This window comes from Phreatobacter oligotrophus (assembly GCF_003046185.1).
In the GTDB taxonomy this organism is placed as follows: domain Bacteria; phylum Pseudomonadota; class Alphaproteobacteria; order Rhizobiales; family Phreatobacteraceae; genus Phreatobacter; species Phreatobacter oligotrophus.
The window spans coordinates 556,821-610,292 of the sequence record NZ_PZZL01000002.1; the positions used below are offsets into that span (position 1 = coordinate 556,821).

Annotated in this window: 58 protein-coding genes; 34 read left to right on the plus strand and 24 right to left on the minus strand. The window is 68.9% G+C overall.

Annotated features, from left to right (window positions below; all coding sequences use genetic code 11):
- The first annotated feature begins 37 nt into the window (after window positions 1–37).
- A complete protein-coding gene (locus C8P69_RS06620) occupies window positions 38–949 on the plus strand; it encodes an alpha/beta fold hydrolase (RefSeq protein ID WP_108175097.1) in 912 nt (303 codons plus the stop codon).
- 52 nt (window positions 950–1,001) lie between these two features.
- Complete coding sequence (locus C8P69_RS06625) at window positions 1,002–1,883, plus strand: TIGR01459 family HAD-type hydrolase (RefSeq protein ID WP_108175099.1); 882 nt, start codon at window positions 1,002–1,004, stop codon at window positions 1,881–1,883.
- Window positions 1,884–1,917: 34 nt separating this feature from the next.
- Here C8P69_RS06625 and C8P69_RS06630 read toward each other — a convergent pair whose 3' ends face one another.
- On the minus strand, window positions 1,918–2,595 hold the full coding sequence (locus C8P69_RS06630) for a protein phosphatase CheZ (RefSeq protein WP_108175101.1): 678 nt from the start codon (window positions 2,593–2,595) through the stop codon (window positions 1,918–1,920).
- A 104-nt stretch (window positions 2,596–2,699) separates the two neighbouring features.
- Window positions 2,700–3,083, minus strand: a complete 384-nt coding sequence (locus tag C8P69_RS06635) for a response regulator (RefSeq protein ID WP_108175103.1) — start codon at window positions 3,081–3,083, stop codon at window positions 2,700–2,702.
- Window positions 3,084–3,319: 236 nt separating this feature from the next.
- On the opposite strand from C8P69_RS06635, the gene C8P69_RS06640 reads away from it, so the two are divergent.
- From C8P69_RS06640 to C8P69_RS23460, 5 genes are all read left to right on the plus strand, one after another.
- Window positions 3,320–3,697 (plus strand): DUF983 domain-containing protein, encoded by a 378-nt coding sequence (locus C8P69_RS06640; protein WP_108175104.1) that lies wholly within the window; start codon window positions 3,320–3,322, stop codon window positions 3,695–3,697.
- Window positions 3,698–3,712: 15 nt separating this feature from the next.
- The gene (locus C8P69_RS06645; protein ID WP_108175107.1) at window positions 3,713–4,504 is read left to right on the plus strand and encodes an SURF1 family protein; all 792 of its coding nucleotides are present in this window, start codon (window positions 3,713–3,715) and stop codon (window positions 4,502–4,504) included.
- A gap of 97 nt (window positions 4,505–4,601) precedes the next feature.
- Complete coding sequence (locus C8P69_RS06650; RefSeq protein WP_108175109.1) at window positions 4,602–4,787, plus strand: hypothetical protein; 186 nt, start codon at window positions 4,602–4,604, stop codon at window positions 4,785–4,787.
- Between the two features lie 5 nt (window positions 4,788–4,792).
- The gene (locus C8P69_RS06655) at window positions 4,793–5,011 is read left to right on the plus strand and encodes a hypothetical protein (protein WP_108175111.1); all 219 of its coding nucleotides are present in this window, start codon (window positions 4,793–4,795) and stop codon (window positions 5,009–5,011) included.
- Entirely contained in the window at window positions 5,008–5,271 is a 264-nt protein-coding gene (locus C8P69_RS23460; RefSeq protein ID WP_146167295.1) for a hypothetical protein, read from the plus strand. Before C8P69_RS06655 ends, C8P69_RS23460 begins: the two co-directional genes overlap by 4 nt.
- Before the next feature lie 13 nt (window positions 5,272–5,284).
- Here the strand turns inward: C8P69_RS23460 and C8P69_RS06660 are convergent, their stop codons facing one another.
- The 8 genes from C8P69_RS06660 to coxB form a co-directional block, all read right to left on the minus strand.
- Window positions 5,285–6,634: a M16 family metallopeptidase gene (locus tag C8P69_RS06660; protein WP_108175113.1), complete on the minus strand. Its 1,350-nt coding sequence runs from the start codon at window positions 6,632–6,634 to the stop codon at window positions 5,285–5,287.
- A complete protein-coding gene (locus tag C8P69_RS06665; protein WP_108175115.1) occupies window positions 6,634–7,995 on the minus strand; it encodes a M16 family metallopeptidase in 1,362 nt (453 codons plus the stop codon). Before C8P69_RS06665 ends, C8P69_RS06660 begins: the two co-directional genes overlap by 1 nt.
- Before the next feature lie 136 nt (window positions 7,996–8,131).
- Window positions 8,132–9,010: a cytochrome c oxidase subunit 3 gene (locus tag C8P69_RS06670; protein ID WP_108175118.1), complete on the minus strand. Its 879-nt coding sequence runs from the start codon at window positions 9,008–9,010 to the stop codon at window positions 8,132–8,134.
- A gap of 47 nt (window positions 9,011–9,057) precedes the next feature.
- A complete protein-coding gene (locus C8P69_RS06675) occupies window positions 9,058–9,660 on the minus strand; it encodes a cytochrome c oxidase assembly protein (protein WP_108175120.1) in 603 nt (200 codons plus the stop codon).
- A gap of 8 nt (window positions 9,661–9,668) precedes the next feature.
- Window positions 9,669–9,833 carry a CoxF protein gene (locus C8P69_RS06680; RefSeq protein WP_108175122.1) on the minus strand — a complete coding sequence of 55 codons (165 nt, stop codon included), beginning with the start codon at window positions 9,831–9,833 and terminating at the stop codon, window positions 9,669–9,671.
- Between the two features lie 7 nt (window positions 9,834–9,840).
- A complete protein-coding gene (locus C8P69_RS06685; protein WP_108175124.1) occupies window positions 9,841–10,773 on the minus strand; it encodes a heme o synthase in 933 nt (310 codons plus the stop codon).
- A 104-nt stretch (window positions 10,774–10,877) separates the two neighbouring features.
- Window positions 10,878–12,491 carry a cytochrome c oxidase subunit I gene (gene ctaD, locus C8P69_RS06690; protein WP_108175126.1) on the minus strand — a complete coding sequence of 538 codons (1,614 nt, stop codon included), beginning with the start codon at window positions 12,489–12,491 and terminating at the stop codon, window positions 10,878–10,880.
- A 42-nt stretch (window positions 12,492–12,533) separates the two neighbouring features.
- Window positions 12,534–13,406: a cytochrome c oxidase subunit II gene (coxB, locus tag C8P69_RS06695; protein WP_108175577.1), complete on the minus strand. Its 873-nt coding sequence runs from the start codon at window positions 13,404–13,406 to the stop codon at window positions 12,534–12,536.
- A gap of 638 nt (window positions 13,407–14,044) precedes the next feature.
- On the opposite strand from coxB, the gene C8P69_RS06700 reads away from it, so the two are divergent.
- From C8P69_RS06700 to C8P69_RS06735, 8 genes are all read left to right on the plus strand, one after another.
- The gene (locus tag C8P69_RS06700) at window positions 14,045–14,527 is read left to right on the plus strand and encodes an invasion associated locus B family protein (protein ID WP_245901911.1); all 483 of its coding nucleotides are present in this window, start codon (window positions 14,045–14,047) and stop codon (window positions 14,525–14,527) included.
- Between the two features lie 78 nt (window positions 14,528–14,605).
- Window positions 14,606–16,021 carry a metalloprotease TldD gene (gene tldD, locus C8P69_RS06705; protein ID WP_108175130.1) on the plus strand — a complete coding sequence of 472 codons (1,416 nt, stop codon included), beginning with the start codon at window positions 14,606–14,608 and terminating at the stop codon, window positions 16,019–16,021.
- An 81-nt stretch (window positions 16,022–16,102) separates the two neighbouring features.
- The gene (locus C8P69_RS06710) at window positions 16,103–17,950 is read left to right on the plus strand and encodes a monovalent cation:proton antiporter-2 (CPA2) family protein (RefSeq protein WP_108175307.1); all 1,848 of its coding nucleotides are present in this window, start codon (window positions 16,103–16,105) and stop codon (window positions 17,948–17,950) included.
- Window positions 17,947–19,389, plus strand: a complete 1,443-nt coding sequence (locus C8P69_RS06715) for an MATE family efflux transporter (RefSeq protein ID WP_108175309.1) — start codon at window positions 17,947–17,949, stop codon at window positions 19,387–19,389. Before C8P69_RS06710 ends, C8P69_RS06715 begins: the two co-directional genes overlap by 4 nt.
- Window positions 19,390–19,459: 70 nt before the next feature.
- Window positions 19,460–20,293, plus strand: a complete 834-nt coding sequence (locus C8P69_RS06720; protein WP_108175311.1) for a DUF937 domain-containing protein — start codon at window positions 19,460–19,462, stop codon at window positions 20,291–20,293.
- A gap of 102 nt (window positions 20,294–20,395) precedes the next feature.
- Entirely contained in the window at window positions 20,396–21,019 is a 624-nt protein-coding gene (locus C8P69_RS06725) for a Spy/CpxP family protein refolding chaperone (protein ID WP_108175313.1), read from the plus strand.
- A 209-nt stretch (window positions 21,020–21,228) separates the two neighbouring features.
- Window positions 21,229–22,602 (plus strand): sigma-54 dependent transcriptional regulator, encoded by a 1,374-nt coding sequence (locus C8P69_RS06730; RefSeq protein ID WP_245901893.1) that lies wholly within the window; start codon window positions 21,229–21,231, stop codon window positions 22,600–22,602.
- A gap of 50 nt (window positions 22,603–22,652) precedes the next feature.
- Window positions 22,653–23,129: an META domain-containing protein gene (locus C8P69_RS06735; protein ID WP_108175315.1), complete on the plus strand. Its 477-nt coding sequence runs from the start codon at window positions 22,653–22,655 to the stop codon at window positions 23,127–23,129.
- Window positions 23,130–23,152: 23 nt separating this feature from the next.
- Here the strand turns inward: C8P69_RS06735 and C8P69_RS06740 are convergent, their stop codons facing one another.
- The 4 genes from C8P69_RS06740 to C8P69_RS06755 all read right to left on the minus strand — a co-directional run bounded on the left by C8P69_RS06740 (window position 23,153) and on the right by C8P69_RS06755 (window position 27,575).
- The gene (locus C8P69_RS06740; protein ID WP_245901894.1) at window positions 23,153–25,252 is read right to left on the minus strand and encodes an ABC transporter ATP-binding protein/permease; all 2,100 of its coding nucleotides are present in this window, start codon (window positions 25,250–25,252) and stop codon (window positions 23,153–23,155) included.
- An 84-nt stretch (window positions 25,253–25,336) separates the two neighbouring features.
- Window positions 25,337–25,627, minus strand: coding sequence for a hypothetical protein (locus tag C8P69_RS06745; RefSeq protein WP_108175317.1), 291 nt, complete (start codon window positions 25,625–25,627; stop codon window positions 25,337–25,339).
- 87 nt (window positions 25,628–25,714) lie between these two features.
- On the minus strand, window positions 25,715–26,509 hold the full coding sequence (locus tag C8P69_RS06750; protein WP_245901895.1) for a ChbG/HpnK family deacetylase: 795 nt from the start codon (window positions 26,507–26,509) through the stop codon (window positions 25,715–25,717).
- 16 nt (window positions 26,510–26,525) lie between these two features.
- On the minus strand, window positions 26,526–27,575 hold the full coding sequence (locus tag C8P69_RS06755; protein WP_108175321.1) for a glycosyltransferase family 2 protein: 1,050 nt from the start codon (window positions 27,573–27,575) through the stop codon (window positions 26,526–26,528).
- A gap of 139 nt (window positions 27,576–27,714) precedes the next feature.
- On the opposite strand from C8P69_RS06755, the gene C8P69_RS06760 reads away from it, so the two are divergent.
- The 5 genes from C8P69_RS06760 to C8P69_RS06780 all read left to right on the plus strand — a co-directional run bounded on the left by C8P69_RS06760 (window position 27,715) and on the right by C8P69_RS06780 (window position 31,320).
- Window positions 27,715–28,176, plus strand: coding sequence for a GtrA family protein (locus C8P69_RS06760; protein WP_170118146.1), 462 nt, complete (start codon window positions 27,715–27,717; stop codon window positions 28,174–28,176).
- A gap of 20 nt (window positions 28,177–28,196) precedes the next feature.
- Entirely contained in the window at window positions 28,197–28,667 is a 471-nt protein-coding gene (locus C8P69_RS06765; RefSeq protein WP_108175325.1) for a hypothetical protein, read from the plus strand.
- Window positions 28,668–28,680: 13 nt separating this feature from the next.
- Window positions 28,681–29,115, plus strand: coding sequence for an acyl-CoA thioesterase (locus C8P69_RS06770; RefSeq protein ID WP_170118147.1), 435 nt, complete (start codon window positions 28,681–28,683; stop codon window positions 29,113–29,115).
- 89 nt (window positions 29,116–29,204) lie between these two features.
- Window positions 29,205–30,701, plus strand: coding sequence for a L,D-transpeptidase family protein (locus tag C8P69_RS06775; protein ID WP_108175329.1), 1,497 nt, complete (start codon window positions 29,205–29,207; stop codon window positions 30,699–30,701).
- Between the two features lie 4 nt (window positions 30,702–30,705).
- Window positions 30,706–31,320: a hypothetical protein gene (locus tag C8P69_RS06780; protein WP_108175331.1), complete on the plus strand. Its 615-nt coding sequence runs from the start codon at window positions 30,706–30,708 to the stop codon at window positions 31,318–31,320.
- 207 nt (window positions 31,321–31,527) lie between these two features.
- On the opposite strand, the gene C8P69_RS06785 is transcribed toward C8P69_RS06780, so the two are convergent.
- Entirely contained in the window at window positions 31,528–33,201 is a 1,674-nt protein-coding gene (locus C8P69_RS06785; protein ID WP_108175333.1) for a formate--tetrahydrofolate ligase, read from the minus strand.
- Window positions 33,202–33,354: 153 nt separating this feature from the next.
- Here C8P69_RS06785 and C8P69_RS06790 point away from each other — a divergent pair, with 153 nt between their 5' ends.
- A complete protein-coding gene (locus C8P69_RS06790) occupies window positions 33,355–34,263 on the plus strand; it encodes a 2-dehydro-3-deoxygalactonokinase (RefSeq protein WP_108175335.1) in 909 nt (302 codons plus the stop codon).
- Between the two features lie 120 nt (window positions 34,264–34,383).
- Here C8P69_RS06790 and arfB read toward each other — a convergent pair whose 3' ends face one another.
- From arfB to C8P69_RS06805, 3 genes are all read right to left on the minus strand, one after another.
- A complete protein-coding gene (gene arfB / locus C8P69_RS06795; RefSeq protein ID WP_245901912.1) occupies window positions 34,384–34,845 on the minus strand; it encodes an alternative ribosome rescue aminoacyl-tRNA hydrolase ArfB in 462 nt (153 codons plus the stop codon).
- A 449-nt stretch (window positions 34,846–35,294) separates the two neighbouring features.
- On the minus strand, window positions 35,295–36,242 hold the full coding sequence (locus tag C8P69_RS06800) for a dihydrodipicolinate synthase family protein (RefSeq protein WP_108175337.1): 948 nt from the start codon (window positions 36,240–36,242) through the stop codon (window positions 35,295–35,297).
- 116 nt (window positions 36,243–36,358) lie between these two features.
- Window positions 36,359–37,267 carry a LysR family transcriptional regulator gene (locus C8P69_RS06805; protein WP_108175339.1) on the minus strand — a complete coding sequence of 303 codons (909 nt, stop codon included), beginning with the start codon at window positions 37,265–37,267 and terminating at the stop codon, window positions 36,359–36,361.
- 162 nt (window positions 37,268–37,429) lie between these two features.
- Here C8P69_RS06805 and C8P69_RS06810 point away from each other — a divergent pair, with 162 nt between their 5' ends.
- From C8P69_RS06810 to C8P69_RS06835, 6 genes are all read left to right on the plus strand, one after another.
- On the plus strand, window positions 37,430–38,263 hold the full coding sequence (locus tag C8P69_RS06810; protein WP_108175341.1) for a transporter substrate-binding domain-containing protein: 834 nt from the start codon (window positions 37,430–37,432) through the stop codon (window positions 38,261–38,263).
- Window positions 38,263–38,997 (plus strand): amino acid ABC transporter ATP-binding protein, encoded by a 735-nt coding sequence (locus C8P69_RS06815; RefSeq protein ID WP_108175343.1) that lies wholly within the window; start codon window positions 38,263–38,265, stop codon window positions 38,995–38,997. Before C8P69_RS06810 ends, C8P69_RS06815 begins: the two co-directional genes overlap by 1 nt.
- Window positions 38,994–39,677: an amino acid ABC transporter permease gene (locus C8P69_RS06820; protein WP_108175345.1), complete on the plus strand. Its 684-nt coding sequence runs from the start codon at window positions 38,994–38,996 to the stop codon at window positions 39,675–39,677. Before C8P69_RS06815 ends, C8P69_RS06820 begins: the two co-directional genes overlap by 4 nt.
- A complete protein-coding gene (locus C8P69_RS06825; protein ID WP_108175347.1) occupies window positions 39,677–40,342 on the plus strand; it encodes an amino acid ABC transporter permease in 666 nt (221 codons plus the stop codon). The genes C8P69_RS06820 and C8P69_RS06825 overlap by 1 nt, the downstream gene beginning before the upstream one ends.
- A gap of 24 nt (window positions 40,343–40,366) precedes the next feature.
- Complete coding sequence (locus tag C8P69_RS06830; RefSeq protein ID WP_108175349.1) at window positions 40,367–41,302, plus strand: N-carbamoyl-D-amino-acid hydrolase; 936 nt, start codon at window positions 40,367–40,369, stop codon at window positions 41,300–41,302.
- 176 nt (window positions 41,303–41,478) lie between these two features.
- Window positions 41,479–43,119 (plus strand): ABC transporter substrate-binding protein, encoded by a 1,641-nt coding sequence (locus C8P69_RS06835; protein ID WP_108175351.1) that lies wholly within the window; start codon window positions 41,479–41,481, stop codon window positions 43,117–43,119.
- Between the two features lie 3 nt (window positions 43,120–43,122).
- Here the strand turns inward: C8P69_RS06835 and C8P69_RS06840 are convergent, their stop codons facing one another.
- The 6 genes from C8P69_RS06840 to C8P69_RS06865 all read right to left on the minus strand — a co-directional run bounded on the left by C8P69_RS06840 (window position 43,123) and on the right by C8P69_RS06865 (window position 48,913).
- Entirely contained in the window at window positions 43,123–43,518 is a 396-nt protein-coding gene (locus C8P69_RS06840; RefSeq protein ID WP_108175353.1) for a type II toxin-antitoxin system VapC family toxin, read from the minus strand.
- Window positions 43,515–43,748, minus strand: a complete 234-nt coding sequence (locus C8P69_RS06845) for a hypothetical protein (RefSeq protein WP_108175355.1) — start codon at window positions 43,746–43,748, stop codon at window positions 43,515–43,517. Before C8P69_RS06845 ends, C8P69_RS06840 begins: the two co-directional genes overlap by 4 nt.
- 52 nt (window positions 43,749–43,800) lie before the next feature.
- The gene (pgi, locus tag C8P69_RS06850; protein ID WP_108175357.1) at window positions 43,801–45,456 is read right to left on the minus strand and encodes a glucose-6-phosphate isomerase; all 1,656 of its coding nucleotides are present in this window, start codon (window positions 45,454–45,456) and stop codon (window positions 43,801–43,803) included.
- 105 nt (window positions 45,457–45,561) lie between these two features.
- Window positions 45,562–46,068: an RNA pyrophosphohydrolase gene (locus C8P69_RS06855; protein WP_108175360.1), complete on the minus strand. Its 507-nt coding sequence runs from the start codon at window positions 46,066–46,068 to the stop codon at window positions 45,562–45,564.
- A 3-nt stretch (window positions 46,069–46,071) separates the two neighbouring features.
- Entirely contained in the window at window positions 46,072–46,962 is an 891-nt protein-coding gene (locus C8P69_RS06860; RefSeq protein ID WP_108175362.1) for a copper resistance D family protein, read from the minus strand.
- Between the two features lie 16 nt (window positions 46,963–46,978).
- On the minus strand, window positions 46,979–48,913 hold the full coding sequence (locus C8P69_RS06865) for an MFS transporter (RefSeq protein WP_146167296.1): 1,935 nt from the start codon (window positions 48,911–48,913) through the stop codon (window positions 46,979–46,981).
- Window positions 48,914–49,050: 137 nt separating this feature from the next.
- Here C8P69_RS06865 and C8P69_RS06870 point away from each other — a divergent pair, with 137 nt between their 5' ends.
- From C8P69_RS06870 to C8P69_RS06900, 7 genes are all read left to right on the plus strand, one after another.
- Entirely contained in the window at window positions 49,051–50,034 is a 984-nt protein-coding gene (locus C8P69_RS06870; RefSeq protein ID WP_108175366.1) for a Bug family tripartite tricarboxylate transporter substrate binding protein, read from the plus strand.
- Window positions 50,031–50,444 carry a GNAT family N-acetyltransferase gene (locus tag C8P69_RS06875; RefSeq protein ID WP_245901896.1) on the plus strand — a complete coding sequence of 138 codons (414 nt, stop codon included), beginning with the start codon at window positions 50,031–50,033 and terminating at the stop codon, window positions 50,442–50,444. Before C8P69_RS06870 ends, C8P69_RS06875 begins: the two co-directional genes overlap by 4 nt.
- A 54-nt stretch (window positions 50,445–50,498) precedes the next feature.
- On the plus strand, window positions 50,499–51,179 hold the full coding sequence (gene aat, locus C8P69_RS06880) for a leucyl/phenylalanyl-tRNA--protein transferase (RefSeq protein ID WP_108175370.1): 681 nt from the start codon (window positions 50,499–50,501) through the stop codon (window positions 51,177–51,179).
- The gene (locus C8P69_RS06885) at window positions 51,176–51,649 is read left to right on the plus strand and encodes a GNAT family N-acetyltransferase (RefSeq protein WP_108175373.1); all 474 of its coding nucleotides are present in this window, start codon (window positions 51,176–51,178) and stop codon (window positions 51,647–51,649) included. The genes aat and C8P69_RS06885 overlap by 4 nt, the downstream gene beginning before the upstream one ends.
- A gap of 324 nt (window positions 51,650–51,973) precedes the next feature.
- Complete coding sequence (locus tag C8P69_RS06890; protein WP_108175375.1) at window positions 51,974–52,693, plus strand: AzlC family ABC transporter permease; 720 nt, start codon at window positions 51,974–51,976, stop codon at window positions 52,691–52,693.
- On the plus strand, window positions 52,680–52,994 hold the full coding sequence (locus tag C8P69_RS06895; protein WP_245901897.1) for an AzlD family protein: 315 nt from the start codon (window positions 52,680–52,682) through the stop codon (window positions 52,992–52,994). The genes C8P69_RS06890 and C8P69_RS06895 overlap by 14 nt, the downstream gene beginning before the upstream one ends.
- Window positions 52,995–53,072: 78 nt before the next feature.
- Window positions 53,073–53,468 (plus strand): hypothetical protein, encoded by a 396-nt coding sequence (locus C8P69_RS06900; RefSeq protein ID WP_108175377.1) that lies wholly within the window; start codon window positions 53,073–53,075, stop codon window positions 53,466–53,468.
- Window positions 53,469–53,472 lie beyond the last annotated feature (4 nt).

Here is a 53,472-nt window from a genome sequence, read left to right on the forward strand (position 1 = left end):
GCGGCGTTATGCTTGGCATGACCTGCAGGAGGCCCTGATGGCGACCCACGACCTGTTTCCCGGTTTCGAATCCCACTGGCTCGACACCTCGGCCGGGCAGATCTTCGCGCGCTCGGGCGGCTCCGGCCCGCCGCTGCTGCTCGTCCATGGCTTCCCGCAGACCCATGTCGAGTGGCACAAGATCGCCCCGGAGCTGGCGAAGCGCTTCACCCTCGTGCTGCCTGACCTGCCGGGCTATGGCTGGTCGGCCGCGCCCCGCGGCGACCGCAACCATTTCCCCTATGCCAAGCGCGACATGGCGAAGGCGCTGATCGAGGTGATGGAGCGGCTCGGCCATGCGCGGTTCATGGTCTGTGGCCACGACCGTGGCGCGCGGGTCACCTATCGGATGGCGCTCGACCATCCCGGCCGCATGGAAAGGCTCGCCCTCATCGATATCGTGCCGACCATCGTCATGTGGGAGCGCATCCGCGCTGCGCCGTCGCCGAAGACCGAGCACTGGATCTTCCTGTCCGGGCCCCAGGGCCAGCCGGAAGCCGAGATCGGCCGCAACCCCACGGCCTATCTCGAGGAGAAGCTGTCGCTCTGGACCAAGAGCGGCACGCTCGACGCTTATGACAATCGCGCGCTGCAGCACTATCGCGACTTCTTCAACGACCCCTCGCGCATCCATGCCTGCTGCGAGGACTATCGCGCCGGCGCCACCGTGGACCTCGCCGCCGACGAGGCGGACAAGGCGGCGGGCCGTACCATCGGTACGCCGGTTCATGTGGTCTGGGGCGATGCCGGCATTCCCTCGGCAGGCTCCAGCCCGCTCGATGCCTGGCGCCTCTTCGCGCCGAAGGCGACCGGCGAGGCCGTGGATAGCGGCCATTTCGTCCCCGAGGAGAACCCGGCAGGGTGCCTTGCGGCGCTCCTGCCCTTCCTCACGGCGCCGGCGCTGCGCTGACCGCGCAGCACCGCCGCTTGACCCGCGCCGCCCCGCCCCTTAACCGGCGGGCATGAACGCCAACGCCCCTGCCGCCCTGCCGCCGGTCATCGACGGACTCTCCGCCATCGCCGGGGACTATGACCTCGTCTTCTCCGATGTCTGGGGCGTGCTGCACAACGGCATGAGGGCGCATCCCGGCGCCTGCGACGCGCTGGTGCGCATCCGCCAACGGGGCGTGCCGGTGATCCTCATCACCAACGCCCCGCGCCAGGCGCCGGTTGTGGTCGGCCAGCTCGACCGGCTGGGCGTGCCGCGGGCGGCCTATGACGCCATCGTCACGTCAGGCGACGTATCGCGCACCTACATGCGTACGCGCCCGGGCGAGCCGGTCCACCATGTGGGCCCGCAGCGCGATCTCGTGGTCTTCGAGGGCATCGACACCCGCCTCGTCCCCATCGAGGAGGCGGCCTATGTGGTCTGCACCGGCCTCGTTGACGATCGCACGGAGACGCCGGACGACTACCAGGAGCGGCTCGAGCGCATGAAGGCGCGCGACCTGTTCTTCCTGTGCGGCAATCCCGACAAGGTGGTGGAGGTCGGCCACGACCTCATCTTCTGCGCCGGCGCCATCGGCGACCGCTACCAGTCCATGGGCGGTGACGTGCTCTATGCCGGTAAGCCCTACGAACCGGCCTACGAGGCCTGCTGGGATTATGCCGAGCGCATCCTCGGCAAGCGGCCGGATCCCTCGCGGGTCCTGTGCATCGGCGATGCCATGCGCACCGACGTCGCCGGGGCCGTGCGCATGGGCTACGACTGCCTGTTCCTGGCAGAGGGCATCCACGCGGAAGTGCTGTTGGGATCAGATGGCCTGAAGCGCGACGGCCTCGCCGCACTCATCGGCGAGACCGGCCAGCATCCGCGGCACGTGATGCGCAAACTGGTCTGGTGAGCGAAAGGCCCGGCTCAGCGCGCCGGGCGGAACGTCACTTCGCGAGAGCCTCGCCCTTGGCCTTCTTCTCGGGCTTGGCGAACAGCGCATCGACGTCGTTCTGATCGACACCCTCACCGTCGAGCTGCGGCCCGTGGAGGATGTTCTTGATCTTGCGCTCCTCGCGGCGGCGCTCGTCCTCGGAGAGGTAGCCGTCGGCATCGGCCGCGTTGATCGCGTCGGCGAAGCGGGTGACGCGCATCTCGATATGCTTGAGCGTATCGATGACCTTGGCGACGCGCTGGCCGGTGATGTCCTGGAAGGAGCAGGCCTCGAAGATGAGCATCATACGCTCGTCGACCATGGCCTTGTAGGCGACGGGATCGGAAGCGTCCGCCGCCATGAGCTCCTCGGCGGCGCCCATGATGGTGTCGGTGGCCTTCTCGGTCGCCTTGACGATGGCGTCGAGCTCCATGCCGGCGGCCGGGATGCGGCTGTGCTTGAGATCGTTCGGCTGCAGGCGGCCGACCTCGACCTTCATGTTGGTGATGAAGGAGGCGATGTCCGAGAGCTCGCGGTACACCGACATGTCGATCGAGCGGAAGAAGCTCGACAGCGACTCGACGGTCACTTCGGCGAGGGCGACCACGTCGCCCAGCGACACGTCGCCGTTCCCCTTCGTCCGGATGAACTGGACGATGCGATCGAGGTGATCGGTGGAAACTTTCTTCATGATCGCCTGTCCTCGCGGTGGTCGGCTCGTTGCGGCGTCACGCCGGCTGGGTGCCGACTGCCGCAAGGGCAGTCGACGGGGCGTAGGCCGGCGATAGGCCGTTCTCAGTCGGCGAAGACCGCGTCGATCTTGGCCTTCAGCGTCTGGGCGTTGAAAGGCTTCACGATGTAGTTGTTCACGCCGGCCTTCTTCGCCGCGATGACGTTCTCCGTCTTCGACTCGGCGGTGACCATGATGAAGGGCGTGCGGGACAGGGAACCGTCGGCGCGAACCTCCTTCAGGAGCTCGTAGCCGGTCATCGGCTCCATGTTCCAGTCTGAGATCACGAGGCCGTACTTCTTCTCCTTCATCTTGGCGAGCGCGGCCGAACCGTCCGACGCATCGTCGATGTCGTCGAAGCCAAGCTGGTTCAGGAGGTTACGGATGATGCGGATCATCGTGTTGTAATCATCGACCACGAGGATCGGCATCGAGAGGTCAACAGCCATCACACTGCTCCAAACGCCGGCGCTGCTTCAGCGCACCGCTGGGAAGGTTTCATTGAACCGCACGCTAGGCGGCGTTCGGTACGAAAATGCCTTTCAGCCTTGAAGAAGCGGTTAACGTGGCGTCTGGCCGACCCCGAAAATACGGCCATATTGCCGCGGATCGGGTCCGATCATCCGCAGGGTTACAAATTGGTTTGTGCCGCGCGGAGGTCTAGAAGGTCCCGAGGAGGCCTTCCATGACCTATTACCAGGAGCAGTCGCCGGTCTCGACCGGACTGAAAGGGCGCTGCCCGCGCTGCGGGGAGGGCCATCTGTTCGACGGGTTCCTGTCGGTGAAGCCGAAATGCAGCGCCTGCGGCCTCGATTTCGCCTTCGCCGACAGCGGCGATGGCCCGGCCGTCTTCGTCATCCTGCTCGCCGGCTTCCTCATTTGCGGCGCGGCCCTGGTGGTGGAGGTGAAGTACACGCCGCCCTTCTGGGTCCATGCGCTGATCTTCGGGCCGATGGTGCTGATCGTCTGCCTCGGCCTCCTGCGGCCGATGAAGGGGCTGATGATCGCCCTCCAGTATCGCAACAATGCGCGCGAGGGCCGGCTCGACAGCAGGGATGCCTGACCCTATCTGACCGGCATGACAGCATCCGATCTGCCCGCATCCGACCGCCCGCGCGCCGCACGGCTGAAGAGCCTCGTGGTGCCGGGGCTCGCCGCGCTCGCGGCACTGGCGATCCTGCTGACGCTCGGAACCTGGCAGCTGAACCGCCTTGCCTGGAAGACCGGGCTCATCGCGCAGGTGGAGGAGCGCAGCCGCGCAGCGCCCGTGCCCCTGCCTCCACGTGCCACCTGGGCGGCCATGAGCGCCGAGCGCGACGAATATCGGCGCGTTTCAGTGTCAGGCCGCTTTCGCCACGAGGCGGAGGCCTATCTCTTCCATGTCGCCGGTGACAGCCGCCAGGCGGATCGCAACCGGCCATCCGGACAGGGCTATTTCGTGCTGACGCCCCTGGTCCTCGCCGACGGGTCCAGCGTCATCGTCAACCGCGGCTTCGTGCCGACGGATCGCCGCGATCCCGCCTCCCGCCGCGAGGGACTTGCCGAGGGGCCGGTGACCGTCACCGGCCTCGTGCGCTTCCCCGAGGCGCGCGGCACCTTCGCGGCCGTGGACGACACGGCGCGGCGGATCTTCTACACCCGCGATCTGGCCGCCATCGCCCGCGCGCAGGGGCTTGAGGCCACGGCCACCGCTCCCTTCTCCGTCGATGCCGACGCCACGCCGGTCGCCGGGGGCTGGCCGGTCGGCGGCGAGACGCGGCTGAGCTTCACCAACCGCCATCTCGAATATGCGGTGACGTGGTACGGGCTCGCCCTGACGCTGGTCGGCGTCTTCGGCGTCTTCGCCCGCCAGCGGCTCAAGGGGCGCTGACTTTACGCCGCCTTTGCGGTTCCCGGCCTGATCGATATGGCGCCTTGGCGGCCGGCGCGGCGATGGTCCCGGCGGTCCCCACAAGGAGGGCGCCGCCATGATCCCCATCGCACGTCACCGCATCGTTCTCAGGGCCATGAGGCCCGTCATCCGCTCCCGCAATCAGCCGGCGCCGATCAGCGCCTGGCGTGAGGTCGGCCACCGCCTGCTCGTCGCCACCGGCCTCGCGCTGCTCGTCGTCACGGTCCTAGCGGCGCGCGTCGCCTTGACCTGGCAGGGCTGACCGCCATGCCCCATCGCCTCAGCCCCGGCGCCAAGATCTTCATCGTCTGTCCGTCCGAGGATGGTCTGTGGATCGCGCGGGAAACCCACGGCCTTGCGGAAGGCCTCTTCCTGCAGCGCCGCGATGCCGTCCGCTTCGCCATGAGCGAGGGCGGGACGGAAAACATGGTCTGCCTCAGCGACACTGCGGCCTGCCCGTCCTGGCGCGGCCGCGGCCAGCGATGACGGGCAGCCGGCCCGATCACAAGCCACCGGCCTCCACCGCATCGGCCCGCTGCCATACGGCCAAACGCCAGACCGCCGAGCTTGCCGCGTTGTTCCAGGCCTATGTCGAGGCGCTGCATCCGCTCGTCTCGGACATGGTGCGGGCAGGCCTGTCCCCTGATGAGACCGCGGCGGCGCTGAACCGCCGCGGCATCCCGTGCTGGGGCCGTGACCGCTGGACGCCGTCCCTGGTGAGGACCGTGCTGCGGCAGCGCCCCTGATGCGAGCCGCGGCTCACATCCCCTCGGGCTTGCCGACCACCACCACCAGCATCCGCGGATCGGCGAACAGGCGCCTCGCCACCCTCTTCACATCGTCGAGGCTCACCGCCTCGATCAGCGCATTGCGCTGGTCGAGATAGTCGATGCCGAGCCCGTCGAGCTGGATACGGATGAGGTTCGAGGCGATCTGGATGGACGTCTCGAAGCGCAGGGCCCAGGAGCCGATGAGGTAGCGCTTGGCCTGTTCCAGCTCGATGGCCGTCGGACCGTCCGCCCCCATGCGCTTCAGCTCGGCGGTGATGACGGCGAGGCTCTCGGCCGCGCGGTCGTTGCGCGTCGAGGTCCCGCCGGTGACCATCCCGGCCGCGTCCAGGGCGGCGATGCCGGAGGAAACGGAATAGGCGAGGCCCCGCTTCTCGCGGACCTCCTGATAGAGCCGCGAGGAGAAGCCGCCGCCGCCGAGGATATGGTTCAGCACGAAGGCCGGGATGAAGTCCGGGTCCTCGCGGGTGACGCCGGGCAGGCCGAAGGAGATGGTCGCCTGCGGCACGTCGAGCGGCACGACCCGACGCTCGCCGAGGCCCGCCATGGTGACGGCCGGGACCGGCGCGAGTCGCGCCTTCGCCGGCAGGGCGCCGAAGATCTCGTCGAGCAGCGGCCCGAGCTCTTCCGCCGTGATGTCGCCGACGACCGCGACCTTCAGGTGCTCGCGGGCCAGCAGCCGGGCATGGACATCGCGCAGGTCCTCGACCGTGATGGCCTCGACGCTCTCGACCGTGCCGGCGGAGCGGCGGCCATAGGGATGGCCGGGAAAGGCAGTGGACCAGAACATGTCGCTGGCGATCGTGCCGGGCGTCGTCGAGCCGCGGCGGATGGAGGCGAGCACGGCTTGGCGGATGCGCTCCAGCGGGGCGGCGTCAAAGCGCGGCGCGGTGAGGGCCATCCGGAGGAGGTTCGCGGCCTCGGCGCGATTGTCGGTCAGCGTCCGCATCGAGCCGGAGAAGGTGTCGCGGCTCGCCGCGAAGCTGATCTCGATGGCGCGGTCCTGGAGCCGGGCGCTGAAGGTCTCGGAATCGAGGTCGCCGGCGCCCTCGTCCATCATGGCGGCGACCATGTTGGCGGTGCCCTCGCGGCCGGCGGGGTCCTGGGACGTGCCGCCCTTCATCGCAAAGGACAGCGCGAGCACGGGAAGATGCGTCTGGCGGACGAGCCAGGCCTCAATGCCGCTGGGCGAGGTCACCCGCTGGACGCGGCTGCCCTGGTCACCTCCTCCCTGCGGCTGGGCCTGGGCGGAGGGTGTGGGCGAGAGCGAGGCGAGCATGGCAAGGGTTCCGGCGGCGAGCCAGGCGAGGGCGGGCCGCATCAGCTGCGCTCCGCCCGGATGAGTTCGGCACTGACGGCGCGGCTGAAATCGAAGGCGCGCGGCGCGAGGTCATTGACCTGCCGGCGATCGACGGCGCGCACCCGCTCGACCCATTGCTGGAGGTCGGCGAGCGTCCCGCCGCAGGACAGGGCCGCGCCATACATGCGCGCCATGGAGGCCTGGCTGTCCTGGGAATAGATGGTGTCGGCGATGAGGCGGGTGCGGGCGCGCTCCAGCTCCTCGTCGGTGACGCCCTCGGCGGCGATGCGGGCGGCCACCTCGAGCAGCCCGGTCTCCAGCGCATCGAGCGCCACGCCGGGACGCGGCGAGGCATGGATGCCGAAGCGGCCGTCCCCCAGCGCCGTGCCGGCATACCAGCAGCCGGCGCTGACCGCGAGGCCGCGGTCGCTGACGAGGGTCTTGTAGAGCCGCCCGTTGGGCGAGGCGCCGACCACCTGCGACAGCAGTTCGAAGGCCTCGGCCTCCCCGGGCTTGGCCGTCGTGTAGGACGGGACCACCTGGCTGAGGCTGAGGCTCGGCTGGCGCACCCGGGGATCGGCGAGGCGCACGGTTTCGCGGGCGTCGCGGATGGCGGCCGGCGGGCGGCTGCGCGGGCGGATGGCGGGGTTGGCGTCGGCCTTGCCGTAGGTTTCCTCGGCGAGGCGGAAGACGGTCTCCGGAGTCACGTCGCCGGCGATGACGAGGATGGCGTTGTTCGGCGCGTAATGGCGCCGGTAGAACGCCATGGCGTCGTCGAGGTTGAGCTTCCGGATCTCCGACTCGAAGCCGATGATCGGGATGCCGTAGGGATGGTCCTCGCCCCAGAGGCGGGCCTGCATCCGCTCGCCGAGACGCGCGCCGGGATCGTTGTCGATGCGCTGGCGCCGCTCCTCCAGCACCACGTCGCGCTCGGGCAGGACGACGGCATCGGTGAGGACGAGGCCGGTCATGCGGTCGGCCTCGAAGTCCATCATGGCCGGCAGCTGGTTCGCGACGACGCGCTGGAAATAGCCGGTGTAGTCATAGGAGGTGAAGGCGTTTTCCTGGCCGCCGGCTGCCGTCACGGCGCGCGAGAAGACCGGCGCGGGATTGCGCTGCGTGCCCTTGAACATCAGGTGCTCGAGGAAATGGGCGAGACCCGACTTGCCCTTTTCCTCGTCAGCCGAGCCGACCCGGTACCACAGCATGTGGGTGACCACGGGGACCCGATGGTCGGGAATGGCGATGGCCTCCAGTCCATTGGCGAGGACATGGCGATAGGCGCGTTCCACGGGGATGCGCGCAAAGGCCGCCGACGGCAGGACGGCAGGCGCTGCGAGCGCGGTGAGGCCGAGTGTGAACATGCGGCGCGTCAGCTCCATCGGCGGTCCTCGTCGTGGGTCGGCTCAGCATCAAGGCACGGAAGCCAACTCGCCGCCATATGACAAGGACGTGAGCCGACTGCCAAACGAAAAGGGCGGCCCGCGGCCGCCCTCGTCGATCTCATGTGAAGGGGCTTCAGTGCCCGACCGCGCCGGCCAGCGCGCGGCCCGACCAGTCATGGCCCCAGACGTAGATGGCGGCGAACAGGAACAGCCACACCACGTCGACGAAGTGCCAGTACCAGGCCGCCGCCTCGAAGCCGAAGTGCTTCTCGGGGGTCAGGTGCGTGTCGCGGTAGAGACGCATCACGCAGACCAGCAGGAAGATGGTGCCGACGATGACATGGAAGCCGTGGAAGCCGGTCGCCATGAAGAAGGTGGCGCCGTAGATGTTGCCCGAGAAGGCGAAATGGGCGTGGGTGTACTCGTAGATCTGCAGGCAGGTGAAGAGGAAGCCCAGGATCACCGTGAACCACAGGTACATCTTCGCCTGCTCGCGCTCGCCCGTGACGATGTGATGGTGGGCGGCGGTCACGGTGGTGCCCGAGAGCAGCAGCACCATAGTGCCGAGCAGCGGGATCTGCAGCGGGTTGAAGGTCTCGATGCCCTTCGGCGGCCAGTGGCCGCCAGTGAGCTCGGTGCGCTGGTACTGGATCACCTCGGCGGGGAAGAAGGCCGCATCGAAATAGGCCCAGAACCAGGCGACGAAGAACATCACCTCGGAGGCGATGAACATGATCATGCCGTAGCGCAGGTGCAGCGACACGACGCGGGTGTGATGGCCTTCCTGGCCCTCGCGGATCACGTCCGCCCACCAGCCGTACATGGTGTAGAGCACGCCGATCAGGCCGGCGAAGAACACCACCCAGCCGATCTGCAGGCCGGCGGGGGCCATATGCTTCATCCACATCACGGCACCGACCGCCATGACGAAGGCCGACATCGAGCCCAGGAAGGGCCAGGGGCTGAGTGGCACCAGGTGGTAGTCGTGATGCTTGGCGTGGGCCTCGGCCATGGAAGTCTCCGTCTCCTCTCCGCGCCGCCAGGCGACGCGGCGATTGGTCAGTTTGTCCGCTCGGTCGTGGCCGGGCCGGTCGTCTGGGCGACCGGCTTCGGCTGGGCCTGGCGGTAAAAGGTGTAGCTGAGCGTGATCGTGTTCGCGGTGTTGGCGTTCGGATCGTCGGCGATGGCCGGATCGACGAAATAGACCACCGTGAACTCGCGCGTCTCGCCGGGGGCGAGCGTCTGCTCGGTGAAGCAGAAGCACTGGAGCTTGTTGAAGTAGCGGCCGGTCTCGTTGGGGGCGACGTTGTAGGTCGCCATGCCGGTGACGGTCTCGCGGGACGTGTTGGTGACCTTGTAGGTCATCGTGTGGGTTTCACCCGCCTTGATGCTCTGGCGGGAGGTGTCGACCTGGAAGCGCCAGGGCAGGCCGGCGCCGATGTTCGAATCGAACCGGACATCGATCGGATGGTCGATGACCCGGTCGGCCGGACGCTCGGCGCGCATCGTCGTGCCACCGAAGCCGGTGACGCGGCAGAACAGGTCGTAGAGCGGCACGGCGGCATAGGCGGCGCCGAACATGGTGGCGCCGAAGGCGAAGGCGGACAGCGCTACCTTGATGTCGCGCTTCCAGTTCCGGGGGGTGGGAGTGGTGACGCTCATGACCAGCCTCACATCGGACGCTGCAGGATGGCCGAGCCCTTCACCAGGGTGACCACCCAGAAGAGGACGCACAGGGCCCCGAGACCGAGCGCGATGGCCAGATTGCGCTGGCGCTGGCGGCGCTTCTCCTCGGGGGTGAGGATGATGCCGGGATCGGAGGTCGGCTCGCTCATGCGCGCCTCACCAGAACCGGGCCAGGACGAGATGCTCGACGAGGAGCACCGCGAAGAGGCCGAAGAGATAGAGGATCGAGAAGCCGAACATGCGGCCGGAGGCCTTGCGGGCCGCGCCGCCCTCGCGGTGGCGCAGGATCTCGATCGCGCACCAGATCATGCCGAGGCCACCGGCGGCGGCAACCAGGCCATAGGTGATGCCGGCAAAGCCGAGAAGCGAAGGCGCGACGCCGATGGGGGCGAGAACGATGCTGTAGAGCAGGATCTGCTTGCGCGTCTCCGCCTCGCCGCAGGCGACCGGCATCATCGGAATGCCGGCGCGGGCATAGTCCTCGGACTTCAGCAGCGCCAGCGCCCAGAAGTGGGGCGGCGTCCAGATGAAGATGATGAGGAAGAGGATGATCGATTCGAGCGACACCGAGCCTGTCACGGCGGCCCAGCCGATCATCGGCGGGAAGGCGCCGGCGGCGCCGCCGATGACGATGTTCTGGGGCGTCCAGCGCTTCAGCCACATCGTGTAGACGACGGCATAGAAGAAGATGGTGAAGCCGAGCAGGAAGGCCGCCAGCCAGTTGGCGGCAAGGCCCAGCATGGTCACAGAGAGAACGGAGAGCACGAGGCCGAAGCCAAGGGCTTCGGACGGCGCGACGCGGCCGGAGGGGATCGGGCGGGTAGCGGTGCGCGACATCAGCGCGTCGACGTCGGCGTCGTACCACATGTTGAGCGCGCCGGAGGCGCCGGCGCCGACGGCGATGCAGAGCAGGCTGACGGCGGCGAGGACCGGATGCAGGCCGCCCGGCGCGATGACGAGGCCGGTCAGCGCGGTGAAGACCACGAGCGACATCACCCGCGGCTTCAGGAGCGCGATGAAATCCTGCGGCCCGGCCTGGCTGACCAGGGAGGCGCGGTTCGCTGCGGTGCTGTCGTCGACGAGGGACAAGGCGAACTCGGGGTGAAGAAGGGTCGGAAGCCGCGGGATAGCGGCTCCCCTGGTCGGTGACGAGGCCCGGGGCGGTGGCTCCGGGCCTCGGTTCACGGGACGGATCAGCGGATCCGCGGCAGCTCTTCGAACTGGTGGAACGGCGGCGGCGAGGACAGGGTCCACTCCAGCGTCGTCGCACCCTCGCCCCACGGGTTCTCGCCAACCTTCTGCTTGCGGGCGAAGGCGTGAACCACGCCGGCCAGGAAGATCACCACGCCGACGGCCGCGATGTAGGAGCCGATCGAGGAGACGAAGTTCCACAGGGCAAAGGCATCGGGATAGTCGGCGTAGCGGCGGGGCATGCCCTGCAGGCCGAGGAAGTGCTGCGGGAAGAAGATCAGGTTCACGCCGACGAAGGTGACCCAGAAGTGCAGCTTGCCGATGAACTCGGAGTACATGTAGCCGAACATCTTCGGGAACCAGTAGTACCAGCCGGCGAAGATGGCGAAGACGGCGCCGAGCGACAGCACGTAGTGGAAGTGGGCGACGACATAGTAGGTGTCGTGGAGGGCGCGGTCGACGCCGGCATTGGCGAGGACGACGCCGGTGACGCCACCGACGGTGAACAGGAAGATGAAGCCGACGGCCCAGAGCATGGGCGTCGCCATGCGGATGGAGCCGCCCCACATCGTGGCGATCCAGGAGAAGATCTTCACGCCGGTGGGCACCGCGATGACCATGGTGGCGGCGACGAAATAGGCCTGGGTCGTGACCGACAGGCCCGCCGTGTACATGTGATGGGCCCAGACGATGAAGCCGACGACGCCGATCGCGACCATGGCGTAGGCCATGCCGAGATAACCGAAGACGGGCTTCTTCGAGAAGGTCGAGACGATATGGCTGACGATGCCGAAGGCCGGCAGGATCAGGATGTACACTTCCGGGTGGCCGAAGAACCAGAAGAGGTGCTGGTAGAGGATCGGGTCACCACCGCCGGCCGGGTCGAAGAAGGTCGTGCCGAAGTTGCGGTCCGTCAGCAGCATGGTGATGGCGCCGGCGAGAACCGGCAGCGACAGCAGCAGCAGGAAGGCCGTGACCAGCACCGACCAGGCAAAGAGCGGCATCTTGTGCAGCGTCATGCCCGGGGCGCGCATGTTGAAGATGGTGGTGATGAAGTTGATGGCGCCGAGGATGGACGAAGCGCCGGCGATGTGGAGCGACAGGATCGCGAAGTCCATGGCCGGGCCCGGATGGCCCATCTTCGAGGAAAGCGGCGGGTAAGCCGTCCAGCCGCCGCCGAAGCCGTTGGAGCCGGTCGGACCCTCGACGAAGAGGGAGATCAGCAGCAGGGCGAAGGCGGGGGGCAGCAGCCAGAACGAGATGTTGTTCATCCGCGGGAAGGCCATGTCCGGCGCGCCGATCATGATCGGCACGAACCAGTTGGCGAAGCCGCCGATGAGGGCGGGCATGACCATGAAGAAGATCATGATCAGGCCGTGGCCTGTGGTGAAGACGTTGAAGGTGTGGGGATTGGAGAAGATCTGCATCCCCGGCTCCATCAGCTCCAGACGGATGCCGATGGACAGCGCGAACCCGATGAGCCCCGCGATGATCGCGAAGATCAGGTACATCGTGCCGATGTCCTTGTGGTTGGTCGAATAGACGTAGCGCTTCCAACCGGTGGGAATGCCGTGGTCGTCGTGATGGTCGGCGGCGGTCGCGTGAGCGTTTGCCATGGTGATTACGATCCTGAACAGGTTCGACGGGGTGCCGGCGCGTCAGCGCGCCGTGGCGATCTCGTTGGCGGCGACGGTGGTCGACCGGCCGGTATCGGCGAACTTCTTCTTCGCGTCCTCGACCCAGGCGGCGAAGGCCTGCTCGGAGACGACGCGCACCGCGATCGGCATGAACGCGTGGTCCTTGCCGCAGAGCTCGGAGCACTGGCCGTAGAAGATGCCCTCGCGGGTGGCACGGAACCAGGTCTCGTTGAGGCGGCCAGGAACGGCGTCCACCTTGATGCCGAAGCCGGGCACCGCGAAGGCGTGCATGACATCGGAGGAGGTCACCTGCACGCGGATGGTCTTGTTCACGGGAACGACCACCTCGTTGTCGACGGCGAGGAGGCGCGGAACCTCGCGGGCCGGCGCGCCGGCCTGGATGCGCTGGCGACGCTCGTCATCCGTTTGCATGTTGGAGACGAAGCTGAAGTTGCCGTGGTCGGGATAGTCGTAGGTCCAGCGCCAGCTCGAGCCCGTCGCCTTGATGGTCATGTCGGCGCGCGGGATCACCTGCTGCTGGTAGAGCAGGCGGAACGAGGGGATGGCGATCACGATCAGGATGAGGACCGGGATGACCGTCCAGGCCACTTCGAGGCCGACATGGTGGGTCGTCTTCGAGGGGACCGGGTTCCGCTTCTCGGAGAAGCGATAGATGCAGTAGGCCAGGAGACCGGCCACGAAGATGCAGATCACGGTGATGATCGGCAGCAGGAAGCCGTTATGGAACCAGTGGATGAAGTCCATGATCGGCGAGGCCGATTCCTGGAACCCGAGGGCGCCCGGCGACGGTTGGCCCATGCCTTGTTGCGCTTGGACCGCGCCAGGCATCGCCACCAAAACGGCTGCGAGCGCCGCGGCGCCCGACATGCGCATCCCGAGCGAGACGTTGCCGCCCCGACCCGTCGACGCGCTGTTCCGCATCGCCAAACCCATGGTCCTTCGCTCCATATCCATGGACCGAAAATCGTCGCATTCGGTCCCGATCCTGCCGGTCGCAGTCCAGGCGGGTCGGATGACCGCACGCCCGGGCTTCGGCTCCCCTCGATACGATCCGAGACGTCTCTCCGATCAGAGCCTCATCCAAACGGGAGGGGCCGGGGGTGCGCCCCCTTGAAACACAAAAACGCCATGCTCGCAATGCGCCCTTTAGAGCCTTTCGAACGAGAAGATGGGGCCTTCCGCCGCGGCATCAGGCCGAACCCGTAGCCGGGAGGGAAAACCCCGCCCGCGCCCGGGGCGGCGACAGGCCGGGGCGACAGGCTTTCGGCGATTTGGTGCACAATCTTGACACCATGATCGCGGAATGGTCCCTCGCCCTGTCCAATCCGCCACACGGCGGTCCAGGCGATTCGCACTCCGGCCGCAGGCGGGAGCGCGTGCGCCGGGGAGCAAGGGTGACGCCCGGGAGCCGCCAAAGGCTCCGATCGAAAGTTCCGCAACAAAGGACGATGCCGATGTCGCCGTTCCAGATCGCCCGCAGGACGCTCGACCGCGCCACCGTCGCCGCAGGCATGACTGCCTTTGCGCTCCTGGTCAGCCTTGCGGGTGCGGCGCCGGCCCTGGCGCAGGGCGCCGTGAGGGCGACCCACGGCGACTGGCAGGTGCGCTGCGACACGCCGCCCGGCTCCCGTTCCGATCAGTGCGCACTGGTGCAGAACGTCGCGGCCGAGGACCGGCCGAATGTCGCCCTGACCGTCATCGCGCTGAAGACGGCTGACGGAAAGGCGCGTCTCCTGCGCGTTCTGGCCCCGCTCGGCGTGCTGCTGCCCTCCGGTCTCGGGCTGAAGATCGATACGGCGGATATCGGCCGGGCCGGCTTCGTGCGCTGCCTGCCCTCGGGCTGCGTCGCCGAGGTGGTGATGGACGACAACCTGCTCAACCAGCTCTCGACCGGCCAGACCGCCACCTTCATCATCTTCCAGACGCCGGAAGAGGGAATCGGCGTGCCGGTGTCGCTCAACGGCTTCAAGCCGGGCTTCGAGGCGCTTCCCTGAGGGTCTGCCCCTCGCGCCCGGGCCGCCGTCGCATTAGATAGCCGGTCAGAACCCCGTTCCTCCTGCGACGGAGCCGTCATGGCCGACCAGTCTCTCCTTGCCCGCGCCGGGCTCGATCCGGCCATCGCGCGGTCCGTGCTCGCCGATGCGCTGACCGGCGCCGACGACGGCGAACTCTTCCTCGAATATCGCCAGTCCGAATCGCTGGTCTTCGACAATGGCCGGCTGAAACAGGCGGGTACCGACAACGCCCAGGGCTTCGGCCTGCGCTCGGTCAAGGGCGAGGCGGTCGGCTACGCCCATTCCTCCGACGTGTCGGAAGCCGCCCTGAAGCGCGCCGCGGAGACGGTGCGCGCGGTGGCCGGCGGCTATTCCGGCACGCTCGCGGCGGGCCCCGTCCGCTCGAACGTGCGGCTCTACGCCGACGACAATCCGCTGGCCGCCCCCGCCTTCGGCGACAAGGTGAAGCTGCTGGAGACCATCGACGCCTATGCGCGGGCGAAGGATCCGAAGGTGCGGCAGGTCACGGCCTCGCTGGCCGCCTCGTGGCAGGTGGTCGAGATCATCCGGCCCGACGGCGAGCTTTTCCGCGACATCCGCCCTCTGGTCCGCCTCAACGTCTCCATCGTCGCCGGCTCTGGCGACCGCCAGGAGGTGGGCAGCCACGGCTTTGGCGGACGCGCCGGCTATGCCGAGTTCATCACCGAGGGCCGCTGGCACCATGCGGTCGACGAGGCGCTGCGGCAGGCGCTGGTGAACCTTGAGAGCATCCCCTCCCCTGCCGGCGAGATGGACGTGGTGCTCGGGCCGGGCTGGCCGGGCGTCATGCTGCACGAGGCGGTGGGCCACGGCCTGGAAGGCGACTTCAACCGCAAGGGCCAGTCGGCCTTCGCCGGCCTGATGGGCGAGATGGTCGCCGCCCCCGGCGTCACCGTCGTCGATGACGGCACCATCGCCGACCGACGCGGCTCGATTTCCATCGACGACGAGGGCACGGCCTCGCACCGCACGGTGCTGATCGAGAACGGGCGCCTCGTCGGCTACATGCAGGACCGGCAGAACGCCCGGCTCATGGGTGTGGCCGCCACCGGCAACGGCCGGCGCGAAAGCTATGCCCACGTGCCCATGCCGCGCATGACCAACACCTATATGCTGTCGGGGAGCCATACGCGGGACGAGATCATCGCCAGCGTGACAAACGGCCTCTACGCCGTCAGCTTCGGCGGCGGTCAGGTCGACATCACCTCGGGCAAGTATGTGTTCGAGTGCACCGAGGCCTACCGGATCGAGAACGGCAAGGTCGGCGCGCCGGTGAAGGGCGCCATGCTGATCGGCTCGGGGCCGGCCGACATGAAGCGCGTCACCATGGTCGGCAACGACATGAGCCTCGACACCGGCATCGGTACCTGCGGCAAGGCGGGCCAGTGGGTCCCGGTCGGTGTCGGCCAGCCGACGCTCAAGATGGAGCGGATCACCGTCGGCGGCACCGGCTGATGGACTGCGAGGGGTAGGCATTCCGCATCGCCCCGCCTTAAGCTGCCGCAATAGCCGCTCCCCGACGCAGGTCCGCTCCCGATGGCCGACGCCCATTCCCCCGCCGCCTTCGTGGTCCCTGCCGTGACGCTGCTGGCGGCGGCGGTGGTGGCGGTGCCGCTGTTCCGCAAGGCGCGACTCGGCTCGATCCTCGGCTATCTCGCCGCCGGCCTCGTCATCGGCCCCTTCGGCCTGCGCCTCATCTCGGACCCTTCGGCGATCCTGCACATCGCCGAACTCGGCGTCGTCATGTTCCTGTTCATCGTGGGCCTCGAGATGCGGCCGGCGCGGCTCTGGAGCCTGAGGAAGCAGATCTTCGGGCTCGGGCTGCTGCAGGTCGGCGTCTGCGCCGGGCTTCTGACCCTGGTCGGCATGGCCGGAGGCTTCCCGCCGGCCGTGTCCTTCGTCGCCGGGGCCGGCTTCGTCCTCACCTCCACCGCCATCGTCATGCAGACGCTGGAGGAGCGTGGCGAGATCAACACGCCGCCCGGACAGAAGATGGTCTCCATCCTGCTGCTCGAAGACCTCGCCATCGTGCCTCTGCTGGCGCTCGTCGCCTTCCTCGCCCCCGCGGTCACCGGCGTCGCCGACGGCAACCTCGCCTCGCGGCTGACCGCGGTCGCTATCGGCATCGGCTCCATCGCCGCGCTGATCGTCGCCGGGCGCTACCTGCTGAACCCGCTGTTCCGCTTCCTCGCCGCGCAGGGGGCGCGCGAGGTGATGACGGCGGCGGCCCTGCTGGTGGTGCTCGGATCGGCGCTGGCGCTGCAATCGGGCGGCCTTTCCATGGCGCTCGGCGCCTTCCTCGCGGGCGTGCTGCTGTCCGAATCGACCTTCCGCCACCAGCTCGAGGCGGATGTGGAGCCGTTCCGCGGCATCCTGCTCGGCCTGTTCTTCATGGCGGTCGGCATGTCGCTCGACCTGTCGGTGGTGGCGGCCGAGTGGCGGCTCGTCGCGACCTATGTCGTCGCCTACATGGTTGCCAAGGCCATCGGCATCTATGCCGTCGCCCGCCTCACCCGCTCGAACCATGGCGAGGCCATCGAGCGCACCGTGATGATGGCGCAGGGCGGCGAATTCGCCTTCGTGCTCTATGCCGCCGCGACCAGCGCCGGGCTCATCGACGGCCGCGCGAATGCGACGCTCACCGCCATCGTCATCATCTCGATGGTGCTGACCCCGCTGGCGCTGATGGGGCTGAAATATCTCATGCCGAAGGACGAGAGCCCCTCGCTCGATGGCATCGACGTGGCGGACGGCCTCACCGGCGAAGTTCTGATGATCGGCTTCGGCCGCTTCGGCCAGGTGGTCTCCCAGTGCCTGTTGGCGGAGAAGGCCGAGGTCTCGATCATCGACAACGACGTGGAGATGATCCAGGCCGCCGCGACCTTCGGCTTCCGCATCTATTACGGCGACGGCACGCGGCTCGACGTGCTGCACGCGGCGGGCGCCGGCAAGGCGCGGCTCATCTGCGTCTGCGTCGACAAGCGGGAGGCGGCCGACAAGATCGTCGAGCTGGTCAAGGCCGAGTTCCCGCTCGCCAAGCTCTTCGTGCGCTCCTTCGACCGCGGACACACGATCCACCTGCGCAACGAGGGTGTCGACTACGAGATCCGCGAGGTCTTCGAGAGCGCCCTCGTCTTCGGGCAGGAGGCGCTGGCCATCCTCGGCGTCGACCAGGATGCGGCGGCCGAAATCGCGGCCGACCTGCGCAAGCGCGATGCGGCGCGGCTCGAAATGCAGATTCACGAGGGGATCCAGGCCGGCATGCATCTCATGCACCAGCAGAAGCCGACCCCGACGCCGCTCACCGAGCCGAAGCGCAAGGCCAAGCCCCTCAACCCCGAGGCCGAAGACGTGCTCAGCGACGAGACGAGGTTCTCGGGATGAGTGCCGCAACCCCCGCGCGGGTGCCCGGAGCCTTCACGCAGGGCTCGACCATGCGCCACGTCATCGTCATGACGCTGACCGGCTCGGTCGGCCTGATGGCGATTTTCGTCGTCGACCTGCTCAACCTCTTCTACATCGCCCAGCTCGGCGAGCAGGAGCTGGCGGCCGCCATCGGCTATGCCGGCACCGTGCTGTTCTTCCTGACCTCCTTCGGCATCGGCTTCTCCATCGCCGGGACAGCCCTCGTCTCCCGCGCGCTCGGGGCCGGCGACCGGCACAAGGCGCGGCGGCTCGCAACCTCCAGCCTGGTGCTGATGGCGCTGGTGATGATCGTGCTGTCGGTGGCGATGCTGCCGGTGTCGGGCCAGATCCTCTCCGCGCTCGGCGCCAGCGGGCGCACCCACGCCATCGCCGACCGCTTCCTCTGGATGGTCGTGCCGGCAACCGTCTTCCTCGGCCTCGGCATGATGTATTCCGGCATCCTGCGGGCGGTCGGCGATGCGCGGCGCGCCATGTGGGTGACGCTGGTGGGCGGGCTCGTCACGGCCGGGCTCGACCCGTTCTTCATCTTCGGCTTCGGGATGGGCGTCGATGGCGCAGCCGTCGCCTCCATCATCTCGCGCATCGCCATGGCGGTGGTCGGCTGGCGCGGCGTGACGGTGGTGCACCAGCTCACCGCCAAGCCGCACCTCAAGGCCATTGTCGAGGACGTCCGTCCGCTTGCCGCCATCGCCGTGCCGGCCGTTCTGACGAATGTCGCGACGCCGGTCGGCAACGGCATCGTCACCGCCATGATCGCCCGCTACGGCGACGGGGCGGTCGCCGGCTGGGCGGTGCTCGGACGGCTCGTGCCGGTGGCCTTCGGCGCCTTCTTCGCCCTGTCGGGCTCGGTCGGGCCGATCATGGGGCAGAATGTCGGCGCGCGCCGCTATGACCGGGTCAGGCAGGTGCTGGTCGACAGCCTCGTCTTCATGAGCCTCTACGGCATCGCCGTCTGGCTGGTCCTTCTCCTGCTCTCCGACCAGGTGGTGCGCCTGTTCGATGCCAGCGGCGCGGCGGCTGCCGTCATCGCCTTCTTTTGCGCCTACGCCTCGCTGGCCTGGGCCTTCAACGGCGCCGTCTTCGTCGGCAATGCCGCCTTCAACAATCTCGGCTTTCCCACCTATTCCACCGCGCTGAACTGGGCGCGGGCGACGGTCGGCACGGTGCCCTTCGCCATGGCGGGCGCCTGGATCGCCGGTCCGGCGCATGGCGCCGAGGGCATCATCGCCGGCCAGGCGGCCGGCGGCATCCTCTTCGGCATCCTGTCCATGGCCATCTGCTTCCGCGTCATCGCCCGCATGGCGGATCGCCCGCCGGCCGAGCCGCCGCAGCCGGCCCCGCCGCCTGCCGCGCAATCCCCCTTCACCTCCGGCAAGGGCGCGACCGCCGGCCCGTGACGGCGCCGGGAGGGCGTGGTTAGATGCCAGACGCAGGCGGGAATCGCCGCGTCAGGGGAGCGTCACGACCATGTTCAACCTCGCCGAGATCCTCGCCCAGGCGCAGAAGCAGCAGGGCTTCGACCAGATGGCCGCGCAGTTCGGCATGGGCGCGCAGCAGATGAAGACGGCGATGGACGCGCTGCTGCCCGCCTTCTCCCTCGGCCTCAACCGCGCGACGCAGTCGCCGATGGACATGGCGCAGCTCTTCGGCCTCTTCGCCAGCGGCACCAATTACGCGCAGATGTTCGAGCAGCCGATGGCGGCGGGCCAGGCGATGATGACGGCGGGCCAGCAGGCGCTCGGCCGCATTTTCGGCCCCGAACTCTCCCAGGCCATCGCCCAGCAGACGGCTGTCGCCACCGGCTTCCAGCAGGAGGCGATGAAGCAGGTCATGCCGGTCATGGCCTCCATGCTCATGGGCGGCCTGATGAAGGGCGCCATGGCCGGCCAGAACCCGCTCGGCGAGATGATCACCGCCATGGTGGCCAAGATGATGCCGCCGCAATCGACCGCCGCGGCCGATCCGGTCGGGGGCATGATGGGGATGTTCGGCAACTTCTTCCCCCAGGCGGGCAAGACCGCCGGCGCCATGCCGCCCATTCCCGGGCTCGAGCAGATGATGGAGCTCGGCCGCCAGATGCAGGCGGCCAATCCCCTGCTCGCCGCCGCCATGGCCCCGCCGCAGCCGGCGGCCGGCGAGGCGACCGGCCCGCGCAGCCTCGGCCAGCAGGCGGCCGACACCTGGACGGCGACGATGGGGCGGATGTTCGAGGCCGGGCGCGAGGTGCAGGACCAGCAGCTCGCCCAGCTCGAGGGCCTCTTCGCCCAGTTCGGCAAGGCGCCCAGGGCCGACCAGGCCTGACGCCCGGCGCCACATGAACGAAGTTTAACTAGGGGTCCGCGGCGCGCGATCCTAGATTCTCCTCAAGCGGATCGGGGGGCCGACCCACGAGGAGACTTCTCCATGAAGACCAGGATCATCGCCGCAGGCGTTGCCGCCAGCATGGCGCTCGCCGCCGCCGCCCTTGCCCAGCCGGCCCCCGGGCCGCGCGGTCCGGGTGGCCCTCCCGGCCCCGATGCGGCCGGCCCCGGCCCGGATGGTCCGCGTGGCCCCGGCTGGCGCCGCATGATGAACCCGGAGGACCGCGCCGCCATGACGGATGCGCGGATCGCCGGCCTCAAGGCCATGCTGCGCCTCACCCCCGATCAGGAGCGCCACTGGCCTGCGCTTGAAACCGCGCTGCGCGAGGCGGCCAGCCAGCGCGATGCCCGCATGACAGAGCGGATGCAGCGCTGGCGCGAGATGCGGGAGAACCGCGACGCGGCGCGCCCGGACCCGGTGCAACGCCTGCGCACCGCCGCCGACCGCATGGCCGCCAACGCCGCGACCATGCGCAAGCTCGCCGATGCGGCGGGCCCGCTCTACGCCTCCCTCGACGAGGCCCAGAAGCGCCGGATCGACCGCGTCATGGAACGCGGCGGCCGGATGGGCTGGGGCCCGGGCATGGGCATGGGCGGCGGCTGGGGCGGCCACGGTGGCCATGGTGGTCGCGGCGAAGGCCGTGGCGGCGAGGGCGGCCGCCTCTGACCTCTGGTGTCATCGCTTTTTCACGGGCCCGCCATGCGCGGGCCCGTTCCTTTTCGGGACGCAATGAAAGGTTCCGGCAAGGGAGTTGAAACCCGGCGTTTACCCTGTTCGCCCACAGTGTGGCCTCCATACCGGTCCGTGTGAGGGGTCGCCCGGCCATGATGCCTTTCGAGGGCCCAGAAGAGCCCGCGCCTCCGCGTCGCGTTCTCGTGATTGAGTCGGAACCTGCTGCCCGTCGCACTGCCTGCAAGGCGCTCGCGACGATCGCGGCCTGTCACGAGGCGGCGAGCCTCGACGAGGGCCTCGCCGCGCTCGACCATCGCGACCCGGACCTCCTCGTCCTCGGCCTCGACAGCGCCGGCGGCACGCCGGAGGAGGCGATCGATCTCATCCGCTTCACCGGCTACGAGGGCCCGATCCTCGCCACCAGCGCCCGGCTGTCGCTCGGCCTTGCCGTCGAGACCATGCGGGCAGGGGCGAGCGACGTCGCCGCCGTGCCGCTGTCTCCGGCCGAATGGACCCGCCGGGCGACGCGGCTGATGGCCGAGGAGTGGCCGGCGCTGAAGCCAGTGGCGCAAGAGGCGCGCAGCCTCACCGATTTCGAGGGCTTCATCGGCTCCTCGCCTGCCATGCGCGAGCTCTATGAGCAGATCCGTCGCGTCGCCCCGTCGAGAGCGCCGGTCTTCGTCACCGGCGAGAGCGGCACGGGCAAGGAGGTCACCGCACAGGCGATCCACGGGCGATCCGGCCGGACACGCGACCGTTTCGTCGCCATCAATTGCGGCGCAATCCCCAAGGATCTCATGGAGAGCGAGATCTTCGGCCATGTGAAGGGGGCCTTCACCGGCGCCACCGAGGACAGGCCGGGCGCCGCCGAGCTCGCCGATGGCGGCACGCTCTTCCTCGACGAGATCTGCGAGATGGACCTCGCGCTGCAGACCAAGCTGCTGCGCTTCATCCAGACCGGCGAGGTGCGCCGCGTCGGCGACACGAAGCTGCGCAAGGTCGATGTCCGCTTCGTCTGCGCCACCAACCGCGATCCGCTCGCCGATGTGGCGGCGGGGCGCTTCCGCGAGGATCTCTACTACCGGCTCTGCGTGCTGCCGCTTCACCTGCCGCCGCTGCGCAAGCGCGGCGATGATGTCGTGGCCCTGGCCGAGGCCTTCCTGGCCCGCTTCTCCGCCGAAGAGGGACGTCATTTCCGCGGCTTCGACGCGGCGGCGCTTTCCATCGTCTCCGGCTTCGCCTGGCCGGGCAATGTCCGGCAATTGCAGAACGTCATCCGCCGGCTGGTGGTGATGCATGATGGCGATCGCGTCACCGCGGCCATGCTGCCACTGGCGCTCGCCCATGGCTCCCAGCCGCTCGAGGCTCCGTCCGCTCCGGCGGCGCCAGCAACAACGCTGACGACGGCGCCCCGCATCGAGCCCTTCTGGGTGCAGGAGAAGCGGATCATCGAGGAGGCCCTCGCCGCCTTTGACGGCAACCTGTCGCGGGCGGCTGCGGCGCTGGAGATCAGCCCGTCCACCATCTACCGCAAGCGCGAGGCCTGGGCCCGGGACGGGCTGGCCGCGGCCGGCTGATCCCCAAAGGCGGGGTTGAAGCGGCGGGCGGTCCTGCCTAAACCGGCACCATGACCCGCGCCAAGGCCTTCGCCCCTGCTGCCCTTGCGGTGGCGACACTCATGCTCGCGACCACTGCGGCCGAAGCCCAGCGCCGGCGTGAGGAGCCGCGTCCGCAGCGCCCCTCCCGCGCGGACATCCTGCTCTACAACAGCTTTCCCGCGGGAACGCGCCTCGCCGTCGTCTCGATCAACGGCCGGCCGCCGGTTGCAACCGATCGCCCCGCCTTCACCTTCACGCCCGGGTTTCGCATGGCCGGCTTCGGCGGCTGCAATCCGGTGAGCGCCGACTATCGCCGCACCGGCCCGAGCGACATCCGCTTCGGGCCGCTCAATTTCGTCGAGCGGAAATGCGGCGGCGAGGTGGACCGTCAGGAGCGCGCCATCTTCTGGGCGATCCAGGGCGCGAACCGGTGGCGGCCCAACGGCCGCGGCGGCATGACCTTCACCGGCGTCCGCGGCACGGTTAGCTTCGCGCCGGCCTTCTAGGGCAGAAGGCCGGCCCGGCTCCCTCAGGCCTTTGCCAGGGGCATCAGCGGCGCATCGGCGGCGACGTGCAGGCCGCTCTCGTCCTTGGTCAGGTGGACGCGCCGGTCGTGGAAGTTCACCAGCGTCGAGCGATGGCCGATGGAGACGATGGTCGCCTTCGGCAGCGCCTCGACGATGGCCTTGTAGAGGGCCGCCTCGCCGACCTCGTCGATGGCCGCCGTCGCCTCGTCGAGGAAGAGCCAGTCGGGCTTGCAGAGGATGGCGCGGGCGAGCGCCAGGCGCTGCTGTTCGCCGCCCGAGAGGATCTGGTGCCAGGCGGCCTCCTCGTCGAGGCGGGAGACGAGGCCCGGGAGGTTCATCGCCTCCAGCGCAGCGACGATCTCGGCATCCGAATAGGCGCCGCGTTCGGCCGGATAGGTCACGGCGTCGCGCAGCGTCGCCACCGGGAAATAGGGCCGCTGCGGCAGCAGCATGATGTCGGCGCCGGCAGGTCCGGTCACCGAGCCGGAGCCATGCGGCCAGATGCCGGCGATCGCCCGGAACAGGGTGGACTTGCCCGAGCCGGAGGGGCCGGTGACGAGGACGCGCTCGCCGGGGCCGACGGTGATGTCGGGGGCGGAGACCAGCGCCTTGCCGTCGGGCAGGGTGACGGTGAGGTTGGACAGGCGCAGCGCCTCCCCATCCTTCGCACCGGCAATGGCGGCCGGCGGCGTTTCGCGGGCCGCATCGGCGGAGCGGACGAAGCCGGTGAGACGGTCGATCACCGACTTATAGTCGGCGAGCGAGGCGTAGAGGTTGGTGAAGATCATCAGCGCCGCCTCGACCCGGCCGAACGCGCCGGCGGTCTGGGTCAGCGAGCCGAGCTGGACGGCGCCGGAGAAATAGGCGGGCGCGAGCAGCACGAAGGGGAAGATGATCGAGGCCTGGTTGACGAAGCTCGTGAACCAGGTGAGCCGCTTGGTGTACTTCATGTAGTCGAACCAGTTGGCGACCACATTGGCGAAGCGGCGGGTGAGGCCTTGCGCCTCCGCCTGCTCGCCCTTCAATAGGGCGATCTGCTCGTCGTTCTCACGCACCCGCACGAGGCTGTAGCGGAAATCGGCCTCGTAGCGCTGGCGCAGGAAGTTGATGCCGATCAGCTTGCGGCCGATGAGATGGGCGCAGACCGTGCCGAAAATGGCGACGAAGAGCGCGGCATAGACGAGGTAGCCGGGGATCGACTCGAGGTCGAAGCCGAGCACGTTGTACTTGAAGCTCGCCGACAGGCCCCAGAGGATGAGCACGAAGGCGTAAAGCGACAGGATCGCCGAGAAGAAGCGGATCATCAGGGCCAGCGTGTTCTCGGTGAACAGGCGGATGTCCTCGGCGATGCGCTGGTCGGGGTTGTCGGCCTGGGAGCCGGTGAGGCGCATGCGGTAGTGGCCGCCGCGGTCGAGCCAGTGGCCGGTCATGCGCTGGGTCATCCAGGTGCGCCAGCGCATCTGGGTGAACTGGGTGAGGTAGAGCTCGTAGACCGCGAGGATCACCCACAGGAAGGCGACGATGGTGAAATACTGGAGCTCGATCCAGAAGGTCGCCTCGGCGCGCTGCTGCAGCGCCGTATAGAAGCGGTTGTTCCACTGGTTGAGCAGGACGGTCGCCAGCACCTGCGCCACATTGATGATCAGCAGGATGTAGAGCAGCGCGTGGGCGATGTAGCGCTCCTGCATGCGGAACGACAGGCCGAAGGGCAGCCGCACCTCGCCGATGTCGCGGGCCTCGAAGAAGGGATCGGCGAGGCGGGTGATCTGGCGGATCGTGCCGACGAAGCTCAGCGCATAGACGGCGATGGCGAAGATCACCGAGAGCAGGATGCTGGCGCGCGTCGGAAGATAAGGGCCGAGCGCCTCGGGCATGCGGCCGGCCTCGTTGAGGAGGAGGATGCCGAGCGCAGTCAGGTGCCAGACGACGAGGAAGCCGATGATGGCGCGGATGAGCGTGCTCGTCCCGCGCGCCAGGAAGGCGATGACGGCTGCGGCGAGCGTCAGGGCGAAGACATAGACCGGCAGGTCGATCAGGCCGGCAAGCCTGGCGCCGGCGGTCGCGACGCCGGCAAGGCCTGCTGCGAGGGCGATGGGAAGCATGAGGGAACCCCGGAGGTGAGTCAGACGGGTGCGGGCGCACCGGAAAGGGAGGAACGAGGGCGAGCGGTCACGGTCGCGGTCATGTCAGGACAGGATGTCGGAGGGCGCGTCGACGAGCGCGCGGCGCAGGTCGTCCTCGGTGACGAGCCGCATGGCCTTGAGGACCTTGACCGCCTCGGTCTTGCGGCCGAGCCGCATGATGAGGACGACGGTCTCGGCGTCGCCGCATTCGGGATGGGAGCAGGCGATCTCGCTCACCGTCACGCCGTCATCCTCGGTCAGGGCGAGGACCTCGCGAACGAGGGCGGTCAGCCGGCGCGAGGCGTCCGCGGTTTCGGGGTCCTGACCCCTGCGATTGAAGAAGAAGCGTGCCATGGTCCGCCTTGTCGGCAGGAGTTATGGCCGATCCGTGGCGAAGGCGAAAGCACCCCGCCACCGCCTCACGGCACTGTGCGCGGCCTGTCAGGCGAGGCGGAAGCCGGCGGCGGCAAGGGCGGCGGGGAAGGCCGCGCCGGCGAGATAGTCGCGTTCGCGCTCCCGCGGGCCATGGACCGGGTCGACCCGCTTCAGCGCGTCATCGACCTCGCCGGGGTGGACCATGACCACCGCGCCATCGGGCAGGCCGTCCAGGAAGCGGGGAAACAGCATCGCGAACTCGCCGCGGCCGAAATCATAGGCGCCTGAAAAGGCGGGGTTGGTCGGGATGCCGTGGCGCGCGGCGAGCCGCTTCAGCCCCCGCGAAAGGCCGGCAATGACGCGGCCTTTCAGGCCCTCGCCAGCGCCACGGGGTCCTGAGCACTGGCGGATCCAAGCGCCCGGCGCGTGATGATCGACGGCCGCAACGACGAGGTCGCGGATGCCCGGCAGGAGATGGGCGTGCTGGTGGCCGTCGATGAAATCTGGCGGGTGACCGAAGGCGGCGAGGAACGCCGCCATCTGGGCCTCGATCTCAGCGGCGAGGGCCGGGCGGTCGAGGCGGCGCAGGTGCGAGCGCACCAGCAGCGACCCGATGCCCTCGGCGAAGGCGACGCGCGGCGCAGTGAGCGGCGTCAGCCCGCCGGTCAGCGTCACATGCAGGCCGATCTGGAAGCCCGGCGGGGCGACGGCCAGCAGCCGGGCGGCCTCGTCCGAGAGATTCGGCCCCGGCGTCATCACCGAGGTGGCGTTGAGGCGGCCGGCCGCGGCGAGATTGCGGATGGCGCGCGAGACGCCCGGCGCCAGCGCATAATCGTCGGCGCAGAGGATCAGGCGCTTCATGCGGTGAAGCGGCGCGTCATTCGCGGGGCGCGAGCGGCGCGCCGGCATCCGCCTGCCCGACCGGCTGTTCGGCCGCGCGGACGAGGCTCTGCTCGGCGACGAGATAGACCGGCCGTCCCTTCAGCTCGGAGAGGATCTTGCCGATATATTCGCCGAGGACGCCGATCATCAGGAGCTGGACGCCACCGATGAAGGTCACCGCCACGAAGACGGACGGGTAGCCCGGCACGGCGCGGCCGAGGAACACCGTCTCGGCCACGATGTAGAGGCCATAGAGGAAGGCGCAGGCGGCCAGCGCCGCGCCGAGGAGGCTGGCGAGGCGCAGCGGCACGATGGAGAAGGAGGTCAGGCCCTCGATGGAGAAGGCGAGAAGGCCCCAGAAGCTCCACTTGGCCTCACCCTGCTCGCGCGGGTCGGGCTCGTAGGGAACACCGATCTGGCGGAAGCCGACCCAGCTCGACAGGCCCTTGAAGAAGCGGCCGCGCTCGGGGAGGCGCCGCAGGGCGGCCGCGGCGCGGGGCGAGAGCAGGCGGAAATCGCCGGCATCGGCCGGGATCTTGTGGCGCACGCCGGCATTCACCAGCGCGTAGAAGGCATTGACGAAGAGGGTCCGCAGCCGCGGCTCGTCGCGGCGATGGGCCTTATAGGTGAAGATGACGTCATAGCCGTCGTCGAGCCAGCGCGAGACCAGCGTCTCGGCCACGGAGGTCGGGTGCTGGCCGTCGGCATCCATGAAGATGACGGCGCCGTAGCGGGCATTGTCGAGGCCGGCGAGAAGAGCCGCCTCCTTGCCGAAATTGCGGGAGAAGCCGACGACCTGAACGTCGACACCCTCGGCCTTCAGGCTGCGGGCGACCGCCAGCGTGCCATCGCGCGAGCCGTCGTCGACATAGAGGATCTCGACCGCAAGGCCACGCTCCTCCTTCAGCTTGCGGCCGAAGGCGCAGAGCTTGGCGTGGGTGTGCGGCAGCGCCTCCGCCTCATTGTAGGCCGGAACCACGATGGTGAGGCCGAAGGGCGGGGGCTCGCTGCCCGGGAAGGCGATGACGCGCCGGTCTTGGGTCATGACAGTCGACGGCCTCAGCCGCTCCGGTAAGAGGGGCCATGATAGAGCAGATCACGCCCCCGTGAAAATCTCACTGACATCATGGTCACCACGCACTGGCTGTTTGATGACCCAAAAGCGTGTAGACGACGGCGCTGAGATGAACGAGCGACAACAGATTCCCGCCGAAAGCCTCGTGTCCCGGCTGATGGGCGAAGGCCGCAAGATGCTGTCCTTCGGGCTCATCGGCGCGGGGAACGGCGTCGTGAACTACGCCATCACGGTGGGCGTGACGCTCATGGTGCTCGCGCCGCTCGGACTTTCGACCAACGATGTCGCGCTCGGCGCCGCCAAGGCCCTCGGCTGGATGGTCGCCGTGTCGAACTCCTACCTGTTCAACACGCTCTTCACCTTCGCCGCCGAGAGCGGCCGCCGCCTCACCTGGCCGACATACTGGCGCTTCGTGGCCTCGGGCACGGTGGGGCTCACCATCGAAGTGCTGAGCTTCCTCTTCGCCGTGCGCTACCTCCCCCTGTCGCTCGCGGCTATCGTGCCCATCGGTCTCGCCTTCGTCGCCAATTTCGCGATGGCGCGGATCTTCGTCTTTTCCGGCGGCCGCTGAGCCGCGAGGGGGCCCTGCTCATGGCCATGGATACGCCGGCGAAACGCTTCGTGCCGCTGAGCGACGATGCCGCCGTCCTCGCCATTGTCGAAGCCTTCAAGGCGCGCACCCTGCCCTTCGCCGACTGGTCGCACCAGGCGCATCTCGCCACCGGCCTCTGGCACGTGGCGACCCACGGGGAAGAGGCAGCCAAGGAGCTGCTGCGCGAGGGCATTCGCGCCTACAACCTGTCAGTCGGCGGCGTGAACACCGACATGCGCGGCTTCCACGAGACGGTGACCATGTATTTCGTCTGGTCGGCGGCCCGCTTCCTCGAGCGGTTTCCACAGACGGGCCTGGCGGCGCGGGTCAACGCCTATGTCGAGGGCCCTTTCGGCGCCAAGGACGGCATTTTCACCTTCTGGACGAAGGAGCGCCTGCTGACGCCCGAAGCGCGGCTCGCCTGGCGCGATCCAGATATCCGCCCCCTCGACGCCGACGCTCTTTGCTGACGGACCTTTCGTGATGAGCAGCCGCCCGACGCCCCGCCCGCGCAGCGATTTCAGCTGGTTCTCACCCATCCAGACCCGCTGGTCCGACAACGACCAGTACGGCCACGTCAACAACGTCGTCTACTACGCCTATTTCGACACGGTGGTGAACGCCTTCCTCATCGGCGAGGCGGGCCTCGTTCCCGTCACCGGGCCCTGGATGGGCCTCGTCGTCGACACGCGCTGCTCGTTCTTCGCGCCGTCGAGCTACCCTGAGCCGCTGGAGGCCGGCATCGCCTTTGCGGAGAGCGGCTCGTCGAGCCAGCGCTACGAGATCGGCATCTTCAAACAGGGCGGCGAGACGACCCTCGCCCATGGCCATTTCGTCCATGTCTATGTGGATGCGGCGAGCCGCCGGCCGATCCCGCTTCCCGAGAGCCTGAAGGCCGCGATCGCCCGGGCGCGCTGAGCCGCATTGCCCCTCCGTCACGTCATGGGACATGCGGCCACAATTCGGCTATGGACCGCATGTATCGATTGCCGTGACGAACCGATTGCATGATTCACATCACCTCCCCCGGGCTGCTCCGCGCCGCGCTCTTCAGCGCCATGACGGCGCTTGCGCCGACGCTCGCCGAGGCACAGACGCCGCCCGCGGCCACCGAGGCGCCGGCGGCTCCTGCCGCAGCCCCTGCTGCGCCGCCTCCCGCGGCCCAGGCGCCTGCTGCTCCGGCTCCCACCGCGCAGGCGCCCGCTGACGGCGCGCAGCCGGCGACCGCCGCCCCTCCCGCGCGGCCGCGCCCGCCGCGGCCCCCGCCGCCGCCGCGCGTCACCGCGCTCTCGACCGATCCACAGCCGACCTATGGGCCGCAGACGATCGCCGTCACCCGGTCGGCGCTCGCCCAGTACCAGCAGATCGCCCGGCGCGGCGGCTGGGGTACCCTTCCGCCAACGGCACGCCTCACCAAGGGCCAGCGCGGCGGCGAGGTCCTCCGGCTGAAGCAGCGGCTCGCCGCCGAGGGTGACCTTCCCGCACAGTTCGCCAGCGGCGACCTCTTCGACGATGCCACCTTCGCCGCCGTGCAGCGCTTCCAGCGCCGCGTCGGCCTGCTGCCTTCGGGCATCGTCGCGGCGGCGACCATCCGCCAGCTCAACATTCCCGTCGAGGCGCGCATCCGCTCTCTGGAGAAGTCGCTGGAGCGGCTCGCCGAGAGCCGTTTCGCCTTCGGTCCGCGCTACGTCATCGTCAACATTCCCGCCGCTGCCGCGGAGGCCATCGAGGGCGACGTGGTCAAGCGCCGCCACGTGGTCATCGTCGGCAAGCAGGCCCATGCCTCGCCCATGGTCGAGACACGGCTGACGGTGGTGAACTTCAATCCGACCTGGACGATCCCCACCTCGATCATCAAGCGCGACATCATCCCGCGCATGCGCCGCAACCCCGCGACCCTCGCCAACATGCGGGTGCGCATCCTCGACCGCTCCGGCAACGAGGTGAACCCGGCGGCCATCGACTGGTCGACCGAGCGGGCGGTGAACTACACGCTGCGGCAGGATCCCGGCCCCGGCAATTCGCTGGGCCGCGTGCGCATCGACATGCCGAACACGGAAGCGGTGTTCATGCACGACACGCCGTCGCGCGGGCTGTTCCAGTCCGACAGCCGCACGCTCTCCTCGGGCTGCGTGCGCGTCGCCGACGTCTCCGACTTCGTCACCTGGCTGCTGGGCCCCCAAGGCTTCACCAAGGAGCAGGTGGTCGAGGGCATGACGCAGACGCAGCGCCGCGACGTGAGGCTGACGCAGGCCGTGCCGGTCGCCTGGGTCTATCTGACCGGCTGGTCAGCGCCGGACGGCACCGTGCAGTTCCGTGACGACATCTATGGCTGGGACGCGCCGGGCGCGCCGCCACAGGCGATCGTCAGGCCGGTCCAGCGGCAGGCGCCGCCGCCGGTCGAGGTCGCACCGCAGGTGCAGCAGGCCCCGCCCCCGCCGCAGAACTTCTTCGAGAGCATCTTCGGCACCCAGCGCGGGCCGTCAGCCGACGCGCGCTACTGAGCCCATGCCGCTGCCGAACCGCGTCGATCCCTTCGGAGCGATCGCGGCGGTGCCGGAGCGCGGGCTCTTCCTCGGCAATCGCGGCGGCCGCTTCCATCGCGACGACCGCACCATCGGGCCGCGCCCCTGGGCCTCGCGGCAATGGATCTGCTGTGTCCTGTCGTTCAAGGGGCGGCGGCGCACGCCGCTGATGGGCCGCGGCTATACCGAGCTCTTCTTCCTCGACGAGGCAACGGCGCTCGCCGCCGGCCACCGGCCCTGCTTCGAGTGCCGGCGGGCGGATGCGACGCGCTTCGCCGCCGCCTGGGCGCGGGCGAAGGGGCTGCCAGCACCGCCCAAGGCGCCGGACATGGACGCCGTGCTGCATGCGGAGCGACTGGAGGGCCGGGTGAAGCGGACCTGGAAGGCAGAGGCGGCGGGTCTGCCTGATGGGGCGATGATCGCGGTCGGGGGGCAGGCTTTCGCGGTGAGAGGCGGAATGACGTTGGCGTGGTCGTATGGCGGCTATGGGGAGGGGACGCCGCTTCCATCGGGACCCGTGGATGTGCTCACGCCCGCTGCCATCGTGGCGGCGCTGCAAAACGGTTTCACTCCGCTCTGGCATCCAAGCGCTCGTTGAGGATGGCGCTGCAGACCGCAAGTGCGTCCTTCGAGGCTCGCCCTACGGGCTCGCACCTCAGGATGAAGATGGGTGTGGACTGCAGGCAAGGTGCTGCCGCAAAGGACAGCAACGTCCATGCAACGCTCAACCGCCCTCATCCTGAGGTGCGAGCCCGTAGGGCGAGCCTCGAAGGACGCAGTTCGGTCCTGCAGATCGACCGCCCCTTTAGAACAGCCCCTCAATCAGCCCTTCCGCGCTGACATGGATCGCCTCGGCCGCCGGCAGCTTGGGCAGGCCCGGCATGGTCATGATGTCTCCGCAGATCGCCACGACGAAGCCGGCGCCGGCGGAGAGCCTGACCTCGCGCACCGGCACGGTGTGTCCGGTCGGTGCACCCAGCAGGCTCGGATCGGCGGAGAAGGAATATTGCGTCTTCGCCATGCAGACCGGCAGGTGGCCATAGCCCGCAGCCTCGAAGGCCTTGAGGTCGGCGGCGGCCTTGGGCGCGATGGCGATGTCGTCGGCGCGGTAGATCCGGGTCGCGACCGAGAGGATCTTGCCCTCGAGCGACAGGTTGTCCGGATAGAGCGGCTGGAAATGCGCCGTGCCGCCCTCGCAGAGCGCCACGACCTTGCGGGCGAGGTCCTCGGCCCCCGCCGCCCCATCCGCCCAGTGGCGGCACTGCACCGCCTCGACGCCGAATTCGTCGCGGCAGATGTCGGCGATGAGCTGGTGCTCGGCCGCCGTGTCGGTGGTGAAGTGGTTGATGGCGACCACCACCGGCACGCCGAAGGCGCGGACATTCTCGACATGGCGGCCGAGATTGACGATGCCGGCGCGAAGGGCTTCGAGGTTCTCGCGCGCGAGGTCGGCCTTGGCGACGCCGCCGTTCATCTTCAGAGCGCGGACGGTGGCGACGACGACAGCGGCGTCGGGCTTGAGGCCGGCCTTGCGGCACTTGATGTCGAAGAACTTCTCGGCCCCGAGATCGGCGCCGAAGCCCGCCTCGGTCACCACGTAGTCGCCGAGCTTCAGCGCAGTGCGGGTGGCGATTACCGAGTTGCAGCCATGGGCGATGTTGGCGAAGGGACCGCCATGGATGAGGGCGGGCGAGCCCTCGATGGTCTGGACGAGGTTCGGCTTGATCGCGTCCTTGAGCAGCGCCGTCATGGCGCCGGCGGCGTTTAGCTGGCCGGCGGTGACCGGCTTCTTGTCGCGGGTATAGGCGACGACGATGCGCGATAGCCGCGCCTCGAGGTCGGCGAGATCATCGGCGAGGCAGAAGCAGGCCATGACCTCGGAGGCCACCGTGATGTCGAAGCCGTCCTCGCGGGAATAGCCGTTGCCGGCGCCGCCTAGGCCGTTGACGATAGCGCGCAGCGCCCGGTCGTTCATGTCGAGCACGCGACGCCAGACGATGCGGCGGGTGTCGATCGCCAGCGCATTGCCCCAGTAGACGTGGTTGTCGACCAGGGCGGCGAGGAGGTTGTGCGCCGAGGTTATGGCGTGGAAATCGCCGGTGAAGTGGAGGTTGATCGCCTCCATGGGGAGGACCTGCGCCTTGCCGCCGCCGGTGGCGCCGCCCTTGGTGCCGAAGACCGGGCCGAGGGAGGGCTCGCGCAAGGCGATGACCGCCCGCTTGCCGATGCGGTTGAGGCCGTCGCCGAGGCCGATCGTGGTGGTGGTCTTGCCCTCGCCGGCTGGCGTCGGGTTGATGGCGGTGACGAGGACGAGCTTGCCGTCCGCCCGGCCCTTCAGCCCCGCGAGATAGCCTTCGTCCAGCTTGGCGATGTGCTTGCCATAGGGCTCCAGCGCATCGACCGGGATTCCCGCCGTCGCGGCGACCTCGGCGATGGGGCGGAGGGTCGCGGCGCGGGCAACGGCGAGGTCATGGGACATGAGCGATGATCTGCGCTGGAGGACGGGGCTTGGTGATCGTGCGGGGCGCGATTAAAGCCTGCGCGGGCGCGCTGGCAAGGGGACAGGTCTTGTGAGCGGTTGCCGTATCGCAGAACGGGCGTTCTGTTCGGACGTTCTGTTGGGAGGGTTGCAATGTCGGAACCGCGGCTGATCGGCGTCGATTGGGGCACGACCTCGTTCCGCGCCGTGCTGATGGACGGCGACGGCGCGATCCTCGACCGGACGGCGAGCGGCGACGGGCTGCTGTCGGTGACCGACCGCGGTTTCGAGGCGGTGCTGGAGCGGGCCGTCGGCGGCTGGGACAGGGCCCGCGCCCTGCCTGTCATCGCCTCCGGCATGGTGACCAGCCGCAGCGGCTGGGTGGAGACCGCCTACCTCCCCTGCCCTGCGGGGGCTGCGGAACTCGCCGGCGCCCTCACCCGCTTCACCACGGAGGGCGGGCGGCGGATCGCACTCATCACCGGCCTGTCGTTCCGCCATGCCGACGGCGCGCCGGACGTCATGCGCGGCGAAGAGACGCAGATCGCCAGTCTGCGGCTTGCCGGCACCCGGCTCGCGGTCATGCCGGGCACCCATTCCAAATGGGTGCGGGTGGAGGATGGGCGGATCACAGCCTTCCGGACGGCGATGACGGGCGATGCCTTCGCGGCGCTGCGCGACCACACCGTGCTGAAGCTGACGACGGCGGAGCGTGCCGACGCGCCGGAGGCTTTCGCCGCCGGGGTGGCGCTTGGGGCGGCGGAGAGCGGCGCGGGCCTGCTCGGCAAGCTGTTCCGCCAGCGGGCGGGGAGCCTCCTCGGCGACTTTCCCGCTTCCGAGACGGCGGAGCGGCTGTCGGGCCTGCTCATCGGCACGGAGATCGCCGAGGCCCGCCATTTCGCGCCGGATGTCAGCGGATCGATGGTGATCGTCGGCGGCGAGGCACTGGCGGCGCGCTATGCGGCAGCGCTGGACGTGCTTGGCATTGCCCATGAAACGGCCCCGGCCGATGCGGCCTTTGCCGGTCAGGTCCGGATCGCAGTGGCGGCCGGGCTGGTGTGAGGAGCCCCATCAAGGGACTCTCGACTAGGAATATTATCCTTGACAGCGTGACGCTGGTCGGGTAGTTTCCGTCCATGTTCGAGGACTGCGCCCGATGGTCTGCCGGGCTGCCCCTCGGGCTCAATCCATCCCCGGCTTGCCCTGCCGCATCTTCTTCACGCCCGCGCGCTTCTGCTTGCCCTCGAGCCGCCGCTCCTTCGACGCCCGGGTCGGCTTCGTTGCGATGCGCCGTTTCGGCCGCACGGCCGCCTTGGCCACCATCTCGACCAGGCGGGCGAGGGCATCCTCGCGGTTCATGTCCTGGGAGCGGAAGCGGTCCGCCTGGATGACGATGACGCCATCCTTGGTCAGCTTCGACCCGGCCAGCGGCACCAGCCGCGCCTTGATGTCGGGCGGCAGCCTGGAGGCCGCGAGGTTGAAGCGCAGTTCGCAGGCGGTCGAGACCTTGTTGACGTTCTGCCCGCCAGGGCCGGAGGCGCGGACGAAGCTGTAGCTCACGTCGTCCGGGTCGAGGTCGAGGAAGGATGTGACGGGGATCGGATCGGCCATGATGCCGGCATTGTCGCAGCCGGGGGGCGTCATGAGCAAGACAAGCGGCGCTGCAGACCGGACGTGCGTCCTTCGAGGCTCGCTTTCGGACGATGCTGCGCATCGCCGGGGGCCTCGCACCTCAGGATGAGGGGGAAAAGAGCTCTGCAGAGAGTGTGCCCACCCGAACCTCAACCTGTCATCCCCGGCGAGCGCAGCGAGGGAAGGGGATCCAGGGGCGGCAGGGATCAGGCGGCAGGGATCCGGGCGGCAAAGATTGCGTGGTGCGTGGCTGTGATCGCCAGGGGCCGAGCGGCCAAGCTTGGCCCCTGGACCCCCTTCCCTCGCTACGCTCGCCGGGGGTGACGGGATGGTTCCCTCCCGCCAATGGCCGTTCAACGTCCAACCGGGTTCATCCATCGACTGCGGTGTATTGAGACCCCAAACACAAAGGGCCGCCGGTCTCCCGACGGCCCTTCCGAACCTTCAGCCTGTTTGCCGGCTCACGCCGCCTTGGCGCGGGCGTCGAGCTTGGCGAGGCGGTCGAACAGGTAGTCCACCTCGGCGCGGGCCTTGGCCGAGAGCGGGGCGCCCGGCTTGCGCTGCGCGTCGGAGGCGATGACGCCGCGCTTCTTGAGGAGATACTTGCGCACGGCGAGGCCGGCACCCGGCTGCTGCTCGTAGCGGATGAGCGGCAGGTGGGCGTCGAAGAGGTCATGGGCCGCATCGCGCTTGCCGGCCTTCTGCAGGCGGACGACATCCACCAGCATGTCCGGGAAGGCATAGCCGGTCATGGCGCCGTCGGCGCCGCGCTCGCATTCGAAGTCGAGGAAGAGGCCGCCATTGCCGCAGAGGATCGAGACGTGGCGCATGGAGCCATCGGCCTCGAAGCCGCGCAGGGTCGAGATCTTCTCGAGGCCCGGCCAGTCCTCGTGCTTCAGCATCACGCAGGAGGGCAGCTCCTGGATGATCGAGCGGATGACCTTCGGGCTCATCACCACCGAGAAGGTGAGCGGGAAGTCCTGGATGCAGAAGGGGATGTCGTCGCCGATCGCGTCCACCGCCTGCTTGTAATAGGTGACGATCTGGTCGTCGGTGCGCAGGGTGTTCGGCGGGGCGATCATGACGCCGGCGGCGCCCGCATCCATCACCGTGCGGGCGAGCGAGCGCATGGCGGCAAAGCCGGGGGCGGAGACGCCGACGATGACCGGCATCGAGGCGCCGGCGCGCTTGATGATCTGCTTGGAGATGGCCACCGACTCCTCGGCGGCGAGCTTCGGCGCCTCACCCATGACGCCGAGGATGGTCATGCCGTCGCAGCCGCAGGCGCGGTAGAAGTCGACCATGGAGTCCGTCGACTTCTCGTCGATCCGGCCGTCCTCGTGGAACGGGGTCGCTGCGATCACGTAGACGCCGCTGGCGGTGGTGAGATCGGTGCCGTTCGCCTTCATGGCCGTGGTCCTCGTTGGGAAAGTGGCGTTTCGGGATGAGCCGATGACACGAAAGGGCCGTGCCGGTCAAAGGGCCGGTGCCGCAGGGCATCCATGCCGGTCCCTTGGCACCTCCGTCACGACGGATCGCGGAACGGATCGGCGAAGCGGACGGCGCTGCGGCGGACCTCGTCGAGGAAGGCGCGCACCAGCCGCTTCTGCGGACGGCCGCGGGCGGTGAGCGCGAAGGCCTCGATGGGCACGCGCGGAGTGAGCGGGCGGAAGACGAGGTCATAGCGGCCGCCCACCACGGCAAAGCTGTCGACCACGGCCACACCGACCCCGCTCTCGGCGAGCAGGCAGGCCGTTCCGCTGTAGCGCGTCTCGACCATCACCTTGTCCTGCAGCGCCTGGGTCCAGAAGCTGCGGGCGAGAGCCACGCCGAGCGGCGTGCCCGGCTCGAAGCCGATCAGCGGATGGGCCGCGAGGTCCGCGGCCGATATCTCCGAGCGGCTGGCCAGTGGATGGTCCGGCGGGCAGACGCAGACCATCTGCCCGGTGCAGATCGGCGTCGCCTCGATGCCAGCGCGCGGCTGCGGCGACAGCGAGAAGCCGACATCGACGAAGCCGGATTCGACGCCCTCCACCACGCCCGGGGTCCGGCGCACGTCGAAGAAGACGCGCATGTCCGGACGGGCGACGAGGAAGGACTTCAGCGCCCGCGGCACAAGGGCATTGGCCAGCGCCGGCGTGGACAGGACCCGCAGGCTGCCCGTGCGGGTGTCACGCAGGTCCTTCAGCTTCTCGGAAAAGGCGCGGTAGAGCGAGAAGATCGGCTCGGAGCCTCGCATCACCTCGCGCGCCTCGTCGGTCGGCACGAGCCGGTTGCCGACCCGGTCGAAAAGCGGCATGCCGAGCTGGCTCTCGATCTGGCGGATGGCGTTGGAGACCGCCGGCTGGGAGATGGCGAGGGCTTCGGCGGCCCCCACCGTCGTCTGGCAGCGGATGACCTCGCGGAAAATCTCGAGCTGGCGCAGGTTGAGCATGACCGGTTCCGTCGCGCGCTGCCCATCACGGCGGCAGCTATAAGTGCTGATTATATGTATGCCTTCATTATTGATCGACGCTGATATTGAGGGGACCGGTTCCCCGTGATTGCATGACCCTTCCCGCCGCAAGAGCGGGCATCCCAACAGAGGGGTCCCACCATGTTCCGCACCATCATCGCTGCAGCGGGCCTCGCGGCCATGCTCGCCGCGCCCGCCATGGCGCAGGCGCCGCTCAAGACGGCCGTCGACGGCACCTTCGCCCCCCACGCCTTCCCCAACCTCCAGGGCGGCGGCGTGCAGGGCTTCAACATCGACCTCGCCCAGGAGATCGCCAAGCGCCTTGGCCGTCCCATCGAGATCACCTCGACGCAGTTCTCCGGCATCATCCCGGCGCTGAATGCCGGCACCTACGATTTCATCATGGCGCCGGTGACGGTGACGCGTGAGCGCGCCGAGAGCCTGCTCTTCGCCGAGGGCTATCTCGACACCGACTTCCGCCTCGTGACCCGCCGCGGCGACGCGCCGATCACCGACCTCGCTACGCTGCGCGACAAGGTCGTCTCGGTGAACCGCGGCTCGGCCTATGAGAGCTGGGCGAAGTCGATGGAGGCGCAGGTCGGCTGGAAGGTCGAGGCCTTCGGCACCCAGACCGACGCTGTCCAGGCCGTGATCGCCGGCCGCGCGGTGGCCAACATCACCGCCGAGACGGTCGCCGCCTTCGCGGTCCGCAACAACCCGCAGATCAAGCTCGACTACCTCCACAAGACCGGCCTCGTCTGGGCGACGCCGGCGCGCAACGGCGACACCGCCATGCGCGGGCTGCTGGAGAACGCCATCGAGTGCATCAAGAAGGACGGCACCATGGCGAAGATCTACGAGAAGTGGTTCGGCATCGCGCCGCGGCCGGATTCCGCCGCCGTGACCATCTTCCCGGGTTCGGGCGTGCCCGGCATGGCCGGCTATGACGCGACGCCGCGCGAGCCGCGCTGCTGATGTCTGCCCTGCTTGATGTCCGGGGCCTGAGAAAGAGCTTCGGCACGACCGAAATCCTGCGCGGCATCGACTTCTCCGTCGCCGCGCAGGAGCTGGTTTTCGTCATCGGGCCCTCGGGCTCCGGCAAGTCGACGATGCTCCGCTGCTGCAACCGGCTGGAGGAGCCGACGGCAGGCCATGTCTCCGTCGACGGCGTCGACCTCATGGCCAAGGGCACCGACATCAACGCCATGCGCCGGCGCATCGGCATGGTGTTCCAGGCCTTCAACCTCTACCCGCACATGACGGCGCTGGGGAACGTGACGCTGGCGCTGCGCAAGGTGCTCGGCAAGCCGCGCGACGAGGCCGAGGCCATCGGCCTTGCCGCCCTCGACCGGGTGGGCCTGAAGGAGAAGGCGGGCAACTACCCTTCCGAACTCTCAGGCGGCCAGCAGCAGCGTGTCGCCATCGCCCGCGCCCTGTCGCTCGAGCCGAAGATCATGCTCTTCGACGAGCCGACCTCGGCGCTCGATCCCGAACTCGTCGGCGCCGTGCTCGGCGTCATGCGCGACCTGAAGGAGGCTGGCATGACCATGGTCGTGGTCAGCCACGAGATGCGCTTCGCCCGGGACGCTGCCGACCGCATCGTCTTCATGGCGGACGGGCAGATCCTGGAGCAGGGCACGCCGGCCGAGATCTTCGGCAATCCGCAGCATCCGCGCACCCGCGAATTCGTCGGGGAGCTGTCGCGGTGACAGGCCTCGACCGCTTCCGCGACGCCTTCCTGAAGCCGGAGCTGATCGCCCGCTACTGGCCGGACATCCTGTCAGGGATAGCCGTGACGCTGCAGATCGCGGTGGCCGTCGTCATCACGGGCCTCGCGCTCGGCCTCATGCTGGCGGTGATCCGCAGCTACCGCATCCGCCTCGCCAACCTGCCGATCATCGTCTTCGTCGACATCTTCCGGGCCCTGCCGCCGCTCGTCGTCATCCTGATCGTCTATTTCGGCCTGCCCAATCTCGGCATCAACATCTCGGGCTTCGCCGTGCTGTGGCTGGTCCTGTCGCTGGTGCTCGCCGCCTTCGCCGAGGAGATCTTCTGGTCGGGCATCGTCTCGGTGCGCAAGGGCCAGTGGGACGCGGCGCGGTCCACCGGGCTCGATCACTGGCAGACGCTGACCTCGGTGATCCTGCCGCAGGCCATCCGCATCTGCGTGCCGCCGCTCACCAATCGCACCATCGCGGTGACCAAGAACACCGCGCTCGGCACGGTGATCGGCGTCGGCGAGATCATGAACCAGGGCACTTCGGCCATGTCGCTGTCGGGCAATGCGACACCGCTGATGATGGCCGCCGTCGCCTATGTCGTCATCTTCGTGCCGGTGGTCGCGCTCGGCTCGTGGATCGAGCGGCGCTTCGCCTGGAAGAGGGCGTGATGGAGATCTTCCTCTTCCAGTTCCTCAACTTCGACATCATGCGGCAGGCTTGGCCGCTGATCCTCGGCGGCGCGCAGATGACAGTGCTGCTGTGCCTGGCGGTGATCCCGCTTGGCCTGTTCGGCGGGCTTCTCGTCGCGACGGGGTCGATCTCGCAGTGGCGGGCGCTCCGCTGGGCGACAAAGGCCTATGTCGACTTCTTCCGCGCCGTGCCGCCGCTGGTGCTGCTGATCGTCATCTATTCGGGCCTGCCCTTTGCCGGCATCCGCATGTCGCCGTTCATGGCGGTGTGCATCGCCTTCTTCCTCAATGCCTCGTCCTTCTATGGCGAAATCTTCCGCGCCGGCGTCGAATCCGTCGGCCGCGGGCAATGGGAGGCGGCGCGGTCCACCGGCCTCACCTGGGTGCAGACCTACCGCTTCGTGGTCCTGCCGCAGGCGAGCCGCAACGTGCTGCCGGACCTCGTCTCCAACACGGTCGAGGTCATCAAGCTCACATCGATCGCCTCGGTCGTGTCCTTCACCGAGCTTCTCTACGCCGCCGACATGGCGCGGAGCGTCACCTACAACACCTCGCCCATCGTCCTCGCCGCCTTCCTCTACCTCATCGTCCTCTGGCCCGTGGTCCGGCTCGTCAGCCGGCTCGAGCACCGGCTCGGACATTGAGGCCGTCGCCCCAGGAGCATCGCCATGGCCCGCATCGTCACCGTCGCCGCCGCCCAGCTCGGCCCCATCCAGAAGGCGGAGAACCGCGCCAGCGTCGTCGCGCGCATGATCAGGCTGATGGAGGAGGCGAAGACCAAGGGCGCCAACTTCATCGTCTATCCGGAGATGGCACTGACCACCTTCTTCCCGCGCTTCTACGAGGAAGACCGGGCGAAGATGGACCATTGGTTCGAGGCCGCCATGCCCGGGCCGGACACCCAGCCCCTCTTTGATAAGGCCAAGGCGCTGGGGATGGCGATGAGCTTCGGCTATGCCGAGCTCACCCCCGACGGCCATCACTTCAACACCTCGATCCTCGTCGACAAGACGGGCGCCATCATCGGCAAGTACCGCAAGACCCACCTGCCCGGCCATGTCGAGTTCGACCCGGAGCGCACCCACCAGCATCTCGAGAAGCGCTATTTCGAGCCGGGCGACACCGGCTTCCCGGTCTGGCGCTTCCTCGACGGCCTCGTCGGCATGGCGATCTGCAACGACCGCCGCTGGCCGGAGACCTACCGCGTCATGGGCCTGCAGGGCGTCGAGATGGTGGTGCTCGGCTTCAACACGCCGTCGGTGAATTCGCAGCGCGGCGCCGAAGGCATCGAGGACCGGCTGTTCCACCATCGCCTCTCCTGCCAGGCCGGCGCCTACCAGAACGCCACCTGGGTCGTGGCCGTGGCGAAGGCCGGCTCCGAGGACGGCAACCACCTCATGGGCGGCACGCTGATCGTCGATCCCAACGGCAAGATCGTCGGCGAACTGCCGCACGAGGAGGATGGCGTGCTGGTGCACCCTTGCGACCTCGACGAGACCGTCTTCGGCAAGGAGACGATCTTCGACTTCAAGCGCCATCGCCGGATCGAGCATTACAAGCTCATCACCGAGCGGGTGGGCGTGGGCGAGCCGCTGGGCCGCTGATCGACAACGAGGCAGGGCCTCCATCTGCCTGATTGAGAGGCGGCGCGATGGATTTCGCGCCGCTTCCGCGTTCTCCAGGCCTTTCAATAACATCATATAAATCAGCGACTTCGCTTCATCGCGCGGCTGGCACGTGACTTGTATGCAATGCCTCCAGACAACCTCCGGAGGCCGTCATGGCGCGCAACCCGTCCCGCAGTGCCTTCTCCCGCCGCACCGTGCTGAAGGGCGCAGCCGCTGCCGCCGGCGCCCTCGCACTCCCCTCCGGCGCGATGGCCCAGGCTGCAGCACCGCTGCGCATCGGCATCTCGCTCTCCGACGTGCCGCGCATGTGGGGCGGTCCCGAAGGCGGCTTCGAGGGCATCCGCTTCGGCGGCTACATGGTCTTCGATGCGCTGGTGAACTGGGACCTCTCCAAGGCGGACCAGCCCTCCGGCCTGACCCCGGGCCTTGCCACCAAGTGGGAGGTGGACCCGGCGAACAAGCAGCGCTGGATCATCTCGCTGCGCGAGGGCGTGACCTTCCATGACGGCACGCCCTTCAATGCGGACGCCGCCATCTGGAACTTCGACTCCATCTTCAAGTCGGACGCGCCGCAGTTCCACCAGCCGCGCGTCGGCCTCGTGCGCTCGCGCCTCTCCTCGGTCGCCGGCTACGAGAAGATCGACGCCAAGACCATCGCCATCACCACCAACGTGGTCGACGGCATGCTGCCCTACCAGCTCTCCTTCCTGTGGTTCGTCAGCCCCGCCCGCCATGCCGAGCTCGGCGGCGACTGGCAGCGCTTCACCCAGCGTCCCGCCGGCACGGGGCCCTACAAGGTCATCTCGGTGACGCCGCGCGAGCGCGTAGAACTCGAGGCCAACACCGCCTACTGGGACAAGGCCCGCGTGCCGAAGACGGCGCGCACCGTGCTGCTGCCGATCCCCGACGGCAATGCGCGGATCGCGGCCCTGCGCGCCGGCACGATCGACATCGCCGAAACCCTGCCGCCGGACGCCATCCCCTCGCTGAAGGGCGCCGGCTTCCAGGTGGTGCAGAACTCCTATCCGCATATCTGGGCCTGGCGTCTCAACGTGAACCCCGGCACGCCCTTCGGTGACGTGCGGGTGCGCCGCGCCGCCAACCTCGCCATCGACCGCGACGCCATGGTGCAGCTCCTCTCCGGCACGGCGCTGCCCGCCAAGGGCAAGGTGCTCCCCGGCGATCCCTGGTTTGGCAAGCCGAGCTTCGACATCCGCTACGACGTGGCCGCTGCGAAGAGGCTCATGCAGGAAGCCGGCTACGGCCCGAACAAGCGGCTGGAGGTGGTGGCCGTCATCGCCTCCGGCGGCGGCGGGCAGATGGTGCCCCTGCCGATGAACGAGATGATGCAGGAGAACCTCAAGGAGATCTGGATCGACGTGAAGTTCGAGGTCGTCGACTTCACCACCATCATCAACATGCTGCGCGGCGGCACCCGCTCCGAGCAGCAGCGCGGCTTCCACGCTCTGAATATCGCGATCCCCTCCATCGATCCGACGACGGGCTGGGTGATCTACGATTCGACGCTCACCGCGCCCCGCGGCGTCAACTGGGGCTGGTACAACAACCCGGCGGTAGACGCGCAGATCAAGGTGATGCGCGAGGCCTTCGACCCCGCCGCCCAGACCGCGGCCATGGGCCAGTTGCACACGCTGCTTGTGGACGATGCGGCGGCGCTGTTCGTGGTCCACGACCTCAATCCGCGCGGGCTTTCGCCGCGGGTGAAGGGCTTCACCCAGGTGCGCAACTGGTTCCAGGACTACACGCCGGTGACGGTCGGCCCGGCCTCGTGAGGCTCAGGCGGGCCTTATGTCCGTCGCCGCGAAATCCTCGCCTTTGAACAAGAGAGGAAGGCCCTCTCTGACGGCCAGCGCGTAGGCAATCGCATCCCCGAGGTTCAGCCGGGCCCGGGGGTCGAACCCCTTACCGAAACGCCTGTAGGCCGCGAGGGCGAGATCGGCCTGCGCCTTGTCAAAGGGCCTGACGGTCAGACCGAGGCCATCGATCAGCGACGTCAGGTCCGCTGTTGCGAACCCCCGGAGGCGGACCGAAAGAACGATACCCGCCTCCAGGACAGAGACGGCAGACACGACCGGTTCAGTCGCGCTCTGGATGCGATCAATGAAGACGGAGCGTTCCGGCTCGTTGAGGGCGATCGCCACCAGGACCGAGGTGTCGACCGCAAGAGTCACGAGGTCCAGGCGTCTTCGAGGATGGCTTTCACCGACCGCTCGTCTGCAGACCGCGGCAAGCCGTCAAGCCTTGCCAGGGCCGCGGAGAGATCGGCCCGGCGATCAGTGTTTGGCTCCAGTGTGGGAGCAATGGCGGCGAGGGCCGCGCGGACGAGCGCATCAGGAGAGGTTCCGGCGAGCCTCGCCTTCTCCATGATCATGTCCTGCGTCTCTTGCGCGAGATGAATCATTGTGGCCTCCAGCCAAGAGTTTGGCGACGGGAGGAGGCTTTCGCAAGGGCGCCTAGACCCTGATCCGCCTGAGGTGCTCGAGCAGCCCCGCCGTCGACGCGTCGAGCCCGGCGAGGTCCATCGTCTTTCCGGCAACCAGCGGCTCCAGCCGCGTCGCCAGTTCCTTGCCGAGTTCCACGCCCCACTGGTCGAAGGCGTTGATGCCGAGGATCGCGGCCATGACGAAGACCTTGTGCTCGTAGAGCGCCACGATCATGCCGAGGGTGGCGGGATCGAGCTTGCGGTAGAGGAAGGTGGTCGAGGGCCGGTCGCCGGTGAAGACCCGGTGCGGGGCGAGCTTTTCCGCCTCCGCCTTTGACAGCCCCTTGGCGATGAGCTGGTCGCGCGCCTCCTCGAAGGAGCGGCCCTTCATCAGCGCCTGGCTCTGGGCGAGGCAGTTGGCCACGAGGAGGTCATGGTGCTTGCGGCCCCGCTCATGCGGCGAGGCGGCGACGAGAAAATCGCAGGGTACGACCTCCGTGCCCTGGTGGAGCAGCTGGAAGAAGGCGTGCTGGCCATTGGTGCCGGGCTCGCCCCAGATGATCGGCCCGGTCGGGCGCGTCACCGCCTTGCCCTCCAGCGTCACGCCCTTGCCGAGGCTCTCCATGTCGAGCTGCTGGAGATGGGCGGGCAGCCGCGCGAGGCGCTGGTCATAGGGCAGGACGGCGTGGCTCGCATAGGACCAGACGTTGCGGTGCCAGAGGCCGAGGAGGCCCATGATCACCGGCATGTTCCGCTTCAGCGGTGCCGTCCGGAAATGCTGGTCGACCCGCTCGGCCCCCGCGAGGAAGGCGGTGAAATGGCGGGGCCCGACCGCGATCATCAGCGACAGGCCGACCGCCGACCAGACGGAGTAGCGGCCGCCCACCCAGTCCCAGAAGCGGAACATGCTGGCCTCGGCGATGCCGAAGGCGTTGACCGCGGCGAGGTTGGTGGAGACGGCGGCGAAGTGGCGGCCGACCGCCTCCTCGCCCAGACCTTGCGCGATCCAGTTCCGCGCCGTCTGGGCATTGGTCATGGTCTCGACCGTGGTGAAGGTCTTGGAGACCACCACGAAGAGGGTGCGGGCGGGGTCGAGGCCCTTCAGCGTATCGGCGATGTGGGCGCCGTCGACATTGGAGACGAAGCGCACGGCGAGGCCGCGCTTGCCATAGGGCTTCAGCGCCTCGGCGGCCATGGCGGGCCCGAGATCGGAGCCGCCGATGCCGATATTGACGATGGTGTTGAAGCGCTTGCCGGTCGCGCCGCGGAGCGCGCCGGAGCGCACCGCCTCGGCGAAGGCAAGACAGCGTTCCCGCTCCGCCGCCACTTCCGGCATGACGTCGCGGCCATCGGTGAGGATGGGCGCGCCCGAGAGGTTGCGCAGCGCCACGTGCAGCACGGCGCGATCCTCGGTGGTGTTGATGCGCTGGCCTGCGAACATGGCGTCGCGCTTCTCTTCCAGCCGCGCCGCGCGGGCGAGATCGACGAGAAGGCGCATGGTCGTGGCGGTCACCCGCGTCTTCGACCAGTCCATCAGCAGGGATCCCAGCTTCAGCGAGAACTTCTGGAAGCGCCTGGGATCCTCCTCGAAGAGCTCGGGCAGCGACATGACCATCAGGGCGCGCCGGTTGGCCTCGAGCGCCTCGAAGGCGCGGGTGACGGCGTCGGTCTCGGGAGCGGCGGTCATGTCGTCAGGCAATCCGGAGGGGCGGGCATCGGGGACGGCGGACCTTCGTCGGCCATCGTGACCAGATGATGATCATCGCGCCGGACCGCGCCAGGTTCCAGCCGGTCACTCGGTGGGCCTCGCATGGACCGCAAAGGCCGCGACGACCGCGGCGTAAACCGCGCGCTTGAAGGGCACGACGAGGTCCGGCAGGCGGTCGAGCTGTTCCCATCGCCAGGCATCGAACTCGATCGGCTCCGTTCCGGCCGAGGCGGCGAGATCGATCTCCGCCTCGCTGCCGGTGAAGCGGTAGGCGAACCAGACCTGCCGCTGGCCGCGCCAGCGCGTGAGGCGGTGCGGCGGGCCATGATAGGGCGGCCAGTCATAGGTCATTGCGCTGGCCATGCGGCCGAGCAGGGCGACGGAGCGGATGCCGGTCTCTTCCGCAAGCTCGCGCCGGGCGGCGGGCTCGATATCCTCGCCCGGCTCCACCCCGCCCTGCGGCATCTGCCATTCGTGGCCGGGCACGATGATCTCCGGCCCGTCATCGCCGATGCGGCGGGCGATGAAGACGCGGCCCTGCCGGTCGAACAGGGCGATGCCGACATTGGGGCGATAGGGATCAGCGGTCATTCATCACCGCGCCAGATCGGCCGAGGCGAGCTCCGCCGTGAGGTAGAGCACCACGAGGCCGAAGAGGAACTGGCGCGTGCAGGAGCGGCGGAAGGCGTCGCCCGCCAGCACGTCGCCGCGCTCCATCAGCCGGGCATGGCGGAAACGGCAGGCGAGCGCGCCGAGACCCATGGCCACGACAAAGGCGGTCTTCGCGACGGTCGCAAGGCCGTACCCGCCACGCACCAGCGCCGTAGGCGGCCCGGCGAGCATGAGGGCCATCACCGCGCCGGTCGCCAGCGCCAGGACGGCGAAGACCATGGCCTGCCGCGACCAGGCGAGGATGTCCTCGGCCGCCGAGGCCGGGTCGCGCCGCAGGGCCACCGCGCGCAGCGGCGGCAGGCTGCCGAACCAGAAGGCGGCGGCGAAGACGTGAAGGGTGCCGAGGGCGACCAGCTCCTGCCGGCGCGCATGGCCGACCGCATGTCCGCCCATGGTCAGTCCGAGGGAGACGAGCATGGCGCCGGCCGTGGCAAGGCCCGCGCCCCAGGCCGTGCGGACACGGGCGAAGAGGAGCAGCACCAGCCCGGCCGCGGTCAGGAAGGTGGCATCGCCGAAGTCGGAGCGGGCGATCTCGGGATAGAGGGCCCAGCGCACCATGCCGTCGCGGATGCCGGAGAGTTCGGCGGCGCGGAAGGGCCAGAGCAGGGCGAGACACAGGAGGGCGAGCACGGCGAAGAGCGAGAGCCAGCCGCGGGCGGAGCGCGCCTCCTCGCGGGTCAGGCGCTCGCTGGCAAAGACGAGGAACAGCGCGGCGCCAGCCGCCGCCAGCGCCGCGATGAGCGCCAGCGCCCGGACCACGACGGCGAGGCCGCGCAGCGGGTCGCCCCCTCCCTGCCAGAATTCGAGAATCATGGCGCCTTTCCCCGCGTCAGCCTGGAACGCGGCGGAACCTCCAGGCAAGGGCTGCCGTCGCCGCAAAGGAGGACAGCGACACCGCGAACATGACCCAGAACCCCGCGACCGGCCCCGAGGCGTCGAGAACGGCGGCATAGGCCGTCGGCGCCGCGGCAGTGACGATGAGGCCGGGCGTGGCGATGGAGGCGAGCACGCTGGCATAGCCATGGCGGCCGAAGAGCACGAGCGGCACGGCGCCCTTCACGATGGTGGCAAGGCCCACCGAGATGCCGAAGAGGATGTTGAAGGCGAAGAAGAAGGGGACCGACACGCCGCCGAGCGCCAGCGGGATGAAGGCCAGCACCATCATGCCGGTCGAAATGTTGGCGAAGAGGAAGGGGTCGAGGTTCTTGCCGAAGAGGATTTCGGCGAGACGCCCCAGCGTCTGGAACACCCCGCGCAGCGAGGAGATCCACACCGCCACGGCGGCCGCCATGCCCATGGACACGACGGCGGGGATGAGGTGGACCGACAGCGCCGTGGTGATGAAGGAATTGCCGGCCATGGCGATGGTCAGCATCAGCACCGCGAAGGCCTTCTGCTCGGCGGGCACCAGCGGCTCGGGATCGGGCTGCGCCGCCTCGCCCTCGGAACCACCGATGGGGGTGCCGAGGCGCGGCAGGAGCAGGTGCAGCGGCGTGCAGAGCACCAGGACGGCCAGGGCGCAGACGAGCCAGGCGCCGCGCCAGCCGATGGCCTCGTTGAGGTAGTGGGTGATCGGCCAGAAGATGCTGGAGGCGAGCCCGCCGAAGAGGGTGAGCACCGAGATCGGCCGCCGCGCCCGCATGCCGTAGATCTCCACCAGCATGGCGAAGGCGGCGTCATAGAGCGTCAGACGCGAGGCCAGGCCCAGCACAATCCATGCAGCGATATAGACGATTGGATCATTCACCTGCGACAGCATGGCGAGGCCGAAGGCGCCGACCAGCGATCCCATGGTGAGGGTCAGCCGCCCGCCCCGCCGCTCGATGAAGCGCGCCACCGGCTTCGACACGATGCCGCCGACCAGCAGCGAGATCGAGAAGCCCGCGAAGACGAAGGTCGTGCTCCAGCCGAGCTCGGCCATCATCGGCTTCGCCAGCACCGAGATGCCATAGAAGATGGTCCCCCAGGAGACGATCTGGGTGACGCCGAGCGCGGTGACGATGAAGGGAAATGACGTGAGCATGGGCGGGCCGAAGGTGGCCGCAGCGTGACGCGGGGTCAATCCACGCAGACGGGCAGGCGCCCTGCGCCGCCCGGTCAGCAGCCGTGGAAGCCGGCTCCGGGGATGGGCGCGAACATGACGATGCCGAGGATGCGCGGCGGCGAGGCCGGCTCCATGACGATGGCGGAGCCCTCGGGGAAGGCGCGGCCGGCGACCTCCGGCCCCAGCAGCATGATGGCGGGGGGTGCGGTGGCCGACAAGGACGCGGTTCAGGCTGGGCGGCGGTGGCTCGGCCATCAGCCGGCGATGTTCGCCGAGCACCCAGTCGAGGCGCGGTCCGGAGAAATCGTCGGCCGTGAGACCATCGATCACCGAGACCTCGGCGACGCCGAAGGCTTCCTCGGCCGTGTCGCGGGCCCGATAGACCGGGCCGGCCAGAACCGGCTTCGCCACGGGAATGCGCAGGGTCGCCATGGCCTCGCCGATGCGACGCGACTGCTCGCGCCCGCGGGGCGAGATATTGCGCTGGCCGGCGCGGTCGCCGACGCGGAAGGATGAGTCACAGGGCATGCCGGCCGTATCGGCGTGGCGGAAGAAGAGCACGAGCCCGCCCGCCCTCAGCCGCTCGATCAACGGCGCGGCATCGGGCGCCGTGGCGGCGACGGGCACGCGCTCGGCAGCTGCGGCGGGCGGCGCCAGGGCGGCGCAGAGCGGCAGGGCAAGGGCGAGCAAGGCGCGGCGGAGCGGGCGTCGGGTGGTCATGGGGCCGACATAGCGCGCCCGCCGGGCCTTGAGGAGGGCTTGCGACACCGCGGTCGGCTTGCCTTCTCCCGGCGAGCGGCTAGAGAGGATGTCACGCAACGGGCGCGCGCGACGTCCGAGCCCCCGGGGAGATGACCATGTCCGAGACCGTCCGCCGCCGCACGCTTCTCGCCGCCACGATGGCCCTTGGCCTTTTCGCCAGTGCTGGCGCCGCCTGGGCGCAGTCCTATCCCAACCGCCCGATCCGGGCCATCGTGCCCTTCGCCGCCGGCAGCGCGACGGACATCGTCGCCCGCACCTTCGCCGACCAGATGGCCAAGACCCTGGGCCAGTCCATCGTCATCGAGAACCGTCCGGGCGCCAATGGCCTGATCGGCGCCGATGCCGTCGCCAAGGCGACGCCGGATGGCTACACGATCCTCATCGGCACCAATTCGACGAATGCCGCTGCGCCGGCGCTGTTCAACAATGTGCCCTTCGACATGAACAAGGATTTCCAGCCGATTTCCTTCCTGTCGTCGGTGCCGCTCATCGTCGCCGTGCCCAACACCCTGCCGGTGCGCACCCTGCGCGAGCTCATCGACTATGCCAGGGGCCGCACCGACCTGACCTTCGCCTCGGCCTCGGCCTCGCAGCGCGTCTCGACCGAGATGCTGATGGCCATGACCGGCATGAAGATGACCCACGTCTTCTACCGCAGTGGGCCCAATGCCATGCAGGACCTGATCGCCGGCCGCGTGACGCTGTTCACCGCCGATCTCGGCGTGATGCTGCCGCAGGTGCGGGGCGGCACGGTGCGGCCGCTCGCCGTGACGTCGCAGCAGCGCAGCGCCCAGGTGCCGGACCTGCCGACGGTCGATGAGGCCGCCGGCACCAAGGGCTACGAGCTCATTGCCTGGTTCGGCATGTTCGCCCCCGCCAGCGTGCCGGCCGAGGTGACCGCCAGGCTGAATGCCGCCGTGCGGGCCGCTGCCGCAACGCCGGAGCTGCGCACCGCGCTTGGCGAGAATCTCGGCATGGTCATCGCGCCCTCGTCGCCCGAGGAACTCGCCGCGCGCGTGGTGTCCGAAGCCGCCAAATGGGCCGAGGCGGCGCGCGTCGCCGGCATCGAGAAGCAGTGATCCGCGTCGCCACCCGAGCCGACCTGCCGCGGATCTCCGAGATCCGCGGCGCGGTCAGGGAAAACGTGCTGTCGAACCCGGCGAAGATCACCGACACGGTCGCCTATCTCATCGACCGCGACGGCTTCTGGGTCTTCGAGACAAACGGCCACATCCACGGCTTCTCCTCCGCCGACCCGCGCAACGGCTCGATCTTCGCGCTGTTCATGGACCCGGCAAGCGAGGGCCGCGGCATCGCCCGCGGGCTCCTGGCCGCCGCTTGCGAGCATCTCGCAGCCGCCGGCCATAGCCGGGCCTGGCTGTCGACCGACCCCGGCACCCGCGCCGACCGCTTCTATCGCCGCCAGGGCTGGACGGAGACCGGCCGCACCCCTGACGGCGAGGTCCGGTTCGAAAAGGCGCTGGACTGAGCGGGGCCATCGCGGTCCTTGGCCGGGCCGACGCGAAGCGGCTAGACTGCCGGCATGACGCGCCACGGCGACGATCTCGACCAGACCATCACGCCGGATGTGCTGCTGAAGGCCTATGCCTGCGGCATCTTCCCGATGGCCGAGAGTGCGGATGATCCCGGCCTCTATTGGGTGGAGCCGGAGCGCCGCGGCATCTTCCCGCTGGAAGGACTGCTGATCTCCAAGCGGCTCGCCCGCACCGTGAAGGGCGAGCGCTTCGAGATCCGCATGGACAGCGATTTCGACGCGGTGATCGACGGTTGCGCCGCGCCCGCGGAAGGGCGCAAGGACACCTGGATCAATGCCCGCATCCGCGCCCTCTACGGCGCCCTGTTCCGCCGCGGCCATTGCCACACGGTGGAATGCTGGCGTGACGGGCGTCTCGTCGGCGGTCTCTACGGGGTGAGCCTCGGCGGCGCCTTCTTCGGCGAGAGCATGTTCCACCGGGAGACCGACGCCTCGAAGGTGGCGCTGGTCCATCTGGTGGCTCGGCTCAAGGCCGACAGCTTCGTGCTGCTCGACACCCAGTTCGTCACGCCGCACCTCGCCTCGCTCGGCGCCATCGAGGTGCCGCGCGCGCGCTACCAGCGCATGCTGGAGGCGGCGCTTCCCGTCCCCGCCCGTTTCACGCCCGAGCCGCTGCCGCCGGCCGAGGCGCTCGCCCGCGCTACGCTTCTCGGATCCCAGGACGCATGATCATCCGCCCCGCTCGCGACGGCGACGGCACGGCCCTCGCCGCGCTGATCGCCACGACCTTTGCCGAATATCCCGGCTGCCTGTTCCTCGACGAGGAGTTCCCCGAGCTGAGGGCCCCGGCGAGCCATTATGCGCGGCTGGGCGGCCAGCTCTTCGTCGCCGAGGCGGGCGGCGAGCTGATCGGTTCCCTGGCGGCGGTGATGACGCCGGTGCGGGGAACCGGCGAGCTCTTCAAGGTCTATGCAAGCGCCGGCCATCGCGGCTCCGGGCTTGCCCAGCGGCTCTATGCGGAGGGCGAGGCCCTGCTGAAGGCCCGCGGCGCCAGGGAGATCATCCTGTGGAGCGATACCCGCTTCACCCGTGGCCACCGCTTCTACGAGAAGCTCGGCTTCGTGCGGGAACCGGTGGAGCGCTACCTCGCCGATGCAAGCGCGAGCTGGGAGTTCTTCTTCCGGAAGCGGCTGGGATAGCCGAAACGCGCTCCATCAGATTGTTGCCGCCGCATGCCCCTCACCCTTCCCTCTCCCCGCAGGCGGGGAGAGGGGGCAACAGCCTCGCTCCATCCTGGCAACGGTTGGGCCTGGCAAGACGGCCTGGGCTATCCACCACGTCGACGTCCCCCTCTCCCCGCCTGCGGGGAGAGGGAAGGGTGAGGGGCCATTGCCCATCAGGATTCCCCGCCGCTGCCCCACACTCGCCTACCCGTGCGGCAGGCGAGGCCCGGCCCTGCATTGCGCAGGGCTGGACCGCGCTGTCTGAGCCAGCAAGAACGGAGGCTTCACGTCGGACCCTCCATGCCCGCTGCGCCCGCCCCTCCCCGCGTCCCCTGCACCTTTGCCGGCATGGTCGAAGGCGCGCGCCTCACCGTGCCGCTGCTGCCGGGAACGCTGGTCTTCGCGGCCGCCGTCGGCGCGACCTCCGCCGAGAAGGGCCTGACCCTCGGCCAGGCCGTGTTCATGAGCCTGTCGGTCTATGCGGGCGCCTCGCAGCTCCTCGGCCTCCAGCTCTGGCCCCAGGTCTTCAGCCTCTCGGCCATCGCGGCCATCGTCGTGGTGACCATGGCGGTGAACCTGCGCTTCCTGTTGATGGGCGCATCGCTCCAGCCCTGGCTGTCGCGCGGGCCGGCGGGTCCGGTCCATGTCGGGCTGGCGGCGCTCACGGATGCCAATTTCGTCGTCGCCTCCCGCTACCATGCGCAGGGCGGGCAGGATGCCGGCGTCTTCATCGGCGCGGGCCTGTTCATGTGGGTGATCTGGACGCTCGCGACGATCCCGGGTCATGCGCTTGGCCATCTGCTCACGGACCCCAAGCGCTTCGCCATCGACATGGTGATGCCGCTCACCTTCACCGCCATGTCGGTCGGCCTGTTCAGGCTCCGCCGCGACCGCCTCGCCTGGCCGGTGGCGGCCGGCGTCGCGGTGGTGACGGCCCAGCTCGCGGACGGCTACTGGTTCATCGTCACGGGGGCCCTCGCCGGCTCGCTCGCCGCGGGGGTGCTGCGTGAGCGTGCCTGAGGAAGCCTGGCCCTATATCGCCATCACCGGCATGGCGGCGGCGACCTTCCTCGTGCGCTTCGCCGGCTACTGGATCATGAGCCGGGTGCCGCCGACGCCCTTCGTGCGCGCGGCGCTGGAGGCGCTTCCCGGCGCCATCATCGTCTCAACCGTGGTGCCGCTCGCCATGCGCGGCGGGCTCGCCGCCTGGATCGGCGTGGCGGTGGCGGCAGCGGTCATGGTGCTGGTGCGCAAGGACATCGCGGCGCTGGCCGCCGGCATGGGTGCGGTGATCGCGGTGCGGAGTTTCGGCCTCGGCTGAGGCCGTTGACCCCGATCAAGGCGGCCGGAGACCCGACGGCGCATCCCTATCGCACTGTTTCAGCGAAGAGGACGCGCCATGACCACCCTCCCCCGCGGCTTTCACCGGATCCGCCTCAACATGGCCCGCTCGCCGGGCTTCCCCGAGGGCTCGAAGCTGCACGGCTACGAGTTCGTCGCGCCCCTCGACGCGGAAGGCCGGATCGATCTTGCCGCGTGGAAGGAGCATCGGGCCCTGTGCAAGGTCCGCCGCTTCTGGGCGGGCGAGGAGGACCAGCACGGGTTGCTCGTGCACAAGGCCGGCGGCGCCAAGGGGGCGACCTGGACCTTCGACTATGACGCCACCGGAAACGACGACGATGAGGCGGGCTACCGCTTCGGCGACCACCTCTTCCAGATCGGCGAATATGTCTCGATCCGCGACGAGGACGGCGCACTGCTCACCTTCATCGTCACCTCGACCGACGCGGTCTGACCCG

What these genes read in the sequence shown, in the direction of transcription:
- C8P69_RS06745 (WP_108175317.1), bottom strand. Translation starts at nt 25,627, where the DNA reads ATGGCACGCTTCTTCTTCAATCGCAGGGGTCAGGACCCCGAAACCGCG.
- C8P69_RS06710 (WP_108175307.1), top strand. Translation starts at nt 16,103, where the DNA reads ATGGCCGACGCCCATTCCCCCGCCGCCTTCGTGGTCCCTGCCGTGACG.
- C8P69_RS06835 (WP_108175351.1), top strand. Translation starts at nt 41,479, where the DNA reads ATGGCGCGCAACCCGTCCCGCAGTGCCTTCTCCCGCCGCACCGTGCTG.
- C8P69_RS06750 (WP_245901895.1), bottom strand. Translation starts at nt 26,509, where the DNA reads ATGAAGCGCCTGATCCTCTGCGCCGACGATTATGCGCTGGCGCCGGGC.
- ctaD (WP_108175126.1), bottom strand. Translation starts at nt 12,491, where the DNA reads ATGGCAAACGCTCACGCGACCGCCGCCGACCATCACGACGACCACGGC.
- C8P69_RS06765 (WP_108175325.1), top strand. Translation starts at nt 28,197, where the DNA reads ATGGCCATGGATACGCCGGCGAAACGCTTCGTGCCGCTGAGCGACGAT.
- C8P69_RS06845 (WP_108175355.1), bottom strand. Translation starts at nt 43,748, where the DNA reads ATGATTCATCTCGCGCAAGAGACGCAGGACATGATCATGGAGAAGGCG.
- C8P69_RS06790 (WP_108175335.1), top strand. Translation starts at nt 33,355, where the DNA reads ATGTCGGAACCGCGGCTGATCGGCGTCGATTGGGGCACGACCTCGTTC.
- C8P69_RS06805 (WP_108175339.1), bottom strand. Translation starts at nt 37,267, where the DNA reads ATGCTCAACCTGCGCCAGCTCGAGATTTTCCGCGAGGTCATCCGCTGC.
- C8P69_RS06785 (WP_108175333.1), bottom strand. Translation starts at nt 33,201, where the DNA reads ATGTCCCATGACCTCGCCGTTGCCCGCGCCGCGACCCTCCGCCCCATC.
- C8P69_RS06870 (WP_108175366.1), top strand. Translation starts at nt 49,051, where the DNA reads ATGTCCGAGACCGTCCGCCGCCGCACGCTTCTCGCCGCCACGATGGCC.
- C8P69_RS06735 (WP_108175315.1), top strand. Translation starts at nt 22,653, where the DNA reads ATGACCCGCGCCAAGGCCTTCGCCCCTGCTGCCCTTGCGGTGGCGACA.
- C8P69_RS06810 (WP_108175341.1), top strand. Translation starts at nt 37,430, where the DNA reads ATGTTCCGCACCATCATCGCTGCAGCGGGCCTCGCGGCCATGCTCGCC.
- pgi (WP_108175357.1), bottom strand. Translation starts at nt 45,456, where the DNA reads ATGACCGCCGCTCCCGAGACCGACGCCGTCACCCGCGCCTTCGAGGCG.
- C8P69_RS06620 (WP_108175097.1), top strand. Translation starts at nt 38, where the DNA reads ATGGCGACCCACGACCTGTTTCCCGGTTTCGAATCCCACTGGCTCGAC.
- C8P69_RS06775 (WP_108175329.1), top strand. Translation starts at nt 29,205, where the DNA reads ATGATTCACATCACCTCCCCCGGGCTGCTCCGCGCCGCGCTCTTCAGC.
- C8P69_RS06640 (WP_108175104.1), top strand. Translation starts at nt 3,320, where the DNA reads ATGACCTATTACCAGGAGCAGTCGCCGGTCTCGACCGGACTGAAAGGG.
- C8P69_RS06890 (WP_108175375.1), top strand. Translation starts at nt 51,974, where the DNA reads ATGCCCGCTGCGCCCGCCCCTCCCCGCGTCCCCTGCACCTTTGCCGGC.
- C8P69_RS06660 (WP_108175113.1), bottom strand. Translation starts at nt 6,634, where the DNA reads ATGCGGCCCGCCCTCGCCTGGCTCGCCGCCGGAACCCTTGCCATGCTC.
- coxB (WP_108175577.1), bottom strand. Translation starts at nt 13,406, where the DNA reads ATGCGCATGTCGGGCGCCGCGGCGCTCGCAGCCGTTTTGGTGGCGATG.
- C8P69_RS06755 (WP_108175321.1), bottom strand. Translation starts at nt 27,575, where the DNA reads ATGACCCAAGACCGGCGCGTCATCGCCTTCCCGGGCAGCGAGCCCCCG.
- aat (WP_108175370.1), top strand. Translation starts at nt 50,499, where the DNA reads ATGACGCGCCACGGCGACGATCTCGACCAGACCATCACGCCGGATGTG.
- C8P69_RS06725 (WP_108175313.1), top strand. Translation starts at nt 20,396, where the DNA reads ATGAAGACCAGGATCATCGCCGCAGGCGTTGCCGCCAGCATGGCGCTC.
- C8P69_RS06715 (WP_108175309.1), top strand. Translation starts at nt 17,947, where the DNA reads ATGAGTGCCGCAACCCCCGCGCGGGTGCCCGGAGCCTTCACGCAGGGC.
- C8P69_RS23460 (WP_146167295.1), top strand. Translation starts at nt 5,008, where the DNA reads ATGACGGGCAGCCGGCCCGATCACAAGCCACCGGCCTCCACCGCATCG.
- C8P69_RS06865 (WP_146167296.1), bottom strand. Translation starts at nt 48,913, where the DNA reads ATGACCACCCGACGCCCGCTCCGCCGCGCCTTGCTCGCCCTTGCCCTG.
- C8P69_RS06825 (WP_108175347.1), top strand. Translation starts at nt 39,677, where the DNA reads ATGGAGATCTTCCTCTTCCAGTTCCTCAACTTCGACATCATGCGGCAG.
- C8P69_RS06855 (WP_108175360.1), bottom strand. Translation starts at nt 46,068, where the DNA reads ATGACCGCTGATCCCTATCGCCCCAATGTCGGCATCGCCCTGTTCGAC.
- C8P69_RS06770 (WP_170118147.1), top strand. Translation starts at nt 28,681, where the DNA reads ATGAGCAGCCGCCCGACGCCCCGCCCGCGCAGCGATTTCAGCTGGTTC.
- C8P69_RS06680 (WP_108175122.1), bottom strand. Translation starts at nt 9,833, where the DNA reads ATGAGCGAGCCGACCTCCGATCCCGGCATCATCCTCACCCCCGAGGAG.
- C8P69_RS06740 (WP_245901894.1), bottom strand. Translation starts at nt 25,252, where the DNA reads ATGCTTCCCATCGCCCTCGCAGCAGGCCTTGCCGGCGTCGCGACCGCC.
- C8P69_RS06885 (WP_108175373.1), top strand. Translation starts at nt 51,176, where the DNA reads ATGATCATCCGCCCCGCTCGCGACGGCGACGGCACGGCCCTCGCCGCG.
- C8P69_RS06860 (WP_108175362.1), bottom strand. Translation starts at nt 46,962, where the DNA reads ATGATTCTCGAATTCTGGCAGGGAGGGGGCGACCCGCTGCGCGGCCTC.
- C8P69_RS06830 (WP_108175349.1), top strand. Translation starts at nt 40,367, where the DNA reads ATGGCCCGCATCGTCACCGTCGCCGCCGCCCAGCTCGGCCCCATCCAG.
- C8P69_RS06655 (WP_108175111.1), top strand. Translation starts at nt 4,793, where the DNA reads ATGCCCCATCGCCTCAGCCCCGGCGCCAAGATCTTCATCGTCTGTCCG.
- C8P69_RS06635 (WP_108175103.1), bottom strand. Translation starts at nt 3,083, where the DNA reads ATGGCTGTTGACCTCTCGATGCCGATCCTCGTGGTCGATGATTACAAC.
- C8P69_RS06780 (WP_108175331.1), top strand. Translation starts at nt 30,706, where the DNA reads ATGCCGCTGCCGAACCGCGTCGATCCCTTCGGAGCGATCGCGGCGGTG.
- C8P69_RS06645 (WP_108175107.1), top strand. Translation starts at nt 3,713, where the DNA reads ATGACAGCATCCGATCTGCCCGCATCCGACCGCCCGCGCGCCGCACGG.
- C8P69_RS06665 (WP_108175115.1), bottom strand. Translation starts at nt 7,995, where the DNA reads ATGGAGCTGACGCGCCGCATGTTCACACTCGGCCTCACCGCGCTCGCA.
- C8P69_RS06815 (WP_108175343.1), top strand. Translation starts at nt 38,263, where the DNA reads ATGTCTGCCCTGCTTGATGTCCGGGGCCTGAGAAAGAGCTTCGGCACG.
- C8P69_RS06625 (WP_108175099.1), top strand. Translation starts at nt 1,002, where the DNA reads ATGAACGCCAACGCCCCTGCCGCCCTGCCGCCGGTCATCGACGGACTC.
- arfB (WP_245901912.1), bottom strand. Translation starts at nt 34,845, where the DNA reads ATGACGCCCCCCGGCTGCGACAATGCCGGCATCATGGCCGATCCGATC.
- C8P69_RS06900 (WP_108175377.1), top strand. Translation starts at nt 53,073, where the DNA reads ATGACCACCCTCCCCCGCGGCTTTCACCGGATCCGCCTCAACATGGCC.
- C8P69_RS06670 (WP_108175118.1), bottom strand. Translation starts at nt 9,010, where the DNA reads ATGGCCGAGGCCCACGCCAAGCATCACGACTACCACCTGGTGCCACTC.
- C8P69_RS06700 (WP_245901911.1), top strand. Translation starts at nt 14,045, where the DNA reads ATGACTGCCTTTGCGCTCCTGGTCAGCCTTGCGGGTGCGGCGCCGGCC.
- C8P69_RS06720 (WP_108175311.1), top strand. Translation starts at nt 19,460, where the DNA reads ATGTTCAACCTCGCCGAGATCCTCGCCCAGGCGCAGAAGCAGCAGGGC.
- C8P69_RS06675 (WP_108175120.1), bottom strand. Translation starts at nt 9,660, where the DNA reads ATGAGCGTCACCACTCCCACCCCCCGGAACTGGAAGCGCGACATCAAG.
- C8P69_RS06800 (WP_108175337.1), bottom strand. Translation starts at nt 36,242, where the DNA reads ATGAAGGCGAACGGCACCGATCTCACCACCGCCAGCGGCGTCTACGTG.
- tldD (WP_108175130.1), top strand. Translation starts at nt 14,606, where the DNA reads ATGGCCGACCAGTCTCTCCTTGCCCGCGCCGGGCTCGATCCGGCCATC.
- C8P69_RS06760 (WP_170118146.1), top strand. Translation starts at nt 27,715, where the DNA reads ATGAACGAGCGACAACAGATTCCCGCCGAAAGCCTCGTGTCCCGGCTG.
- C8P69_RS06630 (WP_108175101.1), bottom strand. Translation starts at nt 2,595, where the DNA reads ATGAAGAAAGTTTCCACCGATCACCTCGATCGCATCGTCCAGTTCATC.
- C8P69_RS06650 (WP_108175109.1), top strand. Translation starts at nt 4,602, where the DNA reads ATGATCCCCATCGCACGTCACCGCATCGTTCTCAGGGCCATGAGGCCC.